This is a genomic window from Anaerobacillus alkalilacustris (genome assembly GCF_001866005.1).
GTDB lineage: Bacteria > Bacillota > Bacilli > Bacillales > Anaerobacillaceae > Anaerobacillus > Anaerobacillus alkalilacustris.
Window position 1 is genome coordinate 1 of record NZ_MLQR01000028.1, and the last position, 57,671, is coordinate 57,671.

Genomic DNA, 57,671 nt, shown 5'->3' on the forward strand with positions numbered 1-57,671 from the left:
TATAAGAATCATTTACACCTTATTTTTAAATAACCAAAGCTATTCCGAACCAGCATTGAGTCGTTAATTATCAAAAACTGAAAAACATAGATCATCAGGTTGTGTTTTTAAAAAATTTATTACACACCCTCTATTTCCTATTGCCTTTTTTAGAAAACAACTTAAAAACCTTTAAGATTTAGCCGCATCTTAACTCAATAGCATAAATCCCAAGTTTTTTATTTTCACAGAAAAAGCGCAAGCGCCTTGGTCACGAGCAGCTGCTCCTGTACCACTCCGTTTGCTCAAGAGCAAAGCAACTTCGTAGTAATCCAAGTAGTAGCTTCACTGGGGCGGCCTTTGACAGAAGCCTCTCTTTGGCTTCCGCGTGCTTCTACTGAGCGCGCGCTCTCTCAAGCCATGGAAAAGTATAAATTTTATATAAAGGTTTTATAGAAATTAGATCTACTAACTATTTGTTGTAAAAACACAAAAAAAGATAAGCAAAGAAAGTAGTAGCCTTCTTTACTCATCTTTTTTACTTATCAATGACGACCTTTTTTAATCTTTGTCCTAAAATTTTTGACCATTCAGACCACTCTCCTAGGGAAGTTTTTTCCAAAAGTTGGTGGACAATCCCTAATTTTGTATCAAGAGCATCAACAAGATGAAGAGCAAATGCCTCTGGGATCATCGGCTCTATCGGGCTACCATATTCTCCTTTACCATGAGAACTTAGTATCATATGTTCTAGTAATTCTACTTCCTGCGTATTGACATCTATGTTCAATCTTCGTGCCGTATCCCTAACATCATAGGCCATAGTGACAATATGTCCAATAAACTTAGATTGATCTGTAACTTTTGTAACGATGCCTTTTTCTATTTTATAGTCTTTGATTTTTGCTAAATCGTGGAGAATAGCACCACCGATTAGCAGATCACGATTTAGCATGTTTTTATATAAAATATAAACACTTTCACATAATCTAATTGTATTTAGTGTATGCCAAATAAGACCACCATAACCTTGATGTCCGTGAATAGAGGCTGGGTATTGAACTAAAAATGGTTTATATAATTGATAAACTTGACTAACGATATTTTTTATTATTTTATTATTTAAGCTCGAAATGGTATCTTCTATTTCACAAAAAGCATCATTAACATTAATCGGTGCTGTTGGTAAAAAATCAGAAATCGAAATAGTAACATCGTCTAGCGGTATTGCTAGATAAAAAACCTTTAAATCCATCGATTGTTGAAATTGTCTTGTAAAACCTTTTACAAGAATAACTTGTGGGAGCTCTTTTTGTAAGAGATCGTATAATTGATAATCGATCTCTTTTAAATCCCATTTACGCGCCTTGATTTCCCCAGAAGCATCTGCCAAAGTCATTTCAAAGTATGCTCCGTTTTTTCCTAGCTTCGTTTGTATATTAGTGAGTAAAAAATATTCTTTTATTGTCTCGTTCACCTTCAAGTTTTGAATAACTCTCCGCACAGTATATCTCCTCTCACCTATTGTAAATGAAAGCTATGTTCTTTCACGAAGAAATAAATACAAAGTTTACATCCCCACCTGAAATTTTCGCTACTTCTTCTATAATTGTTTTTGCAGTTGAGATATCGACACTTTCTTCTTCGAAAAGAAACAAATTATTGGTTGCATATTCATAAGCTTCTGCTTCACGAATTGAGTCTTTATCAAAATAAGTGATATTTTCCCCATAATCAAATTTCGTTGCAAATGGTTTTAAAAATCCAAATTGATGTAAATATTCAACCGCTTTAATACGTTTGCATGCATACGGAAAACGAAACTTTGCTAAAAAAAGTTTATTCCCGTTATCGTCCTCTATAAGTACATTTAAATCATGATTTGGAACTAAATTAGTAGCTTTATATGAAACTTTATTTCGAAAATGATGGAATTCCTTTATTCCAAGCATATGCAAAATATTTAACGTTTCAAGCATTTTACTATTGGTATTTAACCAAACCTCGTTTAATGTGTCATCCCTTAAAACAAACGTATACCTTAGCTTTTTTACTAACTTACGATATGCATTTTTCATACTGGCTTCATATTCTTTACGATTATAAAATACTCGCCTGTGTAAGTATCCAGTCTTTTCAACGACCTCATTATATGGTGTCTTTTCAATATTATGCAATTCGAATTCACAAATATCTGATATAAACGGCAAGATCGACTTTACATATTCTTCAACTTGTTCGGGATCTTCGCTATAATATGCGAATCGGTTCAATTTGTACCCCCCTTATCATTCCTTTGATACAAATTATGCAAGAAAGACACGATAGAGAACTGATGAATGAAATGAGGTAAATGAATCGATAAATAAATAATATATTTTTAGTTCGTTTCTTTTGTACTATATCAATATGATTTATTATAATAAGAGAAGTTCGTGTTCATCTACAAAAAGTGAGGTTATTACTATGCATAAAACTTTCGATTTACCGTCTAAGAAAGAGAGACACAAGCGCTTTGGGTCAGTACCACCAATTAAAGGAACAAAGCCTAAAAATAAAGACGAAATGAAGGACTTACAAAATACACCAAATGATTTTCTTTTCTCCATAAATTCAGTAGGCATCAGTAATGTCAAACATCCTGTTATACTCCATTCTGACCTTTTGCCATCTGTCCAAACTACGATTGGTACTTTTTCATTAACAACAAGCCTTACTCAAATGTCCAAAGGAATAAATATGAGTCGTTTAACTGAGCTTCTTCAAAAATATCATGAAGAAGAAGGGTTTGTCTTATCTTTTGAGCAATTACGTCGCTTTACAAAAGAACTTGCAGTAATAATGAATCAAACTGCGGCATCTATCGAAGTAACATTCCCTTGGTTTTTTGAACGTAAAAGCCCAGCTTTAGCCAAAGTCGGTTTAATGCATGCTGATGCAAAAATTTCTGTTACATATGACCAAGAGACAAAACAGTTTACATATGTAACGGGATTAACAGCAGCTGTAACTACACTGTGTCCTTGTTCTAAAGAAATAAGTGAGTACAGTGCTCATAACCAACGTGGATATGTCCGTATTGAAACAGAACTTTATTCTGACAGTATAGGTGAAAAAGATTGGAAAAAGATTCTATTAGAAGCAGCTGAATCTAATGCTAGTGCATCACTTCATCCAGTATTAAAACGACCAGATGAAAAAATGGTTACAGAAAAGGCTTATGAAAACCCTAGATTTGTGGAAGATATGGTTCGTTTAGTCGCTGCAGATCTTTATGAGAATAATGATATAAGAGCTTTTACTGTAGAGTGTAGAAACGAAGAATCCATCCATGTTCATGATGCAGTTGCAACAATAAAGTTTGAAAAAGAGTAATTCTCTTCATAAAACTCAACAAAAAACGGGATTAGGTACAAGACCTAACCCCGTTTTTACTAAAAGATAAGAATTTATAAATTTCCAACTTAGAAACTGTCTAGCGCAAGCGCCTATCGCTCGTTACCAAGGCACTTATTCTTTTCCTAACCATTTGATGCATTTAATGAAATTGCTCGATTGCAAGATTCCATTAAATTATCGATAATTGTTTGTACTGGTAAAATATCTTTTATTTCACTAACTCTAGCCCCTGCAAAAACGATACCATTTTCAACATTACCTTTTACAGCTTGAACTAAAGAGTCTAACGTACAGAATTGATAATTACAGTGCTTTAAACAAGAATAACATTTATCAATCTTAATCTTTTCAAGATTATTTACTTTTTCGACAAAGCTATTTTTGATTGCTCTACCATGAAGGCCTACAGTTGTTTTTACTAAAACTGTTTCTCCTTCTTGGCAATTAAGATACTTTTGTTTGTATGCATCAGCTGCATCACATTCAACACTTGCTACAAAACGTGTACCCATTTGAACTCCAGACGCACCCATCTGTAGTGCTTTAGCGATATCTTCACCAGTCATAATTCCACCTGCAGCAATAACTGGAATATCAACAGCTTCGACTACTTCTGGCAAAATATCAAAAAGAGGACGATCAGTTCCTAAATGCCCACCAGCCTCAAAGCCTTCAACAACAACAGCTGCTGCGCCTAGACGTTGAGAGATCTTCGCTAATTTACCAGATGATACGATAGAAATTACTGGCACTCCGTATTCTTTACCCCATTGATACATATCTCGGGAAATACCTGCACCAGAAATGATAAAGTCAACTTTTTCTTCCATCGCTGCTTTAATTGTGTTTGCAAAATCTGTCATCGCAAATAATACGTTTACTCCTATATATCCTTTGCCGTTTGTTAATTCACGCGCTTTTCGAATTTGTGCTCTCATCTCATCGATAGAAATACCTGTTCCTGAAATGATTCCAATTCCACCTGCGTTAGCAACTGCTGAAGCTAATCCGCTTAAAGAAATAGCAATTCCCATTCCACCTTGCATAATTGGTACTTTCGGTGTCATATGTGCGATTTTTAACTGTGGTATATTCAAAAGAGCTCCCCCTCATAAAAAAACTAATATCATGAAACATGGTTTGGTTTGTTACTTTCATCTATGATTGAACTTATAATTTTACTTTCCATGTTATTAATAAAATCGTACCAATTCAAAAGACTAAATGCAAGTGCTTTTTATTACCTAGTAATAATAATTGGTAATAAAAATTTTACAAATCCATGATGTTTATCACTTGACTATTCAAAGAAAACAGACCGCGCTATGCAGTCTGTTTTCTTTAACCTTCAAAAGGATTATTACCTCTCTTTTTTCTTACATATATTACCATAAACAAGACAAGAATTGCTAATGGAATGAAAACTGGACTTAGTCCAATTGCTAATATTATAACCGTTGAAAAAAATGACATTAGTCCATTAATACTGTCCATGAACAGACTTTTTGCTTTGACCCATGTATTCAAAACTTCCTTATCTTGAATGGTTGGTATCTTTACAAGTTTCTCAGTTAAATAAATCGACACAGTAGAATAATCTACATTTGTCTGTAAATAATTAATTCTTCCTACAAGTTGTTCGATTTCTTCTTGAACTTTTGCTAAATCACTTGATATTTTTAACAAATCTTCTGTTTGTTCAGCTTTCTCCATAAAATCAAGTAATCTTGCCTCAACAACTCTTTTAGAGCGTAAACGGGCATCTAAATCAATATACTCTTCTGTAACGTCATTTCCGCTAACGTGCCGGTCTTGGACTTTAATACTTACTGATTCTACTTCATGTATAAAAGAATGAAAAGATTTTTGTGGAACTTTCACAACTAAATTTCCATTTATTCGATCTTCACCACTAAAATAAATGGAAGATTCTACAACATATCCACCAATAGCGTTTACTCTCTGTTGAATATTTGCTTCTACTTGTTCATAGTCATTTACTTCTAGCGATAAGTTAGCATTATATATGACCATTCGTTCCGTCGAATTTAAACGTTGCTCTTCGATTGTTTCTGTTGTCCGAAAGCCTTCTTGAATGGGTACCGTCTCTTTATCCATCACTGCCTCTTCCATAACCATTGGAATTCCAGCATATCCCCCATCAATACTTTGACTTTCATTACTACTACATCCTGCTACTAGAAAAATGCTAATGAAAATAAAAACAGCATTATATACCTTTTGCATATGACCACCTCAATTCACTTTTAAATGTTAGACGATCTAATCAAAAAAAAGTTTCATTAATTTTACACTTTCCAAACGCGTCAAGAAAAGCGCAAGGCGCCTGGAGCTAGACAGGTTCCAAGTTAGAAATTTATAAATTCTGATTATATAGAAGATAACAAGGTTACCAATCAGCAACCTTGTTATCTTACAAATTATATTTGAATGGATTTTTCCATTCCATAAGAACACCATAGTTATATGATTCTTCATCTTCTAAATAGTTTCCTACTATCGTTACAGGTAATCTACCACACTGAAGTAAAAATGTAATCACAGGATCACGTATTCCGCCCCGAACAACATTTTCCAAATATTCTTCTGGTGTCAGTTGAGAAGCTAGTTTATGGTAACCTGGCATCCTTCCACCACCTAGTAGTCGATCAAGTTTTTTATGAACAACGACATCGTACATAGAGTCCATAAGAACCTTTCCCAGCTTATGTTTCCTATAAGATGGTCTTACACAAATGTCAACAACATAGAGGGTATTCCCATTAGGATTGTGATTACCTATATAGCCATTATCGGTAATGTCCTCCCAATTATGCCAAGGATGTAATGGGTCAAACTCAACAAGTAGACCTGTCATAGAGCCAGCGATCTCCCCTTCTACTTCAATGCAAAGGGCACCTTCTGGAAATAAGGTAGTATGATTTGTCAGTTGATCCACATTCCACCAAAGCTCTGGTGGAAATGGCGGTGGAAAACTTTCTTTTTGGATTTGAATTAACTCATCAAAGTCCTCTTTTTGATAATTCCGTACAACCACTTTTAACGGTTTTCCCTCATGAAAATGGTAAATTTCTTTTTTGTACATCAAAAACAAAACCCCTTTTCACGTTTTGAATTAAGTTAGACTTCATACATACTACTATACCTATCCAATAAGTTCGTCTTTACGTACTAATTGTACCCAATCTGGGTAGAGGTCTGTCCTACGGTCACGCCATGTCGTAACAGATCCTTCGTTTCTTACTTCATATAGTAAATCTAAATCAAGATCACCAGTAATAATCATATCGTTATTTATGTCGCCTTCTATGAGAACTCCTCGTTGCGGAAATGGAACATCGTTAGGTGTAATGATTGCAGCTTGACCATAATTCATTCGCATAAAATCAACAGTTGGAAGCGAACCTATTGTGCCAGTCGTTACTACATAAATTTGATTTTCTATTGTTCTAGCATGACAAGAATAACGTACACGGTGAAAACCATGGGAATCGTCTGTACAAGAAGGACAAAAAACCACATCTGCCCCCATTGCCTTTGCCATGCGAACTATTTCAGGGAACTCAATATCATAACATGTTAACACAGCAATTCTACCTTTGAATGTATCAAACACTTGTAAACCTTCCCCACCTGTTATGTTCCACTCCTCGCGTTCTGTAGGGGTGATATGAAGCTTTGGTTGAAAACCAATTCTTCCATCAGGAAAAAATAAATGAGCAACATTGTATAGCTTTCCTTCCTGCTCAATTACATGCGTTCCACCAATAATGTGCATTCCATGTTGCTTGGCCAATGTACTAAACAACTGCTGGTATCTAGTTGTAAATCGCGGTAAATCTTGAATGGTTCCTATCCTTTGCTCTTCCCCTTTAATTGACATTAATTGAGTAGTTATAAACTCAGGAAATAATACGAAATCAGATTTAAATTCTGCAGCAGTTTTCACATAGTGAGTCACTTGGTTTTCAAACTCCTGAAAACTATTGATTGTGTGTAGATGATATTGAACAGCTGAAACGCGCAGCTTCATATCAAAACCCCCTTTTATAACCGTTTAATATATTTGTTAGGTCTTTTACCAACAAACTGAATTCTAACATAATTTAATCGCGATACTATATAATTTTGATAAAAAAATTGTGATTCGTAATCATAGCATTCCGTTATATTCCACAAAAAAACGGGCTTACTATAGTAAGTCCCGTACTATTTTAAACTAAAGGCTCAACATTCATTTTCAACCCTTCAATGAAGGACCCACCCTTTAATAACCGCGAAAATTCTAACTCTTCTAGCATTGTAATAATCTTCATTTCATCAAAATCTCGTAAACAATCTTCAATATTAATCTCAACTGGTGTTTCACAGTGGATTTCAGCTAATTTCCTAGATAAATGTAGCATTTCAATCTCTGTTTCAATTTTATTACGAACTCCTTTAGGAAGCTTAGCTAAATTTTCAAGAATTCCATCAATTGTTTCGTATTCTTTAAGTAACTTAGTAGCGGTTTTCTCACCTATTCCTTTAACACCTGGATAATTATCACTTGCATCACCCATTAATCCTTTTAAATCAATAAACTGTGAGGGTGTTAATCCTTTTTCTTCTTGAAGCTTGTCCAACGTAAATACTTCATAATTGGACATCCCTTTCTTCATAATGATAGGTTGAATGTTTTCACTCACTAGCTGTAAACTATCATGGTCTCCAGTTAGGATTTGAATTAGAAGCTGATCACTGTATTTTTTCGCAATAGTTCCTATACAATCATCCGCCTCATATCCCTCAACACCAACATTTGGAATATTAAAGCTAGCTACAACCTTTTTAACTAACTCAAACTGTGGAATTAACTCCTCAGGTGGTTCACTACGATTTGCTTTATAATTGGGATATAGCTCATTACGAAACGTTTTTGCCCCCATATCCCAACAGCAAAGAACATGAGTCGGTTGAAAAGTTCGAATCGCATCTTGCATGTATTTAACAAAGCCAAATATTGCATTTGTCGGTACACCTTTACTCGTTTTCATAATTGAACCAGTATAGGAAGTAGCAAAATAGCCACGAAACAGAAGGGCCATACCATCGATAATCATGAGAGAGTTTTTATTTGACAAAAGATCATCTCCTTAATGATTTTATTTGTAAATTAGATTCATACACGTATAATCGATTTTCTTTAAAACTCATAACTATGATCTTAACAAAAAACTACATAGAAAGATAGATCGTGAGGATTTTTCGATATTTTCTGTTCATTCATTTAACAGAAAATGTTAGGATATAATAATTAATTTCATAATTTATTACTTTCATCACTTAGATATGTATAATTAATTATATATGTGGCTCATTTTTGGTAATTATGAAAATTCCTCATTATAATTAAGAACTTTTTCACAGAAGGAGAACAACTATGCAATCATTACAAAAACAAAATACAAACGTTGTTTCAGAACCTAAAACAATGTACAACATCTTATTTATTATTGGATTTGTCCACTTACTAAATGATGCTATTCAAGCTGTCGTTCCAGCAATGTTTCCAATTTTACAACAATCAATGGGACTAACATTTACTCAATTAGGTATTATAGCTTTTGGACTAAATTTTACTTCTTCACTTATACAACCAGTAGTTGGCTTTTACACCGATAAAAAACCTTCCCCATACGCCTTGCCAATCGGACTGTGTTTTACATTTTGGGGAGTACTAGGCTTAGCGATTGCTCCTTCATTTTGGATTGTAGTAATCTCTGTTATTTTTATTGGATTAGGCTCTGCAACCTTCCATCCAGAAGGCTCTCGCGTTGCCTATATGGCAGCAGGAAATCGCCGTGGTACAGCACAATCGATTTATCAGGTTGGCGGAAACGCAGGGCAAGCACTTGCACCATTAATAACTGCTGTTATCTTAGTTCCATTTGGTCAATTCGGAGCAATATGGTTCACCTTAGTAGCGGCTCTTGCTATTGGTCTACTAATTTACATAGCACGGTGGTACTCAGAACAAGTATTACTTCTAACTAAGAAAAAAAATATACAGAAAAAGCTGAAGGAAAACAATCCACTAACAAAGAAAACTATCCTCTTTGCGATAACGTTACTCGTATTTTTAGTATTTGCCCGTTCATGGTTCCATGCTGGTATTTCTAACTTCTATGTTTTTTATCTAATGGAAAAATTCCAATTATCCATTGATCAATCTCTTATTTATATCTTTATCTTCTTAGCTGCTGGAGCAGTCGGAACTTTTGCTGGTGGGCCATTGGCAGACCGTTACGGAAAGAGAAACATGTTATTATTATCAATGCTAGGTTCTGCTCCATTAGCGTTATTTTTACCATATGCTGGACAGTTTTTAACCTATGTACTTCTCGGTGCAATCGGTTTTATTATTTTATCAAGCTTCTCCGTTTCTGTCGTTTATGCTCAAGAGCTCGTTCCAGGAAAAATAGGGATGGTTTCTGGATTAATCGTTGGTCTTGCATTCGGTATGGGGGCTCTCGGGTCTGTAGCGTTAGGTATTTTAGCTGACTGGATCGGACTAACAAATACTATGTTATTCGTTGTTTCCTTACCTCTGTTAGGGCTGCTAACCTTTTTCTTGCCGTCTGATCAAAAGCTTAGAGAAATGCATGAATAAACAACTAATTGGCTACCTAAACCGGTAGCCTTTTTCTGGTTTTTTCACCAAAGATCGACAAAGATATATTGACTATTACAACAAAAGCTGATAGTATCTTCTTAATATATCAAGCAATGATTACTGTGGGTGAAACTATAGTAGGAGCGGCTTCTGGAGAGTCCGTAAGGTAATGCGGCGCCGAAGGATTCACAATCTCAGGCAAAAGGACAGAAGAGTAACTAATACATATTTTTTGTATGTTATTCTATTGCCTTTAGAGATTGGATGTAATCCAATCTTTTTTTATTCCCCTTTAATTTTATTTCATGAAAGAGTTAAAAATAAGTAAAACTAAGTTTTCCGCTTTTGGTGCGATAAGCTACGTTTTTCTAACACTTTTTCGATTTTTCTTTTTTGGCTTAAAGTATAAGCAAAACTAAGGCTTTCGCTTTTTGGGCGATAAGCCAAGTTTTTCTAATAGAATATATGAGGTGAGAACAATGGAAAAAAGACGTGCAGTAGTAAGTGTAATTGGCAAGGATCAAGTTGGTATTATCGCAAAAGTTACAAATGTATTAGCAAATAACAATGTTAATGTTCTTGATATTAGTCAAACAATCCTCCAAGATTTCTTTACAATGATGATGTTAGTTGATGTATCTGAAATTGAAAGTCTTGAGAAACTCCAAGAACAATTTGAGAAAATCAATCAAGAAATGGGTTTAAAAATTAACATCCAATTAGAAGATTTGTTTAAGACAATGCATCGTGTTTAGTAGTAAGAGGGCTATTTTTAAAGGAGAGATATGAAATGAACATTGCGCTTACGGAAATGCAAGAAACAATTAGAATGGTACAAATGGAAAGCTTAGACATTCGAACTGTTACAATGGGAATAAGCCTTCGTGATTGTGCTGATTCTGATTTCGAAAAAATGAACAATCGTGTTTACGATAAAATTACTACATATGCAAAAGATTTAAAATCAGTGGCTGAAACTGTTGAAAAAGAATATGGTATTCCCATTATTAACAAACGTATTTCAATTACTCCTATAGCTGAAATATTAGGAAGTTCGACGAAAGAACAAGCAATTGAACTTGCAAAAACATTAGATAAAGCCGCAAAATTTTTAGGTGTAGACTTCATCGGGGGGTATTCCGCCCTCGTTCATAAAGGTATTTCTAAAGGGGATCAAACTTTACTTGACGCCCTACCTGAAGCGTTAAGTGTAACAGAAAGAGTTTGTTCATCAATCTCTGTAGCAACAACGAGAACCGGAATAAATATGGATGCTGTTCGTCAAATAGGCGTTATTATTAAAGATGCAGCAGAAAGAACTAAAGACACAAACGGCCTTGCTTGTGCTAAGCTAGTAGTATTTTGTAACCCTGTTGAAGACAATCCATTCATGGCAGGTGCGTTTCATGGCTCTGGTGAAGGCGAGGTCGTTTTAAATGTTGGAGTAAGTGGCCCTGGGGTTGTTCTTAACGCACTACGTAGATACCCTGATGTAGATTTAGGGCAAGTTTCAGAAATTATTAAGAAAACAGCTTTTAAAATTACTCGTGCAGGTGAGTTAATTGGACGAGTTGTAGCAGAACGTTTAAATGTACCTTTTGGTATCATGGATCTATCTCTAGCCCCAACTAACGCTATTAACGATAGCGTCGCTGAAATCTTAGAAGAAATTGGTCTTGAACGTGTCGGTACCCATGGCACAATCGCTGCACTTGCATTAATGAATGACGCTGTAAAAAAAGGCGGTGCAATGGCAAGTTCTTATGTAGGTGGTTTAAGCGGTGCTTTTATCCCAGTTAGTGAGGATAATGGAATGATCCGAGGCATTGAAGATGGAGCCTTATCATTATCGAAACTAGAAGCTATGACATGCGTTTGTTCTGTAGGCCTTGATATGATTGCAGTTACCGGAGACGTAACAGCTGAAACTTTATCAGCTATGATTGCCGACGAAGCTGCGATTGGAATGATTAACAAAAAAACAACTGCGGTACGTGTCATTCCTGTTCCCGGGAAAAAGGAAGGCGAAATGGTCGAATTTGGCGGTCTCCTCGGTCGCGCTCCTGTGATGGGTGTAAATCCATTCGGATCGCAAAAACTTATTCAACGAGGTGGACGAATCCCAGCCCCTCTTCAAGCGCTTATAAATTAAAGCGATAACTAATTTCAATAAATAACTAAACAAAACACGCTAGAAATTAAGCTAGCGTGTTTTGTTTAGTTTAGAATGAAGCACACTTCCAGCTTACTCCACTCATATTCTATGATTATTAAATAAATAATGCTTCGTTTTTGCATAAAACATGTTATGTGTACAAATAATGTTAAGTGAATGTGCAAAAACGGAGGCGAAAGACTTGTTACAAAGAGATCAAATTAATGAATATATGAGAAAAGCTCAAGATACGATAGACAACGCTCATAAAGAGTTATTAGATGTAAAACTCATTCAACAAAACGATCCAACAGAATACCCATTTATCATGAACCAACTAATGGAACTAGATGAAGAAATAAATGATATGTTGACTGCTGCCTCTCCTCAGCAAAGAACTCAGTTAGAAGAAGTGCAGTACCAATTACGAGAAACGAAAGCGGTAATGATTAGAGGAATTTAATTATACAAGGTGCGTTTTAGTTATAATCATTCGACTATTCGAAAAGCTTTGAAGCTAACTCTTAACTTCAAAGCTTTTTTCATTTTAGTGCTGATAAGATTGATCTTCTTTACTAACGTCTTCATATTGAGATACTAAATGAGGTTCAAGTTCTTCTTCTCTTACATCACTGAACTTTAGCAATTTTTGCTCAATAGCGTTTTCCATAAGGAATTGAACAAAGACCTCATCACGTACTAACCATGCTGAATAGTTGCGTTTTATATAATTTTCAGCCTCTTGAAAAGTATGAAAACTCTCTTCGATTAAAGACCCATTCCATTCAACTTGCCATTTATTTGCTGCAGTATTAAAAACAAAGAATTGATCTTCATCTCTATTTTCATATAAACAACCGTGTAATGATTGCTTAATATTATATTGGTTTCGATACGCATCTGCTTTCATAGGGTCAATTTTAAACGGCTCTGCAACAAAATATTCATATGCTTCTGTTGTTAATGAGCAGCCAGACGCTTTAGCATGACCACCACCTCCGTATTCCCCTGCTATTTCTGAAACATCAATGTGATCATGAATGGTACGTAAACTCATTCGTTTTCCACCAACACTGACAATAGCTATGTAATCAAGGTGAGGATTGTCTTTACCTAACTCATTTCCTAACTCTGAATGATACGATTCAGCATGTACGATACCTACACAGTAGTCTTCAATAAAAGTCTGTACCAGTTCTCTCTTTTTCTTGCGAACGTATCGTTGGATTTTTCCTTCCTCTAAAGCTAACATTTTCTCTTCAAATTCATCAAATGCAAAAGTCTCATTTTTCTTGAGTCTCTCCACCATTCTTTCTTCAAAATCATCGATTGATATTAAAAAAAATAAATCATTTAAACGTTTTGCTTGTATATTATTATTTTTGTCCCATTCCCACGTGTCATATTGCCTAACCAACTCTACAAACTCCTCGATCACATCAGTCGGAGTAATCAACCCTTCCTCTTTTAAATGTTCATAAAAGAGACTTGTAGCTGCTGCTAGCCGCCCATCATCATATTCTACTTGGACATTCGCCCAACTATAATCATTAAAATCTAAGGCTGTTTTATGGTGGTCTATTAATTGCACTTTGCCCCCTTTATTTACGAATTCATTTAAGCCATGTTGATTCTTTTCATTTACGGACAAGTCTGTAATAAATACAACATCCTCTTTTTTGGGTTTTTCGAGAAACCTTGAAACTTGAAAATCTAAACCCATTAATGAGTTATAACGTATTTCTACATTTCAATTAAAAGCAAGTTTGGCAACAATGCCACAACCTACACCATCTAAATCGTTATGTGTATATAATCGGTACATTAAAAACACTCCTAAATTCCATTTTTCAAGAACCTTATTCATCGCGATAGCATTAGTGCTTATAAAAATATCTCAAAAAGACGATTTTAGTATGCTCTAAAATAAAGGAATGTATCATAAGGTTAATTCTGCTTCCTTATGTACTCTGCGTGAAATGAATTTCCCCGTGCATGAACCGACAATAACGTATCTACCAAGCCTACTTACCGATTAACCAGCTCATCAGAAACTGCAAAAACAGGAAGGTATAACGACGCATCAAAAAGCTTTGGCTCATCAAAATTATCGTTGTATTAATATATACATCTCGATTTCCTTGAAGGTCATAATGAATGATGACCAAATCTTCCGTACTAGAAAATTACGTCCTTGATGAAACGTGCTCACTTGGTTCTACTGAAGAAAAACATGTCGTAATCTTATACAAAATTGAAAATGATTTAATTACTCACGAAAGATTTTTAATATAAACGAAACAGCAGCACCTAAGTTAGATGCTGCTGTTTTACTTATTTTTTTAATTTTGCTAATGCGTCTGCAAATGGGTTATTAAATGGTTCATCGTCTTTCTTATTTTGCTGCTTTAAATACTTAGATACATCCTTTTTAGAGACTTTAGTATGTTTCTCCTTATTTTTACGTTCTGTAAACGTAGAAAGTTTTTCACGGTGACCACAGCCACAAACGAAAATTCGCCCTTCACCTTCGCCACGTAGCTCTAGCTTTTTACGGCAATTTGGACACCTTGCATTAGATGTTTGCGAAATTGTTTTTCTAAAGCCACATTCTCGATCTTGGCACACATGCATTTTCCCGCGTTTGCCGTTCACCTCAAGTAACAACTTTCCACATTCAGGACACTTGCTTCCTGTAAGGTTATCGTGCTTAAATTTTTCTTTACTATTTTTTATTTCTTGAACAACTAACTTTGCATAACTTTTCATCTCGTTAATAAACGTATTTTTATTTAGTTGACCTTTGGAAATGGCTTCAAGCTTCATTTCCCATTCAGCTGTTAAAGCTGGGGACTTCAAGTCATCAGGAGCTAAATCAAGTAGCTGTTTTCCTTTTGAAGTTACAAAAATGTCTTTTCCACGTTTTTCAATAAGGAAGGTATTAAATAATTTTTCAATTATATCTGCACGAGTTGCTACGGTACCAAGTCCACCTGTTTTCCCTAATGTTTGCACTAGTTCTTTATCTGAAGTCATCATATATTTTGCTGGATTTTCCATCGCTGAAAGTAACGTCGCTTCATTAAATGGAGCGGGTGGCTTAGTTTGTCCGTGTGTTTGGTTTATTGAAAGAATGTTTATTATATCTCCTTTAGAAATTTCAGGAAGCTGCTGATCTCGTAAATCATTCTCTTCTTCTTCATCAAAACGATTTTCGTAAACTTCTTTCCAACCTAGAGACTGTACTATTTTTCCACTAGCAATAAAAGCTTCTTGCCCAATCCTAGCTTTTACCTTCGTTTGCTCATATAAAAACGGAGGTGAAAGTACTGCTAAAAAGCGTTTGACAACTAAGTCATAAATTTTTCGTTCTTTATCTGTAAGTTTTGCTAAATTAACAAATTCTTCAGTCGGCAATATCGCGTGGTGATCGGACACTTTACTGTTATCTACAAAAGATTTGTTTGTCTTTATTTGAGCTTTTAGAATTTTAGCAGCTGTTTTCGCATACGGTCCAATTCCACATGCCTTTACTCGGTCCTTTAATGTATCAACAATATCTGTAGAAATAAATCTCGAATCGGTTCTTGGATACGTTAATATTTTATGTTGTTCATATAATTTTTGCATCGTCGAAAGAGTTTCTTTAGCAGAAAATCCGAACGCTTTATTAGCATCTCTTTGCAACTCAGTTAAATCGTATAGCTGAGGTGCATAGCTTTTTTTCGCTGATTTTTCAACTTCAATTATTTGAGCGGTCTTATTTTTTCTTAACTGCTTTAACATTTCATCGCTTTTCGTTTTATCAAAAGATCTTAACTCATTTGATTTCGAATCTTGCCAAATAAGCTTTACGTTTTTATCCGTTTGGGCTGTAATTCCGTAAAAATCTTTCGGCTTAAATTGTTTTATTTCTTCTTCACGTTTGGCAATAATCGCAATTGTTGGTGTTTGAACGCGTCCGCATGAAAGCTGAGCATTATGCTTTGTTGTTAATGCTCTCGTAGCATTTATACCAACAAACCAATCTGCCTCTGATCTTGCAACAGCAGAATGGTATAAGTTTTCATACTGTTTACCTGATTTCAAGTTTTTGAAACCTTCTTTGATCGCTTTATCTGTGACAGATGAAATCCAAAGTCGTTTTAAAGGCTTTTTCACATATGCCTTTTCAATTATCCAACGTGCAACTAGCTCACCTTCACGACCAGCGTCCGTTGCAATAATAACCTCACCAACATCCTTTCGATTTAATTGTGATTTTACTGCTTGGAACTGCTTTCCGGTCTTTTTAATAACAACCAACTTTAAATCATTTGGAAGCATCGGCAAATCCTCTAGCTTCCAGGCTTTATATTTTTCATCATAAGATTCAGGGTCAGCTAACGTCACTAAATGACCGAGCGCCCAGGTCACAATGTATTCATTACCTTCTAAAAATCCGTTTCCTTTTTTTGAACAATTTAATACCCGAGCGATATCCCTTCCGACAGAGGGTTTTTCGCATAATATTACTTTTTTCATGAAAAACATCCTTTCAACCATAACTAACGATTACTATATCATATAGTTATCGTTCTTCACCATTAGCTTAATTAGGTTTTTTCAATAACGAACAAATTATCACACCCTTTTCGATATAGTTAGTTGAACATAACTTTCGACATTCGAAACTTTTTATTTACTAAGTACTTATTGCCCTATAAAATATGGAATAGGAAAATTAACAGAATAGAGGAGCACATGATGAATAAAAAGCTAGGTGTACAAGGAATTGGTATATTATCAGCATTAGGGGCTTATATTTTATGGGGGGTTTTACCTCTTTATTGGAAACTTCTGGGTCACGTACCTGTTGATGAGGTTCTTAGTCACCGTATTATTTGGTCTTTAGTATTAATGTTTATTATTTTACTAGTGTTAGGAAAGTTACAACATTTCTTTAAAGAGATCGTAGCAATTTTTAAAAATATAAAGCAGCTTTTATTTATCTTTTTAGCTGCATGCTTCATAAGTTTTAATTGGTTTACTTATATTTGGTCTGTAGCGAATGAACGATTAGTTGAAGCTAGCTTAGGATATTATATCAACCCACTTATGAGCATCGTCCTAGGAATGGTTGTATTTAAAGAGAGGTTAACACGTTGGCAATTGGTTTCATTTCTCCTTGCAACGTTTGGGGTAGTGGTATTAGCTATTTACACTGGCGGTATTCCACTTATTTCATTGTCTCTAGCAATAAGTTTTGCCTTTTATGGAGCTCTAAAGAAAATGGTAGATGTTGGGGCGTTAACTGGACTTGCAATTGAAACATTCATGGTAACACCAATAGCACTAGGTTACTTATTGTTTGTCCATTCTAGTATTAGTTCAGCGTTATATCTTGAGTCCCTACCTACACTTAGCTTATTAATAGGGGCTGGGGCTGCTACAGCTACACCTCTTTTACTTTTTGCCATCGGAGCGAAACGAATCCCTCTTGCTACGATAGGCTTTTTACAATATTTAGCTCCTACCATGACATTATTAATCGGAATTTTTCTTTTCGGTGAACCATTTAGCGTTGGTCACATGGCCGCATTTTCATTTATTTGGCTAGCATTAGCGATTTATTCTATTTCAAAAACTAGTCTAATGAAGCGATTCCAGTTAGTAACATTTAGAAAACAAAAACAAACGACAAAGCAAGCTAGTTAAAGCAAGAAAAGCGCAAGCGCCTTGGTCACGAGCAGCTGCTCCTGTGCCACTCCGTCTGCTCGTCGCAAAGCAGCTTCGTAGTAAGCCAAGTAGTAGCTTCACTGGGGCGGCCTTTGACAGAAGCCGCTCTTTGGCTTCCTAAGTGCTTCTGCGTCTTCTAGTATTGCTTCGTAGTAAGCTTCCTCGAAGCAGTGTTTTGTGCGACGAGTAATCGCAGGAGCAAAGCTGCATGAAGCTATTCAGAGACGTTATTCAAGTAGTTATTGAAGTCAGTTGCTTGACTGAAGTGACCGAGCTCGTAGGCGTTGAAGCTAGACAGTTTTCAAGTTAGAAATTTATAAATTCTGATACTGTAAAAAATAAGGGAATTATACTTCAATTCCCTTATTTATCATTTACTTAAGTTCACTACTTCCTTCAAATAACGGTGTATGAGCTACATACGATTTTCCCAGTCGATAATAGTGATCGACGATTTTTTCATTAAGCCCTTTATATTTTTCTGGCACTACAGGTAGAGCATCTGCTTGCTCTTGAGTCCAAACCGTTTTTCCTGGCTCCACAAATCTATCATCAGCAATAACCACATTATTTGCGACCGTTGCTCCATGCAAAATAACACAATTTCTCCCAATGACAGCGTGATTAAGTGACGTACTTTGCCCTACGTATGTGTTATTCCCAATAAAAATAGGTCCATGAACTACCGCTTGATGTAAGATGCTGTTATTACCTTCTAAAAACACTCCCCATTTCTGTCCATTAAAATCCAAGTATTCATTCGGAGTTGCATGAATAGAAACAAAATCTTGAATATTCGTATATGCTCCTATAAAAAATGGACAGGAAGAATCTGAGCGGATTAAATTATTAAATCCAATAAAGGAATGTTCTTCAATGATAACATCACCAACGATAATTGTGCCTTTTCCAATTACAGCATCCTTACTTATTGTAGGAAAACTAACGGAAGCTACTTCCCCAATTGGTGGGTTATGGTGAATAATCGGTTTCATAAGCCAACTTCCTTTCAATATTAGGTCCGGATATTATATGCGCCAATCATGTAAATGCCTCTAAATATAAGCTGACTTATAAATTTACTAGACATCTATGTCTCTAGGTGATTTTACTCCTATTACAGAAGGTTATAAAAAACGGTTATCTCTTCTTCCTCATTTGCACTAGATACCTTTATCTTTGTTATGAAAGAAAGGCAGAAACATACAAAACAAATTTCTGAACAACATCACATGATGTATTATCTACACTAGTTTTACAAATCTTTTTTGTCCTTCACCTATTTATCTGTTATAATTTTAAAGATATTGACTGATGGAGGATAAATAATAGATGATTACTGTTTCAAATGTTAGTTTACGTTACGGAGATAGAAAGTTATTTGAAGATGTAAATATTAAATTTACACCTGGCAATTGTTATGGATTAATTGGAGCTAATGGTGCTGGAAAATCGACATTTTTAAAAATTTTATCAGGTGAAATCGAATCGCAAACTGGTGATGTTCATATGGGTCCTGGTGAGCGTTTAGCTGTCTTAAAGCAGAACCACTATGAGTTTGAAGATGTGGAAGTTATGACAGTTGTTATTATGGGACATGCTCGCCTATACGAAGTTATGCAAGAAAAAGACGCCATTTACATGAAGGCTGACTTCACGGATGAGGACGGAATGAAAGCAGCTGAACTTGAGGGTGAATTTGCAGAAATGAACGGTTGGGAAGCTGAAAGTGAAGCTGCTATCCTATTAAAAGGTCTTGGAATCGGTGAAGAGTTACACAATAAAAAAATGGCTGATTTATCTGGAGGAGAAAAAGTAAAAGTTTTACTTGCTCAAGCACTATTTGGTAAACCAGACGTTCTTTTACTAGATGAGCCGACAAACCACCTTGATATTAAAGCGATCCAATGGTTAGAAGAGTTTTTGATTAACTTTGAAAACACGGTTATCGTTGTATCCCATGACCGTCACTTTTTAAACAAAGTTTGTACTCACATTTCAGATTTAGATTTTGGAAAAATTCAAATTTACGTAGGTAACTATGACTTCTGGTATGAGTCAAGCCAATTAGCAACAAGAATGGCACAAGATGCAAACAAAAAGAAAGAAGAAAAAATTAAAGAGTTACAAAACTTTATTGCTCGTTTTAGTGCGAATGCATCAAAGTCAAAGCAAGCAACTTCTCGTAAAAAACTTTTAGACAAAATCTCATTAGATGATATTCGTCCATCTTCTCGTCGTTATCCGTTTGTTGGTTTTACACCTGATCGTGAAATAGGTAATGACCTACTTCGTGTCGAAGGGTTAACAAAAACAATTGATGGAGAAAAAGTTTTAGACGACGTTTCATTTGTGATAAATAAAGGCGATAAAGTTGCTCTTGTTGGTCCTAATGAATTAGCCAAAACAACTCTTTTCAAAATACTAATGGGTGAAATGGAAGCTGACAGCGGTTCGTTCAAATGGGGGATTACGACTTCTCAAGCCTACTTCCCGAAAGACAACTCTAAATTCTTTGAGGGCTGTGAATTAAACCTAGTTGATTGGTTACGTCAATTTTCACCTCAAGACGATAGCGAAAGCTTCTTACGTGGTTTCTTAGGTAGAATGCTCTTCTCAGGTGAAGAAGTTTTGAAAAAAGCAAGCGTCTTATCCGGTGGAGAAAAAGTTCGTTGTATGCTATCAAAAATGATGTTAAGTGGTGCAAACGTACTTGTTCTTGATGAACCAACAAACCACCTTGATTTAGAATCGATCACAGCTGTGAACAATGGTTTAATTGCTTTTAAAGGATCAATGCTTTTTGCATCTCATGACCATCAATTCATTCAAACGATTGCTAATCGCATCATGGAATTCACTCCAAACGGACTTGTTGACAAACAAATGACGTATGATGAGTATTTAGAAGCGGTTAAAAAATAATGTTTAAAAAGAACTGCTATTATTCTTTGGCAGTTCTTTTGTATTTCTCTTGAACTTCTCCCCCCGTTTATTTCACATCATTCCTCCCAAAATCCCCTTCTAGTATCCTATCGTAATATTTTCCTTTGAAAACTCTTCTTTTCTCATTTATAATCAATAAGTATGTGTAAAAATTACTGGGGACGAGCCCCATAGAATAAAGGGTGTAGATCATGAGTGTATTAACAGTAAAAAATTTAAGTCACGGCTTTGGTGATCGAGCTATTTTTAACGATGTTTCATTTCGTCTTTTAAAGGGAGAACATATCGGTTTGATTGGAGCAAACGGTGAGGGTAAATCTACATTTATGAACATCATCACTGGTAAGCTACAGCCTGATGAAGGAAAAGTAGAATGGTCCAAAAACGTTCGTGTCGGCTATCTTGATCAGCATACGGTCCTTGAACGTGGTATGACGATGCGAGATGTTTTGAAAAATGCATTTAAATATTTATTTGACTTAGAAGCAGAAATGAACCAAATTTGCGATAAAATGGGAGACGCAACCCCTGATGAGCTTGAAAAGTTACTAGAAGATATGGGGAACATTCAAGATATGCTTACAAACAATGATTTTTATATCATCGATGCGAAAATTGATGAAATTGCTCGAGGGCTTGGGTTAGACGACATCGGTCTAGATAAAGACGTTCAAGACCTTAGTGGTGGTCAAAGAACGAAAGTCCTACTGGCTAAGCTTCTTCTTGAAAAACCAGATATCCTACTTTTAGATGAGCCGACAAACTATTTAGATGAACAGCATATTGAGTGGCTAAAACGTTATTTGTTAGACTATGAAAATGCATTTATTTTAATATCACATGACATTCCGTTTTTAAATAGTGTTATTAACCTAATCTATCATATGGAAAATCAAGAGTTAAATCGCTATGTTGGCGATTACGATCATTTTATGGGCGTATACGAAATGAAAAAACAACAATTAGAAGCGGCTTACAAACGTCAACAACAGGAGATCTCTGAGTTAAAAGATTTTGTTGCTCGAAACAAAGCTCGTGTTTCAACAAGAAATATGGCGATGTCTCGTCAGAAAAAACTAGATAAAATGGACGTTATTGAGCTAGCAAAAGAGAAACCTAAACCAGAATTTCGTTTTAAACCTGCTAGAACAACGAGTAAGCTAATCTTTGAAACTAATGAATTAGTTATCGGTTATGATGAGCCACTTTCTAAACCTCTAAACCTTCGAATGGAGCGAGGGCAAAAAATTGCTTTAGTAGGTGCAAACGGGATTGGTAAAACAACATTACTGAAAAGTATCCTTGGTGAAATTAAACCTATTTCAGGTGAAGTAGAAAAAGGTGAATATCAACATATTGGGTATTTTGAACAAGAAGTTAAAGAAACAAATAACAACTCTTGTATCGATGAGGTCTGGAATGAGTTTCCTTCTCTATCTCAGTATGAAGTACGTGCTGCACTTGCTAAATGTGGTTTAACAACAAAGCATATTGAAAGTAAAATTGTCGTTCTAAGTGGTGGAGAAAAAGCAAAAGTTCGACTTTGTAAGCTTATCAACAAAGAAACAAATATTCTTGTTTTAGATGAGCCGACAAATCATTTAGACGTCGATGCAAAAGCTGAACTAAAAGCGGCATTAAAAGAATATAAAGGAAGTATATTAATCATTTGTCACGAACCAGAGTTTTATCAAGACGTAGTAACCGATGTATGGAATTGTGAATCTTGGACAACAAAGTTAGTTTAATCAAAAAATTAGTAGTCTTAAATACAATTAAGCTAGTGGCTTATGATTAAGTCCACTAGCTTATGTTGCAAATTTCCGTTTAATTTCCTCGGTATTAAATAAATCCCCTAATGTCGTTTTTGTTTTATTCTTCATATATTTTTTATCATTTTCTATTTTCTTAAATATTTCATATGTTGTAAGGGCATCATCTAAAGCACGGTGATGTTTTCCTTTTCCATTCTCACCATAAGCCTCTAGAGCTCTCCAAAGGCCAGTATGGTTTTGATCTCCAAAAAATTGTTTGTAATCTCGGGCTAAGTCAATGAAGCTAGTTGCTTTTGGAAAAGATAGATTATGTTTTTCACAGTTTTTTCGCAAAACATACATATCCATATTCCCCCATGTTACTACGATAGTGTTCCCTAATGAATAAATCAAATGTAACATTTCTACTAACTCATGGAACTCGACTCCATTACTAACTTGTTCTTGCTCGATAGATAAAAATGTTTTGCATCGTTTTGTTAACACTGGAAAAAATGCCGGCTTGACAAAAGAAGAATAAGTGTCGTATATTGTATTGTTTTGTACAACAACGGTACCTACCTCAATAATTTCTTGAAAAAAATCCTTTGTAGATGTGTGATCATTCATAGAGAATTCAAAATCGATAAACACATAGTTTCGCGACATTTTTATCCCTCCAACATTTTTCATTCATAACTATCATATCATACATTTAAAACATTTATATGTTAAAAAATGTATATTTTCAACATTTTCAAGAAAGAAATTCAAATTTAAACCTGTGCTGTTTTAAATATATAGCAAGAAAAGCACAAGAGCCTTGGTCACGAGCAGGTGCTCCTGTGCCACTCCGTTTGCTCGTCGCAAAGCAGCTTCGAAGTAATCCAAGTAGTAGCTTCACTGTGGCGGCCTTTGACAGAAGCCGCTCTTTGGCTTCCTCCGGGCTTCTGCGTCTTCTAGCATAGCTTCGTAGCAAGCTTCCTCGAAGCAGTGTTTTGTGCGACGAGTAATCGCAGGAGCAAAGCTGCATGAAGCTAATCGACGAAGGATTTCAAGCAGTAATTGAAGTCCGTTGCTAGACTGAAGTGATCGAGCCGATGTCGCCTGGAACTAGACAGTTTACAAGTTAGAAATTTATAAATTCTGATACTGCAAAAAATCTAGTCCCGAATTAGGGACTAGATTTTTGTCATAGGTAATTAGTTTACAATTTTAATTGGATGATTTGCATCTTCTTCAATCGAAATATTTTCACCTTCAACTAAGTTCGTAAATACTACTGGTGTAATAATCGAAGTAGCATGCTTTTCAATATACGGTAAGTCTACCTTCATAAGGAGTTGCCCTCGTTTGACAATATCGCCTTCTTTTACCAATACTTCAAAGCCTTCTCCTTTTAAATTAACAGTATCAATTCCAAAGTGAATAATAATTTCTTTACCACCATCTGATTCAAGACCAATCGCATGCTTAGTTGGGAACACATTAACGACTTTTGCATTTACAGGTGCTACAACTTCGCCTTTATTCGGTAAAACTGCAAAACCATCACCCATCATTTTTTGTGAGAACACTTGGTCAGGAACCTCAGAAATTGGTAAAATCTTACCTTCTATTGGTGAAATATACGTTTCAGTTGCTGCTGATTTAGTAGCAACACTCGCTACTTGTTGAACTTCTTCTTTCTTAACTGGTGTTTTACCTGAAATAATGTCTTCTATTTGTCCTTTAATATTTTCAGATCTTGGACCAAAAATAGCTTGAATGTTGTTTCCTACTTCAAGTACACCTGCTGCACCTATTTTTTTCAATTCATCTTTATTTACTTTTTTAATATCCTTTACAGAAACACGTAATCTAGTAATACAAGCATCTAAATGATCTAAGTTTTCTCTTCCACCCATAGCTTCTAAAACTTTAAACGGAAGCTCATCTACTTTGCCACCGCTCGCTTGTGCGTTTACATTTGTATCCTCACGACCAGGTGTTTTTAAATTGAACTTTTGGATAGCAAATCTGAAACCGAAATAATAAACTACTGAAAATACTAAACCTACTGGAATAACTAACCACCAATCTGTACGATTTGGTAAAACACCAAAAAGTAAAAAGTCAATAATACCACCAGAGAATGTCATCCCAATTTTAATGTTTAAAATGTGCATGATCATAAAAGAAAGACCTGCAAATACTGCGTGAATAGCGAATAATAGTGGCGCTACGAATAAAAATGCGAACTCGATTGGTTCAGTAATACCTGTTAAAAATGAAGTTAATGCCGCAGACCCCATAATACCCGCTACATATTTTTTGTTTTCTGGTTTTGCACAATGATAAATAGCTAATGCCGCAGCTGGTAGACCAAACATCATAAATGGAAACTTACCAGTCATGAACGTACCTGCTGTAAATTCCACGCCATCTCTCATTTGTGCAAAGAATATTTGTTGATCTCCTCGAGCAATATTTCCAGCTGCATCTACATATTGACCAAACTCAAACCAAAATGGTGAATAGAAAATGTGGTGTAAACCAAATGGAATTAAAGCACGTTCGATAATACCGAAAATAAATGCTGCTACTGTTAAGTTTGAGTCAATCATACTGTGGGAGAAAGCATTTAATCCACTTTGAATTGGCCCCCAGATGTAAACCATTGCAATCCCTAGAACAACAGCTGATGCTGCCGTGATAATTGGAACAAAACGCTTACCAGCAAAAAATCCTAAATAAGACGGTAATTCAATATTGTAATATTTTTTATACATTGCAGAAGCTAAAATACCAACGATAATACCACCAAACACACCTGTTTGCATTGTTGGAATACCTAAAACATTAGCATATGCCGGATCTGCAAGTTGTTCTGGTGTAATCCCTAAATATGTTCCCATTGTTACATTCATGATTAAGTAACCAATAATAGCTGCAAGTCCAGCTACACCATCACCACCAGCAAGTCCAACAGCAACCCCCACCGCGAATAATAAAGCGAGGTTACCAAAAACAATTCCACCTGCTTGCTCCATAACTTGAGCAATTAACACAATCCATCCTGCCTCTAAGAACGGCATACGATCTGTTAACTGCGGGTTTTGCAAAGCATTACCAAATGCAAGTAAAATACCTGCTGCTGGAAGAAGGGCTACTGGTAACATTAACGCTTTACCTACTTTTTGAAGTGTTCCAAATAAATTTTTAAACATATTCATTCTCCTCTCAAAATTTTCGTTTACCATTTGTGAAATAAAAAACAGACATAAGAGAAAAAAGTGCAAGGGTTTGGTCTCTAACTAGTAATCAGCTAAATTAGATTACTAGATTTCCTTACAGCTTTCTTCACTTATGCCTGATCATATCAGTTACACGTAAAGATAAACTTTTTATTAGATTAAAGTAAACGATTTCTTTCTGAACACAGAAAAGACATAGTAAAAAAAGAGTTCTCTGATACAAACGAGTTTACAATATATAGTAAACTACTTTTGTATCACTCTTTCTCTACTTATGCCTAATCGAATTAGTTACACGTAAAGAATAACAGCTTTGTCTATTCACTTTTACTTGATAGCCTTTGCAAGTGAATGGCTAAATACACAGCTTCCGCTTCAAAAACTGGTCGTTTTAATGACTGTTGCATTACTTTAATCACTTTCCATGCAAGATTGTAACATAAGGGATAATCTTTTTGCAATACCCTTTTTAATTGAGTTGGCTCTTCAAAAGCCTCACCTTTTTTTACACGCTCAATTGTAAATCGCAGATGGCGAACCAATCTCAAATAATTTAAACCTTCTTTATCAATTGTAACGTTCAATGACTGTTCTATTAAAGTAATCAGTTGATGAATTAATTGTGAATGACGATTAATCTCCGAAATACTTTTAAATGTCTCTGCACTGTGAATATGCAGAGCTATAAACCCTATTTCCGTTTCTGGAAGTTCGAGGTTAGTATGTTCGTTAATCATTTTCACTACTTCTTTTGCAATTTCAAATTCTCTAGGATATAAAGTTTTTGTTTCTTGTAGAAAAGGGTTTTTCAGAGCAAGTCCTCGTTTAATGCGTGATATAGTAAAAGCAATATGGTCCGTCAAAGCTACATGAATATGCTCGTTTAAATCGCCCTTAACTGACCGTTGAATATAAAGAATAATATCATTCATAAGACCTATGAAACTTTCATCTAAGAAAGGTACTAGCATTTTATACTGTTCTTGTTCTTTTTCGTCTTTTAAAGTAAATACTTTATCAACATCTTTAACGAGAATTTGATCACCTTGTTTTTTTCCAAAACCAATCCCCTTATGGATTACGACAGTTTCCTTGTTTAATTCACATGTAGTAATAATTACATTATTATTTAGAACTTTGGTTACAGTAAGAGTTTCTTCCATAGCTCCCCCCCTATTTTTAATTCCTTTCACTTGTCTAAAAACTTCGTGGCATCCCAACTTTAAAGCAGTTCCCTCCTTTTTCTTAGTGTGAAAATAAAAAACAGACATAAAAGAAAGAAGTACTATTGAAAAAATACAAATTCCCAATAGTTCCCTCTTCACTTATGCCTGATCGTATCAGTTACACGTAAAGATAATACATTTTCAAAAACACAAAGTAAACGCTTTCTTTCCGACCTACAAAAAGCATAGTAAAAAAAGAGTATTATGATACACATTAGTAAACTACTATGTGGTTCCTCTTTCTCTACTTATGCCTAATCGAATTAGTTACACGTAAAGAACTAAAACTAATTATTCACTTTTAGTTGATAGTCTTTGTAGATGAATTGTTAAATAAACAGCTTCTGCTTCAAAAACTGGTTGCTTTAAAAATTGTTGCATAACTTTAATTACTTTCCAAGAAATATTATAACACAAAGGGTATTCTTCTTGCAATACTTTTTTTAATTTTATAGGTTCTTCTACTATTTCACCTTTTTTTACTCGTTCAATTGTAAAACGAAGATGACGTACTAGTCTCATATAGTTTAGGCCTTCTCGATCAATCTCTACATTTAGTCCTTTTTCAATAAGAAAAATGAGTTGGTGTATCAGTTGTGAATGTTGGTTTATTTCAGAAATACTTTTATAAGATATAGAACTATGAATATGAAGAGCGATAAAACCAACTTCTTCTTCTGGTAGCGAGATGTTACTATGTTCATTAATCATAGCAACTACATCTTTAGCAATTTCATATTCTTTTGGATATAATGTTTTTGTTTCCTGTAAGAAAGGATTTTTAAGAGTTAACCCTTGCTGAACACGTGTAATTACAAAAGCAATATGATCAGTTAAGGCAATGTGTATATGCTCATTTAATTTTCCGTCCACTGAAGCTTGAATATGATGGATAATATCATTCATAAGTGCGATAAAGTTTTCTTCAAGGTGCGGCACTAATTTTTTATACTGTTCTTGTTCTTTTTGATCCTTTAATATAAATACTTTTTCAACATTATCTACTGGTATTTGGGCGCCTTGCTTTTTTCCAAATCCAATTCCTTTGTGAATAATAACGGTTTCATTTCCAACACTATCTACTGTAATTACTACGTTATTATTAAGAACTTTATTAATAGTTAGGAGCTCTCCATTCATTTTCAATTCCTCCCTTCTCACTTTATACAAGTGAATACATCTTATCGAAATAGAAATACATTGTCAATACCTATCGAAAATTGTCACTTAAAACTTAATTATACTAAATTACGAATATAATTAAGTTATGAATGTTATACTCAACCCTACTTAATTCTTTGGTAAATGTTCTAAAACGATTTCAATAGGTACAGCAAGTCCAACTGACTTACCTCCAAATTCAGTCGTCCTGCGTTTTGCGTAAACTACAGCAACAACTTCTCCATTCATGTTGATAACTGGACTACCACTATTTCCTTGATAAATTGGAGCTGAAATGATCGTTTGCTGTTTTATTTCTAAAACTTTCCCTACATTTGCTATTTGTGTCCATGAAAGGGGATTACCGATAACATATATATCTTCATCAAGAACACCGTCACTGTCGCTTAATGGAAGTGTTGGCAAATTATCACCATCAACTTTCAAAAAAGCTATATCAATTTCCGGATAACTGCTTATGACTTCACCTTCGAAAAGTTGTCCTTTATAAAAGCCGACCATTAGTTTTGTTTGATCTTTGATTACATGGTGATTGGTTACAATCAAGCCGTTTGAAGTAATAGCAAACCCCGTCCCTCTCGACCTTTCTCCTTGGACAGTTACAACCGCTTGTTTGTAATTCTGTATATCTGCTTGTTGTGATAATTGATAAGAAATTTGTAAAAAACGAAGGGCATCCATACTAAATGTACTAAAAAACACACCTAAAATTTGAAATAGAAGCATAACAGCTATTACACTTGATATTATTTTCACTCTCTTATTCGTGTGTTTATTATTCCCATTCAATTGTTCTTCTTCTTTTTCTTCATTAAGAAAGTCTTCTGGTGAAGGTTCCCAGTCTGGGTCCACTAGATCATCATCTATGTCATCTTTATGTTCCTTCATTTTTCCCTCCAGAGTAGTTAACGTCTACATATATTATAACTGATTTTATTAAAGATGACATATTATCTCAAGATATTATTTACTTGTGATCGTTATAGGCTTTATTCATCCACCTTCATACTAGTAATTATTATTTCTTAATCGAAATAAAAGAGGCTGACAATAGCCAACCTCCTGGAACTCCCTGTTAACTTATCGGATTTCTTATATCGATTTGCTGCACTTTATCTTTAATGGGTACCATAACATCATTCATGTTACGTCCTCTCATCATTCGAGCTGCAGCAGCTCCTAAACCTAATCCAACAATTGATAACATTAAACCGCGGTTATTTTGCCGTCTTCTCATACCCATCATTTCTAACATTCGTTGCATTCCTCGACCTGTACGAAACGAAGAAAATAACCAGTTCATTTTGGAGCCCCCTATTTTATAGTTGTAAATAGAATTTTTCTATTTACACCTTTTAGGATGAATCAATATTCTTAATTTTATCCTTAGTTATCAAAGATTTCCCTTATCCAAATAAATCATTTCATAGTTATCAAAATATAATTTCCTAAACAAAGCCGAACTTCAATCAGTGGGGGTTTTACTGCCCCTTAAGAGTGGGATAAACGTAGCGATTTTAAAAATGGATCAAGTTTCCAATTAATAAAATTAGGATCTGAAGTAGAAATTTAATGTTAACGGCAATTTAAGTATCTGTCGCAGTTACATTTCTTATTTTACTAATTGGCCTCTTGTAACACCTAATTGATTCGTTGCTTTTAACGTTTTCCAAACACTTGTACCAGTTCGCTTTCCTTCTAGGGCTTCTCGGTATAATTGGATAACTTCTTTTACTTTTGACCCAGTTTCCTCTAAAAATTCGACTCGAAAATGGCTGACGCCAAGTTCTAAAAAGTCTGATACGTACTCAGCACCTGATTGTTCAATCGCATTAAAGACAGTATTTCTGCAACCTACATCTACTCTAACAGGATGAGAAAAGCCGACCCTATCTTCTAATGAAATTCGGTGATCCTCACAAGGTCGACCACAATTTGTGAAGTCTGTCCCTTCACTTAAAAACGTACAATAAACACAGTGCTCCGTATGATACATTGGTAGATGTTGATGGATGACTACTTCCACATCACCTATTCTAGTAACTTTCAACAAGTCAACCATTTGCTGAATATTTAAATCATAAGAAGGTGTAATTCGTTTTAAACCTCGATTTAAAAACATTTCAGCCGCTTTATGATTAGCTATATTTAACGAAAAATCACCAATTAAAGGTAGATCAACGTTTTGATCTAAATAATATTGAAGCGCACCTAGGTTACGAACTAATATTGCATCAGGTTTAGCTCGTAAAATTCCATTTAAGACCCCTTGTTCTCCAGGCATATGAATCCTCGGTGTTGCTAGGGCAATTAGTTTTCCATATTGGCGTGTAATTCTCACTGCTTCGGGATAGTCTTTTGTAAATTCAAAATCCGCATATATATAATCTGCATCTGTTTTACAAGAAGCCTCTACTTGTTCAATTGAACGGCATAATGAAATTAGCTTCGCAGATACCGCCTTATTAGGATTAATTTTAGCACGATTCTCAGTTGTTCGATCACTATTTTTCATATAGATATGTGGTTGTTGTCGTTTCTCGATTAACAGATCGACCGCTTCTCGACGCATTTTATTTAATTCCTTCATTGAAAGAATGACATCGCCACTAACATGTAACTGCACATTTTCTAATTCATAAATTGTTCCACCAAGACGTCCAAATTGCTCCATTAAAAACTCTGTTGTTAAAGGACGCTTATTTGCGAGTTCTAGGTTAACGTTCGATTCAATAGTAACAGCAATATCTGCCTCTTCATCAAACCAATGCGTAACTAAAGGCTTTCCTACTTTCCCAGTCACTTTCACTTTTAGAGGAAAAAGTCGATACACCCGTTCTGTTTCAAACGTCTTTTGAAGACGGCGTTCTAATTCTTGATCGCTCGTTTTCCATATTTTATCTCCAATACCCACCTTTGTTAAGTTAACATCGTGACGGCCTGGTACAATTTCAATTAAACCTTCCAGTACCTCACCTTCTAACTTCACACCTTTTTTGCGGAGATCGTAAACACGTCCACCCTCTTCTTTTTGATCAGGACGTCCTCGATCAAAAACGATCCCATCACCCCTTTTTAATGGAGCTTGAATTTCACAGAGTACAGCATCTTTTAAGACTTTTTTTACTCGACCTAATAAAATACCGCGACTTTTCGGGTACGTTCCATCAAGAAGGGCTTTATGGTTCGTTCCCCTTAAAAACCCATACGTAAAGCCACGACTAAAACTTTGCTCTAGCTCTCTTAGCTCTTCTTTTGATGGAGAGTAGTTTCTTCCTGCAATATATTCATCAATCGCCTTACGATATTTACTTACAACATTTGCTACATATTCAGGTGATTTCATACGTCCTTCAATTTTCAACGAAGAAACACCTGCTTCAATTAATTCCGGAACTAACTCTATTGCAGCTAAATCTTTCGGAGACAATACGTACGCAATATTGCCCATCTCTTTCCTTTCTCCATCAACTATTAAGTCATAAGGAAGACGGCACGCTTGAGCACACTCACCTCGGTTAGCAGAGCGCCCACCCCACATTTCTGACGTTAAACATTGCCCTGAATAAGAAACACAAAGTGCGCCATGAACAAACACTTCAATTGGCAACTGAGAATTATCAGAGATAGTTTTAATTTGTTTTAAGTTGTTTTCTCGTCCTAATACAACAACCTCGATGTCAAAGGGTTTTAAAAATTCAACAGCTTCTGCTGATGTTACAGTCATTTGGGTCGAACCGTGAATTGGAAAATCTAGAGAAATTTCCCGGATAGTTTCTACTAATCCTAAGTCTTGTACGATAAGTGCATCAACTCCTGCATCAATACATGCATGTACTAATTGACGTGCTTCAGATAATTCATTTTCAAATATTAATATATTAAAAGTAACGTAACCCCTCACATTATACTTATGCAAGTAAGCCATTATTTCTGGTAATTCATCCATTTGGAAGTTTTTCGCTCTAACACGCGCGTTATATTTATCAACACCAAAATAAATAGCATCTGCTCCATTCGCTACTGCTGCACGGAGACACTCCCAATTTCCTACGGGTGCTAATAATTCAATTGTGTCTTTCGTTATACGTTTCAATACTTTTCTTCCTTTCCAATTAACTCTTACAATCAACCTTTCCTATTGTAAACTATTTATACTATTTTTGCATTGGAAATTCGATAACAGCGATTCGTGAACTAGTAATAAAAGTATGCAACTTCTGAATTTAAAATAGAATAATATAATTTGTGTTACAAATACTAAGAAAAAATGGAAAGGAGTGTATGGCATGACTTCCTATCGCTGCCCAACCTGTAAAGCACGAAGTCGTTTTAACATTATTGATCAAGTCGTAACATCGGTGAAGCTAGATACCGCAACTGGTAATTATGTTCAACTTGAAAATACAGAACCATACCACTTGAAATATCACGGACCAGACAAACGTATCCAATGCGCGAGTTGTGGGCTTGTCGAAGATGAAAACCGGTTTATTAAAGCAGCCCTACTGTGAATAAGGAAGATTTTAATTCAGGTGGAGAAAGTACTCCACCTCGTCCCTCTCTAATCCTCCATTTATCCTCTTTCTATTTTTCTAATTCTTTCAGTTCACTCTAAAATAATTGCCCTTTAAGACAATAGTTCACAAACTTAAGAATCATTTTTTTAACATAATCATAAAATATTGTAGGGGCGAATGTTTTGAGGAGTTGAAAAAGGATGTATTTAAAACCAATTGTTTATACAGCTTTAGGAGACTCGTTAACTGTTGGAGTTGGAGCTAGTATTAAATCTGGATTCATTAAGGAATATACTTACTTCAGTGAAAGAGCATTAAAACGCAAAATCATAACAAATAAGTATGCCAAGAAAGGAATTACTTCTGAACAATTTATTAAACTTTTAGCATGTCCACAAGTAAGGCGAGCAATTTATGAGAGCGATATTATTACCATAACGATCGGTGGAAATGATTTAATCCAAGCAAATCGGCACTTTATGCGGACAAATGATCCAAGTATATTCCATAGAACATTATATTCTTTTAAACAAAATTACGAATTCATCTTAAGGACAATTACTGAACTAAAGAGTGATGTTGGTTCACCATACCTTATTCGAACTATCGGCTTCTATAACCCTTTTCCCGAACTTCCTTATAGTGATTTATGGATAAGATCATTCAACAATGCAATTGAAAAATTAAGTTTAAATTATCATAGTAAATTTATAAATATATACCCAATTTTCGCACGTTTAAGAGAGCAAGCATTAACTTTCGATCGACTTCACCCTAATCATTATGGCTATCAATTAATTGCTTATGAACTTTATTATAGTGGTTATAATGAACTGAACTTTAATAACAAGGGCTTCCTTTTTGAATGATACATCAACCCAAAAAAGAAAGCCCAATTCTATTAAATTTAATACTAACTTGAGTGAAATACCATAATTCCAGTACGTCGGGCGTATATGGTAGAAAATGCTCTAATTCACCTATATATATTATCCATCTTAGTCGTTTGAAATATATTATTTCTTATTATAATCCTCTAAACTAGAAGTTTCTATCACATATACACCTCTCTGCTCGTTTAGCGACAGGTTATACATGGCACGCGCTACATCTTCACTTCGATTTGGTTTGTACTTTTGAAATGGACCACCAAACAGAAATGGAAGTTTTACTGCTATCATTTGACCAATCTCTTCTCCAAGACGATTATCTTTTCGATTTCCAAGTAACAAGGAGGGACGAACAATGTACAAACTAGGTAGTTGTAGCTCTTTTATAGCACCTTCAACATCACCCTTCACTCGGTTATAAAAAAACTTCGATTTCGGGTTTGCTCCCATTGCAGTAATGATAAAAAATTGACGTACACCATTTTCTTTTGCCAGTTCGGCTATCTTCAACGGGAAATCAAAATCCACTTTTATAAATTGTTCTTTTGTCTTCGCCTGTTTCATCGTTGTCCCAAGTGCACAAAAAACAGTATCTACCTTAAAGAGTTTTTCGTATTGTTCGAGCTTATTAAAATCAACGATGTATTCTTTAAGTTTTTCATGCGTTAAACCTACGGAACGACGACTCACGGAAACAATTTTATAATACTCTTCCCTTTGTAAAAGCAACTTTATTAATTCATTACCTACAAGCCCTGTTGCACCAAAAATTAAAGCTGTTTTCTTGTTCACTACTTCCCCTCCTAATCAAGAAAAGCACAAGCGCCTTGGTCACGAGCAGCTGCTCCTGTGCCACTCCGTTTGCTCTTCGCAAAGCAGCTTCGAAGTAATCCAAGCAGTAGCTTCACTGGGCGGCCTTTGACAGAAGCCGCTCTTTGGCTTCCACGTGCTTCTGCGTCTAACAGCACCGCTTCGAAGTAGGCTTCCTCGAAGCATTGCTGCATGGAGCATATTCAAGAAGTAATCCAAGAAGAAATCGAAGTCAATAGCTTGACTGAAGTGTCGACCCGATGGCGCCTGGAGCTAGACATTTTAAAGTTAGAAATTTATTAATTCTGATTTATCAAGAAAGCACAACCGCCTTGTTACAAGGTGGTAGTTCTAGAACGAGACAGATATCCAACATAACAAGAATAACCTTCTACAAACAGAAAAAGGTGGTTCATACCACCTTACAATTCAAAATATTCTTTATAATATCCGCCAACTTTTCCAGTATTATCAATAACAAAAATAAATTCCTCAGTTTCATTCTTCACTTCATACATTTTCCCTGGCGTTAATACAGTATTAACTATATATTTTTCGGCATCCGTATGTATACACTTCACGGTTTTTATCGTTTTACTATTTTGCCAACTATTATGAATCATTTGAATCACTCCTAATTCTCAACATTATTCAACTTATAATAACACAATAAAAATAAAAATGGCATCTCTTGGTTTCTTTATCCAAACCCACTAAGTTGCTAACATAATTTGTTTTCGGTATGATTAGGTGTACTATGAAAAAACGGAGTTGAGATTGTGGCAAAAGTTATTTTAAATAGACAACGAAGAAAACGTCTTGAACAAGGTCATCCTTGGGTGTACCAAAGTGAAGTTGCAAATATTAAAGGAAACTACGAACCAGGTGATATCGTTGATGTTTATAATCATCAAAACCATTTCTTAGGAAAAGGATACATAAATCCAGAATCACAGATGATTGTTAGGATTTTAACTTATTTTAACGAAGAAATTAATGAACAGTTTTTTATTAAAAAAATTCGTAAAGCGTGGCAGCATCGCGAGCGTTTCATCCCTGGAGTTCGTTCTTGTCGGGCCATTTATGGAGAAGCTGACTTCCTACCAGGACTAGTCGTTGACAAATATGAAGACGTACTTGTTGTACAAATTGTTTCATTAGGAATGGAAGTTCGAAAAGATTGGATTTTAACTGGACTCTTAGAAGTATTTAAACCCAAAGCCATTTACCTACGAAACGATGTTTATGTACGTGAATTAGAAGGACTAGAACAAGAAAAAGGCTTTTGGTACGGAGAAGCAGCAACGGAAATCGAAATTGAAGAAAATGGCGTAAAGTACATTGTCGATATAGAAGATGGCCAAAAGACTGGTTTCTTTTTCGATCAAAGACAAAATCGTGCAGCTATTAAACCTTTAATCACCTCAGAAACAACTGTTTTAGACTGCTTTACACATACAGGTTCATTTATGTTAAATGCCTACTCTTATGGAGCCAAGTATGTAACTGCTGTGGACATTTCCGAACACGCCATTGATACAGCGAAACGTAATGCAAAGTTAAACGGATTTAACGATAATATTGATTTTGTTGTAGCAAATGCCTTCGATTACTTACGTGAAGCAGTACAAGAAGGAAAAGAATGGGATGTTGTCATTGTCGATCCACCTGCCTTTGCCAAATCACGAAACGCAGTAAAAAAAGCTTATCGTGGTTATAAGGATGTTAATTTAAATGGTATGAAGCTAGTTAAGGACGGGGGGTACTTTGTAACGGCAAGCTGTTCTTATCATGTTGACCCAGATATGTTTGAAGAAATGGTCCAAGATGCAGCTTTTGACGCTCACAAAATTTTACGACAAATCCATTGGACTGGTGCTGGGTATGATCACCCGAAGTTACTAGGAGCAGAAGAGGGAAATTATTTAAAATTCGCTATTTATGAGGTTACATCTAGAAAATAAAGTTCCACTACATTTTTGTTATTTTCTAAAAGTTTAGAAAATAAATGTGTTGACAGCTTTATTATTCCTCTTTATAATCATCTTAACTAAAAAGATCGCCGTGTAACTAAATCATGTATAGATCAAAAGGGGTATGTAGACGGCTTTGTCTGAGTTACTGCATTCAGGTTATTCAATTCACTTTACTTCTCTCAATTTATCTTGCATTGAATTATTAGGATCGGTATATTCCTGTCAAACTAGACGCTTGGAATATACCTTTTTCTTTCATTAATAGTTATAGTAGCGCGTCTCGAAAAAGATACAGGAGGGTTTTACTTGGATACGTCATTACCTAAAAAAGGACAATTAGAATCTGAAATTAGTAAATCTATCACCCAGTGGGAAAAGGAATATCTTGGTAGAGGTCCGATTCAAGTAAAGACTGACATCGTCAGAAATATGATTATTGTTCACCTAAAGGGCATCCTAACCCCAGCGGAAAGAGAATTAACCAAAACAGAAACAGGAATGCTATCTATTAAAAAAATTCGAGCCGACTTAGTTGAAACTGGAAATGAGCAGCTGAAAGAAATTATTTATCAGTCAACAGGTGAGCCTGTTGAAAGTTTTTATACGGACATAAGTACAAGAAATGCTGAACGCATAATTGTATTCATGTTAAAAGAAAACTTAGAAAAGAAACTTGTAGAATAACAGATTGTAATAAGACCAACGAAATGAAATTCATTTCGTTGGTCTTTTCAAATGTATGTAACGAAAACGCTTTGCTCACTTACGATGAGAACCTAGCCCCATTACACGAAGCCTACTCTTTTACTTCATGCAATGGAGCAAAACTACAAAAAGCTAGACAACTTTGAAAATAAATTCATTTAACGAACTTTCATGTAATATTCAAAAACTAGTAGAACTGTTTCTTCCCTTGCTCTTCTTTTAACATTTCCACTGCTTCTTTAAATCTAAGTGAGTGGACAATTTCTCTCTCCCTTAAAAAACGTAAACTATCATTAATATCCGGGTCATCGGATAAATCTATTAACCACTGATATGTCGCTCTAGCTTTCTCCTCTGCTGCAATATCTTCATACAAGTCAGCAATAGGATCACCTTTTGCCGCAATATACGAAGCGGTCCACGGTACTCCTGCAGCATTGTGATAAAACAATGCTTTATCATGGTTAGCATAATGGTCACCTAAGCCCGCTTGCTTCATTTGATCTGGTGTAGCATCTTTTGTTAATTTATACACCATTGTCGCAATCATTTCTAAATGGGCAAACTCTTCTGTACCAATATCTGTTAACAAACCAATAACCTTGTCCGGTAATGTGTATCGTTGATTTAAGTAACGAAGAGCTGCTGCTAGCTCTCCATCTGCACCACCATATTGCTCTATTAAAAATTTAGCAAGCATCGGATTACACTTTCCTACCTTAACTGGGTACTGTAGTTTCTTCTCATAAATCCACATTTACCTGATCGCCCCCTATCCTATATTTGCCATGGCCACGGACCATCATTCCAGTTCCACGGAAACCCACTGAAACTATTACCATATTGAAGGAGCGGTCCATAAATTTGTTCAACTTGATATTTTAATTGTTGGCGCACTTGAGCAAACTGATTAAATTGTTGAACGGCCTCTTGATCGTTCGGATGGGTATCTAAATAAAGTGTAAGTTCTAAAAGTACAAAATCCACAGCTTGTAGCTCTTGCATTAAAGGATAAAACTCCTTTGGCAGTTGTTTATGCATCATTCACTCTCCTGCCTTTCCTGTGGTCTATACGGGCTAAAATACGGATTGTATAGTGCTGGCCATAATGTACCGGCACAAAGTGCTTCCTTCGGTGAAAACTGGGGCAATCCATAAGGCTGAAAAGTCATATATAAGTGTGGCGGGGTTTCATATGACTTAACTTTCATAGGTGGACACGGATCAAACGGACTTACATAGGGATGGTAACATTTCCTTGGTGTATAGTTTTGCATGAAGTCTTTCCTCCCTTTACCCATTTTTTAACACCATTAAATGATATTCAAAAGAAAATAAAATAGTACAAAAAAACTAAGGCGTTAAAACACCTTAGTTTAGTAGAAAGAGTTATAACCCTCCCAGATTAAGTTAACCTTTATTTACTGCATTATCAATAATATCACTGACCAAATGAATAATGTCTTCATCTGTGCCAATCGGCTCACATATGGTAAACCGTTCGTCTTGTTGAGATTTTACAAATTGGTGAATTCTTTTAAGTAACACACCTTTAAATAGAAAATATGGCAAGACATAAATATGATCAAAGTTTGATTGTTTTGCACGTGCGATCGCAGCTTCAAAAGAAGTGTTACCACCAACTAAAAAGCATGCTTCTATAGAATCTGTACATAGTCTATCCTTTAAAAACCCACTAATTGTTTCAAAATCAGTAATAGCAGATTGGTCATTACTACCTCTTCCAACAAAAACGACGAGTGAATGATCGTCCTTCTGATATTGTTGTTCCTTTAACCTATTCTCTAGGATTGACAACAAAACTTCTTGAATACCCAAAGGTTGCTCTAACTGAAAATCGACCTCTGGAAATAACTGTTTTGCCTTTACAAGTTCATCCGGTATATCATACTTTGCATGTCCTGCAGAAAGGAGAAGTAGAGGGTACACAATAATTTCCTTAGCACCTTTTTCTACACAACATTTGATTTCTTCAATAATAGAAGGCGATGCTAATTCAAGAAAAGCATATCGAAATAAAAGAGCACGACACCCTACTTCTACTTTTTTTGCAAACTCAATAAATTGTTGATTCGAAAATTTATTTCTACTTCCATGACCCACTAATAAAACCGCCTGCATTTTTCAACCCTCTTCCTTATCATACAACTTTATCGCAGTCACTTAGGAGTACCTGAATTAAGCTTGTCTCATCCGTATTTGTTGTAAAACTAAGTAAAGGTAAATTAAGTTGTTTGACTGCCAATAACGTTTCCTCACCAACACATATAACTTGGCTTTTTTTAGCTAAATCAACAGGATTATGTCCGTCCTTTTTCACCTGTTCAAGAAAGAGCTTCACCGATTCCGGTGACGAGAAAATAATCGTGTTAAAACCATCTTCGTCCATCACACGCCTAAAGGCTATCGATACAGGTATACTATTTTGCATTTCATGTGTTATTAAATGAACACCTTGAAACTTTTGGCTATCTTTTCGCGTACCAACTATTAACGTTTTTTCTGTAAACGAAGGTTTCGACGACATTCTTTCTGCGACCATACCTTTACTTCTCAACATCGCCGCCGATTCCTTATCGACACAATACAATGTAGCTTTTATTGATCGAATATCTATATTATTTGAAATAAGACTCTCGAAAAATAAATGAACACCTTCCTGTGAAGTAAAGTAAATTTCTTCGTACATTTCTAATTTACTTAATGTTGAAGTGTACGTTGATTGACTGGTTAAAGGCTTCGATACTAATTTTGGATAAGCAAGTACTTCTGCCCCATTTTCAATTAAATGAGAAGTTACCTTTTGATAACCGTTTGGAAAAATTATTTTTTTCCCTAAAAGTAATTTATTTTCAAACCACATTAATTGCTTACGAAGATCAACGATATCACCAACAAGGGTAATCGCCGGGTTACTAATATAATTTTTCTCTACTTCATCAACGATTGTTGATAATGTACCTTCTACTACTCGCTGTCTACCTGTTGTACCCCATTGAATGATCGCAACTCGAGTAGAAGCAGCGCGGCCATTAGAAATGAACTGTTCACAAATAAATGGTAGGTTTTTAATTCCCATATAGAAGGCAATCGTATCAATACCATTAGCAAGAGCACCCCAGTTAATTGAAGGTTTGCCATCTTTTGATTTATCGTGGCCCGTAATAACTGTAAAGCTAGTACCATAATCTCGGTGAGTAACAGGAATACCCGCATAACTTGCCGCAGCTATACCGGAAGTGATGCCCGGAACAATTTCATAGGACAGGTTTTCCTTTTTTAAAGCCTCAGCTTCTTCACCTACTCTTCCAAATACACCAGGGTCACCACCTTTTAAGCGAACAACTACCTTACCTTGTTTCGCTTTATCAACTAATAGTTGATTAATCGCCTCTTGCCTTAAAATATGACGATCTGGTAGTTTTCCACAATAAATCAACTCAGCATTTGGATCTACCTCTTGCAATAATAGCGGATTGACTAATCGGTCGTATAAGACAACTTCCGCCTTTTTCAGTACTTCTAATCCTTTAACAGTAATTAGTTTTTGATCTCCAGGTCCAGCTCCAACTAGATAAACGATGCCATTATTTGTCATGGTCCTGTCACCTCCTAAATTACGAATTATTGGTTGATTAATAAAAATGCTTCGTAATCGGCTAGCTACCGATTACGAAGGCTGTTCCACTGTTTGTGATTTTTTTTCGTTCTAATAATACGATCTCTTTAATCTGCGGAAACTTAAGAAAGCTTTTTTCAACTTCTATTTCCGCTCGTTTAAACGCTTGTTCATCATTTTCTGCTGCTACAATAACAGGTAATTCATTGTTGTCTACTAACACAGTAAAATGATATAAATTCATATTGTTATTCCACTCCTAGGATTTTATCAAGCTCTCCTTGAAGAACGTCTACTCCTGTGCGTTGAACAAAGTCATAGAAGTTTTCAGCTGGCTGTTTTTCTTCCTTAAAGAAAGTAAGTAATTGCTTTAAAACTCTTGGTAGATTTTCAGAAGCAATTCTTCCTTTTAGCTTTTGATTAAAAGAAGCATGTTCCTTTTCAAGGGTTCCACCTACATAAATTTCAAAAGCTTGAACCATTCCAGCTTCTTTTGTTTTCATTAAAACACCTTGAAGTCCAATGTCTGCAATTTGACGTTGTCCACAAGAGTTTGGACAACCAACCATATGCATTCTTACAGGAACATCTAGTTGTATGTTTTCATCTAGATACTCAGCTAGTTTTTTTGTCGTTTCTTTCGTTTCTACTAACGCTAAGTTACAATATTCGATACCTGTACATGCAACAGAATAGCCGATGAAGCTTTTTGGAGCAATCGTAATTTTTTCAAATACTGTTTCAGCAAGTAGTTCGTCTATTTTTTCATTCGACACGTTTGGAATAACAACATTTTGAGAATTACATGTTCGAATTTCACCATTTCCATACTTTTTAGAAACTTCCGCAAGTTGAATTAATTCTTCTGAATTCATTCGCCCAACTTGAACGTTGAATCCTGCATAACTTAATCCTTCCTGTTTTTGAGGATGAACTCCGTAGAAATAGCCGGCATTCCAGTTTTCCACTTTATCTTCACCTTTTGTCGGTAATTCTTTTCCGTAAACTTCTACAAGCTTTTCACGGAACTTATCAGGACCCCAATCTGCCATTAAGAATTTCAGACGTGCGCGATGACGCTTTTCACGATAACCATAATCACGGTAAATCGTTGTAATAGCAATAGCAACGTCTTTTAGATCTTCCGGTCGTATAAAAACATCTAACTCTTGGGCTAAATAAGGTTTAGTAGATAATCCACCACCTACTTTCACGTGGAAACCTACTTGTTCTTCTCCATCAATTACTTTTGTAGCTGGAGTAAAGGCTAAGCAATTTATTAAATCATGACCTGCATTATGAATATTCGCAGAAATAGAAATTTTAAATTTACGAGGTAGGTTAGAAAAATCTCGATTCCTTTGGAAAAACTCGTATACATCATTTACTATCTCTCTAGTATCCATGAGTTCGTTAGCATCAATCCCAGCTAGTGGGTTTCCAACGATTGTTCTCGGGATATCACCACAGGCACCAACAGATGATAATCCTACCTCATCTAAACGGCGATAAATATCTGGTAACTGCTCAATTGTTAACCAATGGTATTGAATGGCTTGACGAGTAGTAATATCAATAACATCACGACCATAATCTTCACCAATTTTTGCCAACGCAATTGCCTGATCATAGCTAATAATTCCTGTTGGAATGTTAACTCGCATCATGAAATAGCCAGCTTCTTTTGGTTTTTGTAAGTAAAGTCCTGCCCATTTAAAGTGGCCCCACTCTTCTTTTGGGATCGAAGCAAAACCTTCCTTCGCATAACGGTCAATATCATTTAATATATCTAATCCGTCTTTTTTAAGCTTATGAATTTCCTCTTTACTTAACTTTTCATCATTTGCCCATACTTTCTCGTAAGCCATGTTCATCCTCCTATACTAATAACTTATTAATTAATAAATCTTATCGTTTTACGACAATTATTTCAAACGATGCTTCTCATTCTTTTCTAATTGAATAACTTTCCCATCTTGAACAACTAATGTAATGGAACCGTACTTAACACCTTTCAGCATTTCTTCAAGTTTTTTAAAAACTTCTTCGTGTTCTTTTCTATCATTAGTTTCCAATATCAACTCCTCCTTTGCAACGAAAATTATGTAACAATTTATATCCTAGTTTTAATTCCTAGTTATTTTATATGATTAATTGATATTTTAAGGCTGATTCAGATGAAAGTCAATGAAAAAGTAAAAGGATGGTCTTAACAGTTACGCAAACTTGAAAAGACCACCCTTTTTATCATCTCTATAGCGTTTCCATAAGTGAACCCGTTTCAGTAAGCTGAAACATCAGAGAATCAGGTGGAGAGTCTACTCGACCTGATTGGATAATCCCACCACGCTAACGCTTAGAGGTGGGGCTCTTTTAGCCTAAAGTAAAAATCAGATAAAATTACTCATCATCTTGCTTTTAAAGTACTTTGTTCCTCAACAGTTAAAAGTGCTTCATCAAGCTTTTCTTGTAAAGTATTTATGCCCACCCTTTTAACAAATTGATAAAAATTTTCACCAACCTTTTTCTCATTTTTAAAGAAAATTAAGATGTCTCTTAACACTTCCTGAATATTCTCCGCTGAAATTCTACCTTTTAGCTTTTTGTTAAAACAAGCTTCCTTACTATCAAGCGTACCGCCAACATAAAGTTCAAAAGCCTCAACTAGACCAGCTTCTGTCATTTTCATTTTACATCCTTGAAGCCCTATATCAGCTATGTGCCTTTGACCACAAGAACTCGGACAACCTACGACATGGATCCGTACAGGAATGTCTAGTTTCATTTGATCATCTAAATACGTTGCTATTTCTTTCATTTTAACCTTTGTTTCTACTAAAGCGTAATTATAATATTCACTTCCTGTACAAGAAACTGCATAACCAATAAAGTTTTTTGGTACGGGTGGATATACAAAAAATATCTCTTCCGATAACATTTTTTCAATTATTTCATTATGTACGTTAGGGATAACAATATTTTGCGATGTACACGTTCGAATTTCACCATTCCATAATCTTTAGCAACTCCAGCCTCAATAAGCTCTTTAGAATTTAGTCTCCCAACAGGAATATTTAATCCTACATAACTAAGCTCTTCCTGTTTCTGATTGTTAACTCCATAAAAATAACCAGCATTCCAACCTTCAACCTTATCTTCACCTTTTGTAAGTAAATCTCTACCATAAACTTGAATAAGTTTTTCACGAAATTTTACCGGGCCCTTAATCTAATAAAATTGATATAACGTCTTTTTCAACATGTTTAATCCTTACTTTTTTGATAGGGTTAATAGAATTTTATTTCTCCAATTCCTTTATGTTAATACGAATTATCAGATTATTTAAATTGTTGAAAAATCGCAAAAAAACGGGCGTATGCCCGTTACATAACAGAAAAAACACTATCATTAGTTAGGAAATTGTTCGCGAATAAATTTCTCGATACGATTACAGCCTTCCTCTAGGATTTCCATACTATAAGCATACGATAATCGTAAATACCCTTCCCCGTAGCTTGAAAATGCATCTCCCGGTACACATGCAACACCCGCTTCTTGAAGTAGTTTAATCGCAAATTCATAAGAAGACATTCCATACTTTTTTATTGATGGAAACAAATAAAAAGCCCCTTCAGGTTTAACTACTTCAAATCCAATTGAAACTAAACGTTGATAAACATAATCTCTTCTTTTTTCATATTCTGCCCGCATATGATTAGCGTCATCAATCCCAACAGTTAATGCAGACAATGCTGCATGTTGGGAAATTGAACTAGCACAACTCACATTATATTGATGGACTTTTAACATATGCTTACTTATATTATTAGGTGCAAATACAAAACCAATTCGCCATCCCGTCATTGAATGAGATTTTGATAACCCATTAATAATAATCGTCTTTTCTTTCATTCCTGGTATTGCTGCGATAGAAGTATGCGTTTGACCATAAACTAATTCACTATAAATTTCATCTGACAAAACAAAAATCTCACGTTCCTTTAGTACCTCAGCAATTTCAATTAATTCCTTCGCCGTTAATATACATCCCGTCGGATTAGATGGATAAGGTAGAAGGACACACCTCGTATTACTAGTAATATTTGCTTCAATTTGAGCTGCTGTTAATTTAAAATCTGTTTCTCTCGTATCTACGTATACTGGGTTTGCTTCACACATTCTAATAATCGGCTCATACGCTGGGTAAACTGGACCTGGAAGAATCACTTCTGAATCTTTATCTAAGATTGTTCGAAGGGCAATATCAATACCTTGACTCGCACCAATTGTGGTGATTACTTCTGTTTTCGGGTCATATGTAAGACCATATTTTGTTTCTATAAATTGTGTTGCTGCTTGGCAAAGCTCGTCTATCCCCGCATTTTTTGTATATGACGTTTTATTCTCATCAATAGCATGCTTTCCTGCCTCTTTAATATGAGTTGGGGTTTTAAAATCAGGTTGACCAATCGTTAGCTGAACTGCGTCCGGGTACTTGGCAACCATATTAAAAAATTGCCTTATCCCTGAAATTTGAATATTTTTGACTTGTTTATTAATTAAATGTTCCATAACTACTTCCTTTCACTCCGATCTATCCTATTTTAGAGCTTCAATCCGTGCACACATTAGAGTAGGATAAACGTATTGTAGCAAAAAAACTAATCAAAAAGAACCTTTTTTGCGCCTACTTGGACAACGATAAAAGGTTCAATTATTTTGCTAATTCATTTTAGATTGTATATATTCCTTCCAATCTCCATTAATGATTTGTTTTGTAACTATATCTTTTTTATGATTAGAGAGTATATAAACCATCGCCACAAACTTATTTTTATTCGTAAAAACAGTTTGTGTTTTACGTTCATATAAATTGATTTTCCGCCCTTCAACATAATCTTCTAACTCATCTAGTTTAGGTAGCATATTTTCTGTTATTTCATATAGTTCCCCATATACAGTCAAGTCACCTTGAAGCATAGCAGGGTAACCATACTTCGTTTGAAAAAGCACTCCATTTGTATAAGCAATATCTGCTACGACTTTAGCATTAGTTAATAAGCATGAATTTTCCAACGCTTTCCTTAATGTTCCATATACAAATAATAACACTTCAACTCTCCTCGTATTGGTTCAATATTACTTTTATTCTATTTTTATGCTGATTAATCCAACTTTACATCCATACCAACAAGTCCAACTTTTTTACCTGAACGATCAATAATTGCTTTTGATATCGTAATACATGGTTTTTTCGTTATGGCAGAAACATATGCTGGTGAGATGAATACTCCTCCTTCAATCGCTTTGATAAACCAATCTCTTGACTTTGCATTCATTAAGCCTGCCGGTGGATTTGAAAAAATAAACGTACCATCAATACGGTTAGACCAGATTGCCTCAATGTTATCGTATTTTGAAAAATGTTGCAGTAATATTTTTTCATGTATTTTCGGATCTAACGTTACTATTTCGGAATTTAAAACTAAATAATTCATCTGTGTTGTTAAATCATCAATATTTACAGTGTCTATTTCTAACTCCTCTAGAAAATCAAACTTTTGAATGGATGTTATCAATTCACTAGAGGATTTCTTCAGACTATCGCTGATTTTTTCTAGTTGGTTAATTTGAGTTCGTTGAATTTCCATTTGATCAGCCGTTTTATGAAATTGCTCTGCATTTTCATTTGTAACTCTCACAACTTCTTCTAACATTTCTGTAGCTTCTGTAGTCAAATGTGTTTGTTCCATACTCGCTACATTTGTCTTTGAAACAAGTTCATTCACATGGTTAATACGCTCTGAGATTGATTTCATCGCTTCATTTATGAGCGCTACTTCATTTACACCTGCACTGACTGCTGCTTTTTCTGCTTCTACAGAAGCTACAACTTCATTAACCCCTTGCTCAACTGCTGCTAAAATTTCTGATGATCGACCAACAGCTTCATGACTTTGCCCTGCTAGCTTTTTAATTTCTTGGGCAACGACGGAAAATCCCCTACCATACTCTCCCGCTCTTGCAGCTTCAATTGATGCATTTAATGATAGTAATGAAGTCTGTGTAACAATCTCTTTAATAAACAGATTAATTTCATCAATTTTTGATGTATGCTTCGTTAATTCTCGAATTTTTTCATCCATTTTTTGATTATAAGTTAATAACTCATCCATGACACTTTTGGTAATAGAAAGCTTTTGATTGATCTCACCAATTGTAGTCTTTGTTGCTTCACTTTTTTGATTCATGTAGCAAGATGAAGCGCTTATGTTTTCTGAGGTACTTGCAAGTTGTTGTAAGGCAGAGAAGGTTTTTTCAATTTTATTTACAGATTCAACTGTATTTTTATCAAGAACAATTATGTCTGAAGTTGACCTGTCCGCAATTGCTGTTAATTGCTTAATGGATTCTTTCATCTCTTCTACTACAGCAGTTACTTGATCAGAGACTACTTGTGATTCATTGGCAAACGACTTAATAGATTCAATTTGATCTTCTTGTTTTTGAAACTGTGCTTGATCATCTTTTTTACTTAATGTCATCATAATAATCACAAGATTTATTATGTAAATTAGAGCAAACAGAAGAAAATTCTGTATGGATAATCCACTAACGAAAAAAAAGATTGGGATAAAAACAAGTGCTAGTAACATCATTTTCGTAAAATCAATAAATTTTGACACCAAGAACTCCCCCTTAACCACTTTATCTTTGACTATGTTAACATAGCTTTCGTAAGATGTAGTTTTTGTTGTCAAATTTCCTACCAAGGCATTGGTAGATAATACCACCTGCATAGTGATATCACATTAAGTGAACTCGTTTCAGCAAGCTGAAACATCGGAAAATCCCACCTACGCTACGCTTAGAGGTGGGGGTCTTTTACCCTAAAAAAAATTCAGATAAAACTCAATGTTTTTCAGCTAGTTTATTTCGTATTTTCAGAACAGCTAACTCCTTCTTTTTCGCCTCAAACATAATATCTACATGTTGATCACCTAAAATGTTTGTAAAATCATAAAAATCTTCTTCCAAAACATAGTCGTGATGTGATGGATCCGTTTTGTGTTTTTTCCCTGAACTTATATGCATTTTCGGTATTCTTATGCCCTTCCAAGTAGAGATAACAAGCTCTAGTAATTTTTCTGTTGCCATTTTGTCATATGTATTACATTTATGGTGATGGATATCAAAACATATAGGAACTCCTACTTCATTATGAATTTCAAGTACATCTTTTACATGAAATGATTTATCGTCGTTCTCTAATATGAGTTTTGTTTTAATATCATCACTTAACCTTTTGTAGTTTTGGACAAAGCGCTTTTTTGCACAGTCTTTATCCCCATATACACCACCAACATGTATGACCATATCTGTAGCACCGAAAAGATTTGCTAATTTATTGTGATATTCTATATCACGAAAAGCATTTTCTACTACTTTGTCGTTTGGGGAATTAATGATTGTATACTGTCCCGGATGAACACTAAGCCTCATATTTGACTCTTTTTGTAACGCTTTAATTTGTTTCGTAACTGCTAAAACCTCTTCGTCCCTCCACCAATCCCATGTCATAATCTCGTGACTTCCAAAAGGAACAATATCACTACTAATTCGAAAAAATTCTATTCTTTGTTCACGATTCCAAAGTAGAACTTTCTTCACTTCGTTCAAGTTATTAAGTGTTAATTCCTTTACTTTCTCCATTCCTTCTATTTCAACGGTTTTCAATCGACAAGTTCTCATTTTGAGACCTAATGTTATATTTAAACAAGCATACCCTAATTTCAAATTTATCACCTATTTTGTTCAATTTTATATGTACTTTTAATAACAATACAAACTTCCTCCCACGTGAATTTCATCGTGTGATTTTACTTAACAAAAAGACTATATCTAGCTGAGTTAATGAGTTCTTTTATTATAAAGCTTAGTGTATTTTAATTATGAAATTCGTTCTATTAACAAATTAATATCTTATCCAAAAAAACACACTGTCCGTTCTTCTCGTTTTCTGTTATAATTTCGTTCGTGTGACTAAATATAGAAAGAAGGGGTAGTATTGAAACAAACCCTCACCATTAAAGAGAAGATTGTTCAATTTTTTTATATTCTTGGACCAATCTTAATTACTCAATTAGCTTTATTCTCTATGAACTTCTTTGATACGATGATGAGTGGGAATGTTAGTTCTGATGACCTAGCAGGAGTTGCTATTGGTTCTAGTCTTTGGATCCCAATATTTACTGGGCTTACCGGAATATTAATGGCTATTACTCCAGTTGTTGCTCATCATTTAGGTGCTAACAATAAAGATGAGGTACCTTTTTCTGTCGTACAAGGCATCTACCTATCCATTTTCTTAGCGATTATCGTCATAATTGGTGGTATGCTAGTTGTAAACCCCATCTTAAGTTTGATGAGCTTAGATAGTAACGTAGAATCAATTGCTCGCGATTATTTAATTGCTTTGGCGTTTGGTATTTTTCCATTGTTCAGCTATACGATCATACGCTCTTTTATTGACGCACTTGGACATACTCGAGTTACGATGATTATTACTTTATTATCTTTACCGATTAACATCTTCTTTAACTATATATTAATATTTGGAAAGTTAGGCTTTCCACAACTTGGTGGGGTTGGTGCAGGAGTTGCCTCCACGATTACGTATTGGGTTATCTTGTTTATTTCTATTTATTTCGTTCAGCGAATGGCGCCTTTTACTGACTACCGAATTTTCAAACAATGGATACCGGTTTCCTTTAAAGCATGGAAAGAAATATTAAAAATCGGTGTTCCAAGTGGGCTCGCTGTTTTCTGCGAAACAAGTATTTTTGCAGCGGTAACCTTACTCATGAGCAAATATAGTACAGCTACGATTGCAGCCCATCAAGCTGCAATTAATTTTGCATCCTTTGTTTATATGGTTCCATTAAGTATATCTATTGCTTTAACCATTACCATCGGCTTTGAGGTAGGTGCTAAACGATTGAATGATGCGAAAAACTATAGTTATTTAGGTATTAGTAGTGGGCTGTTTTTTGGAATCATTGCATCACTTCTGTTATATATATTTAACAAACAAATTGGTATGCTTTATACAAATGAAACTGAAGTGCTCGAATTAATTACTCATTTCCTTATTTATGCTATCTTTTTTCAAATGTCAGATGCTATTGGTACACCTATCCAAGGGGCACTACGTGGTTATAAGGATGTAAATGTAACATTCCTTTTAGCTTTTATTTCTTTTTGGATCATTGGTTTACCTTCTGGTTATGTACTAGCAAACTACACAACATTCGGACCATTCGGTTATTGGATGGGGTTAATTATTGGATTAGCTACAGGAGCTGTTTTCTTATTTATACGTCTAAGATACCTCCAGAAAAAATTAAGTATGAGTAAAAAACCTAATACAAATTCTTTTTATGAAATTAATTAACGCCATTTTTCGAGATAAAACAAATGAGGGTGTAACCAAAAATAACTTTTGGTTACACCCTCTTCTTTCAATGCTGTTTTATAAATTGATTAATAATGAGAAATGCAGCAATCGCATACGCTTCTACATATTCTCTTAATCCCTCTTTTCCACTAGAGCGATAAACAGTAGTCTGTTCATATCCTGTCAAAGTTTCTTTCTCTTCAAATACATTTTTCAAATAGGAAACAGTCTGGCGCAATCCGTGGTCGCCCATTTGCATAACTTCGTAAAAGGAAATAAAACCGTGCATGACCCCTTCATAATGTAAATGATTAACGGGAACTCCAGACATAGCAAGTTTCTCTCCATATTGCTCACCCTCATCCTTAAGTGGATCAAACTCAGCTGTAATAATTAAAGTTGGAGGTAAGTCTTCTAAGTTTTCTGCATTCAACGGGGACGTATAAGGGCTTAGCCACATCTTTTCAAGTGGTGTATACAAATCTCTTGCTCGTACCATCACACTTCTAGATAATAAATAATATCCACTATCGTAAATAATTCGAGATTGTAACGGCAAATCTTCAAAAGTTGTTATAGGATACAACAATGCTTGTCCAGCAATTTCCGGTCCCTCAAGATCTCTTGCCATAATTGCTACAGCAGTAGCTAAATTTCCGCCTGCACTATCGCCAGCTACCGCTATTCGACTTACATCTCCATTATATTTATCAGCATTTTCATAAGCCCAAACGAGAGCATCGTAACTATCATTAACGGCAGTTGGAAATACATATTGCGGAGCAAGTCGATAGCCTACTGCAATGACAACACTTTGACTTCTAGCCGAAAGAGCTCTAATAATATTATCATGCGTACTAATACTTCCATAACCCTCCAAAAAAGCTCCGCCATGATAATACAAAATAACTGGGTGAGGCCCTTTATTCTTAGGGTAATACACCCTTACTGGTATTTCTTTTCCATCCGAAGCTAAAATTGAAAAGTCCTCTTGAGCAATTTTTGAAGGCCTTGACTGAGTTAAAAATCGAGGTGGCTTCATATCAGAAGTAATCATATTATTACTTACAGCATGAAGAATTACAGCTGTTTTTGGTGGAAGACGCCCTTCATCAGTGAATGACCAATTATGAACCGACAACATGACATAGCTAATAAATAGAATTATTAATAAAACGACAATTGTTGTCCCTATTTTCACAAAATTGAGTACTAGTTTAAATCCTTTTTTGTCTTTCATGAAAGGCGCTCCTTTCTTTTCTTTATGTTTTCGTTCAACATTTTTATTATAGCAAAATTATTTTTAAATCATGTTACTCTTGTTTATATGAAATATTTAGAATTTTTTTCCAATAAAGACTTAATTAAAATAATCCTTACTATGAAGGACAAAGCTATCATTTCCTTCTGTTAGATTATTTTGGTAAAATATATTATTGAAAACTAAACATTTTTTTGTTGGGAGGATATATCTTGGGTCTATTTGAACAGAACCTAGAAAAATATGCAGATCTAGCAGTTAGAGTTGGAATAAACATTCAAAAAGGTCAAACTTTAGTAATTAACGCTCCTACAAATAACATGGGATTTGTTCGTCTTGTTGCTAAAAAAGCATATGAGGCAGGTGCAAAAAATGTACATGTTGAGTGGAATGATGAGCAACTGACATTATTAAAATACACATTGGCTCCTGATGAAGCTTTCACTGAATTTCCACTTTGGAAAGCAAAGGGTTATGAAGAAATGGCTGAGAATGGTGCTGCGTTTATGAGCATTGTTGCAACAAATCCTGACTTACTTAAGGAAGTAAATCCAGAAAGAATTGCAAGTGCAAATAAAGCTGCAGGCAAAGCGATGGAAAAATATCGTAACTATGCTCAAGCTGATAAAATTAGTTGGTGTGTCATTGCTGCGCCATCAAAGGAGTGGGCTCAAAAAGTATTCGATGGTATAGCAGAAGAAGAAAGTGTCAAAAAGCTTTGGGAAGCTATTTTCATGGCTACTCGTGCAAATTTAGAAGATCCAGTAGCAGCTTGGAGAGATCATTGTGATAATCTAATGAGCAAGGTAGATTACTTAAACAATAAGAAATATACAAAACTACATTACCAAGCACCAGGTACTGATTTAACAATCGAATTACCTGAAAAACACCTTTGGGTCGGTGGTGGTGGAACCAACGAAACTGGTATTCCCTTTGTTGCAAACATGCCAACGGAAGAAGTATTTACCTTACCGAAAAAAGATGGAGTTAATGGTTTCGTAACAAGTACAAAGCCATTAAACTACAGCGGTAATGTCATTGATGGATTTCGTTTAACCTTCGAAAATGGGAAAATTATTGATTTCAGTGCTGAAACTGGCTACGAAATGTTAAAGCGTTTAATAGAAACTGATGAAGGCTCTCACTATTTAGGTGAAGTAGCATTGGTACCTCATGATTCACCAATCTCAAATTCAAATATCATTTTCTATAACACATTATTTGACGAAAATGCTTCAAGTCACTTAGCGATCGGGAATGCATACTCCTTTAACATTGAAGGTGGGAAGACCATGAGCAAAGAAGAACTAAAACAAAATGGACATAATTCTAGTCTCACACACGTTGATTTTATGATTGGTTCTAAAGACATGAATATTGATGGTATCACCAAAGAAGGTGCTCGTGAACCGTTATTTAGAAATGGGAATTGGGCTTTTTAATATAAGGGATAATACATTGGCGAAAAAGACGATTGAAGTATTATGTTCCTTTCAGATCCACCCAAAATTCATCATGATGGCTTAGAAATTATTTTTCTAAGCCCTTTTTTTATGCTTTATTCCTAAGCCACTTAGTACGACGGACACAGAAGAGCTATTTTAACAAAATCCTTCAATACACGCTGTTATGATGACACACGATCCGATATTTGCTTAAATCATTAAAAAAATGACTTCTTTACGGCAAATAGAGGATCTGTAGTCCTTTAATTTTAAAGAACAATCTCTATTTTGATTTACAGTCTTAAGAAAACCATTAGAAATCCTCAAATCACAGAAAGAACCTGTCATTTTTTTATAATCATGAAGTTGTACAATCTGAATAGAATTTATAAAAGAATGTTTCCTATCAATTTAATAATAGAAGCATGCTATCTATAAATAATTAATACGACAATGAACGAAGCCTTTACTAATAATCAAAAGATTAAGGAGAGGATTGTTGTGAAATTGTTTAGAATTAAAAAAAATGGTTATGGATTGATGGAGAAAAAAGTTAAAATTTCAATGTATCAAATAGAGGAACGACTATGGGTTTTAGATATGTATAGGCGGAAAGGATGTATCATTGATCGATATTCATTAAAAGACGGGAAATAGTACTCTTCAACTACTTTGCAAGACGAACTTGGAATGATATTCTCAAACTCATTTTTATCTATTCATCCGGGAAACCTCATCTTCTCCCGTTTACTTCAACTTTATTTTCGGCCCTTATTTACGGTATTTCATACTAAATCCAGGTAATTTCTATATTTCCTCATTTTTTCTATAAAATTAGAGAAAATACTAATGATTACGATCTAAGGAGAATGAAAATGGAATTTATCATTAAAGCAAAAGAAAGCGCAATCCCTTGTGCTGTAACTATTGATGAAGATAATGGTCGTTACATGATAAGGAATGTTGATACAAGTGGGCAGGTTTTTCAAAATAAAGATGAATTGTTAAAGTGGATTGAAGAAGAATGGAATTCGAGTACTTTCGAGGATGAAAAAGCTTATGATGAACTACTTGATATGATTAAAAATAATTTTGATGAATGATAGAAGTAGAGCGGCTTATATAGTCGCTCTACTTCTATTTAAACTGATAAATCCAAAAACTTTCTTCTGCTAGCCATTTTTTGAGCCTTTCATTTAAAGCGTCACCATCCTCTTTAAAGATTGCTTCTGATTGTGAACGGTGGGCTTTAATCGCTGCTACTTTGACATTCATCGTAGCTTCAATATTATTTACCACATCTGGTTTGCCCAGTAATTCTTCCCTATTTTTGGATATTGCCATACAATATAGTTTTGGGCGTTCTTTTTCTGGTAACTGCCTTACTGCTTCTATTGTTAATTTCCCGGTAGCATCATGATCTGGGTGAACACCATGACCAGGGTAATGAGTAATAATTAACGAAGGCTTCACTTCATCTATAATACCTTTAATCTGTTTAATAATTATAGATTCATCCTCAAATTCAATCGTTTTATCACGATAACCTAACATCCTCAAGTCTTTAATTCCTAAAGCTTCACAAGCATCGATCAATTCTTGCTTGCGTAAACTTGGTAATGTCTCACGATTTGCAAAATGAGGTTTTCCCATATTTCTACCCATTTCACCTAATGTTAAACATACATAAGTTACTGGAATATCAGCTTGAGTGTATTGGGCAATTGTTCCCCCTGGTCCGAATGCCTCATCATCAGGATGCGGAAATACAACTAATACATGCTTTTCTGTCATTTGTTCTTCCTCCTTTAATTAAATGGCTTTTCACTGATCTGTAAAGCAATAGCAATTCTACCTTCAGAATCATGACCAGCTATTAGTAAACTTCCATGATCGTTGATCTCCCAATCAGTTAACCCTTGTGCATATATCCAACCATCTTCTATCTTTAATCCAACTCGATAAGGGTTTTCCCCAGTTATTTTCCCTTGAGAAAATTGAACCTTTCCGTTTCGAATAAAAGCACTAACGGTCATTTGCGCATCATTCCTATGTGCTGCATATGCTCCATTCGTTGTTTCTAGATGAATATAAATTGGTTTATTTCTAAATGTATTTAAAGCTTCTTGTACACTTTGCTTATGTATTTGCTTCATAAAGTAAAATCCTCCCTATAAAATTCACTTACTTAATAGAACATTTATGGTTATAGAGCTGCTTAATGCTAAGCTAACATGCAACATTTCCTCACCATTCCATTCTCTTCTTACACTTCAAATTACACTATTGTATTTTAACATAGCTAGCGAAAACAAACTTATATTAAGCTTGGCAGTAAGACAAAAGTAAACCTCAACGCTAGAACAAATAGCCGACGAAATAACTTTAGAGCCCGTAAAGCTAGACAGCTTCCTAAATTAAAATTTAATAATCCTACAAGCTATTTCTAATGGGCAACGATATTACTCTATTAGAAAAAGCAATCTTCACTTAAAAAAGATTGCTTTTTTATATTTTAATTTAGGTTTTTGTCGTTTCGTTTTTTGAATTTTTCGCCTCATATTGTTCCTTAACGATACCATAATAAGCGACATCCTCATAAACTCCCCACTTTAGCACATGTTGCGGAAATGTTCCTTCGTGCCTTAGACCAACCTTTCTCATCACCCCAATAGAAGGTTTATTTTTTTTCATGACACAAGCCCAAATACGATTCAAATGTAAATCTTTAAAGGCAAACTTAATAATACACTTAGAAGCCTCTGTTGCATACCCATTATCCCAGTAAGGTTTACCTATCCAATAAGCTAGCTCTCCCCTGTTGTGATTGAGTGCTATATTTAACATTACACATCCCACTACTTCCAAACTACCTTTTAAAACAATAGCAAAAGTGTAACTACTACCTTTTTTCATTTTCTCATTAATTATTGTAATCCATTGTTGGGCTAAACCATCAGGATAAGGATAAGGAATGTGTAAAGTAGTTTTAGCCAAGTCAATATTTGTAGCTAAACTTTGTACAACGAGCGCATCCTCAATGACAAACGGTCTTAATAATAATCGTTTCGTTTCAAAGTAAAGCATTCCGCTCCCCACCTTTTATTATTAGAACCTAATGGCATTTTAATAAATTTAACAATTCATTATTCTCGCCACTATGATACAGTTACGCCGACCTGTTATTAACCAGTTATAGTTTATGCAACTCGAATTTGTAATTAGAGTTAGTCCACTTAATTTTTCTGAACTATTTAAACATACCAATAAATCACGTTACAATTTATCCTAAATTTATCAACGGAAAAATTCCATCTATTTTCTAAACAAAATTCCTTATTACCATAGATGGCAAAAAAACACTATTGTTAAAACGTAAGAATAATATTATTATATAAGTAAGAGTTAACAAACATAAGAAACAACTCCTGCGATGAACGTAGGCTTAAGATGTCTCAAACCGATGCATTGTTTTCGGGAATTCAACATTGTTATTTTGACAACACGCCAAGTAAGCGAATTGGACGTTGGAGAAATAGCTGCGAGTACCCACCTGCTTAGAGCGGGTTTTGAGACACTACGAGCTACGTCAGAGCGGGGAAATTCTACATAATAAGTCATTCAAAGCCTGCTTATAAAAGCAGGCTTTTTTCGGTTATTATAATTTAATCAAACTAAGTTTTGTTATCCGTTAACGTCTTTACGTTGTATTTCTGAGCGAGTAATACTTATATTCTCTTTTTGTAAACGCTCTCTTTTCACTTCTCTCAAAACTAAACGTATTGTTTTTCTTATTCTTTTCCTATTTTCCATGAATAACAACACTCCATTTTCTTTAGATTTGTTTTCATGTTTAGAAATACCTAAGCCCTCACTAAATTTTTCTGGTATTTCAAATAATAACTACTTCACTTATTGAGGTATTTAGTGAAGAACTTTTCTAGCTGAGTGAATTTCATATTACATTAATCAAGCGAAATCAAACTATAACTAGTTGAAAGAGCACGTACCGTATTAACTAGTTATAGTTTCGTAGTCGAGTGAAATCCATTAAGCTAAAATTTATTGATTACATTCTAAAAAAGCATATGAATAAAAAAATTAATTTATGACAGTATTTTGACGTTAAAAATAAAAAAAGCTTAACCTCAATATAATCAGTGGGCTTTTATTATCCACATTAATTGAAAATTAAACTTACTAAATAAGTGTAATAACTACGCTTTGTTACCGTTAAACAACTCCAAAAACTGTCCATATCCTTTTTCTTCTAGTTGTTCTATTGGAACAAAGTCCAAGGAAGCAGAATTTATACAATACCGAAGATGTGTAGGCGGTGGTCCATCTTCAAAGACATGTCCTAAATGGGAATTAGAGTTTTTTGTTCTTACCTCAGTCCGAATCATAAAATGACTAATATCTGTTTTCTTCACTATTAAATCATCACTAATTGGTTTCGTAAAACTCGGCCATCCACATCCTGAATCATATTTATCTATCGAAGTAAATAGTGGCTCCCGTGAGATAATATCAACATAAATACCTTCTTTTTTATTATTCCAATATTCATTTTGAAAAGGCGGTTCAGTTCCGTTATTCTGTGTAACTTCAAACTCAATCGCAGTCAATCGTTTCTTTAAATCGTCACTCATTGTCATCACCTCTCCAATGTTTTTTAATAAAGCCCGCACGT

Annotated in this window: 54 protein-coding genes, 1 other RNA gene, 1 pseudogene and 1 riboswitch (1 of these 57 running past the window's edge); of the genes and pseudogenes, 18 read left to right on the plus strand and 38 right to left on the minus strand. The window is 34.9% G+C overall.

Going from position 1 to position 57,671, the window contains the following annotated elements; translation table 11 throughout:
- Nucleotides 1–517: 517 nt before the first annotated feature.
- Nucleotides 518–1,483, minus strand: a complete 966-nt coding sequence (locus BKP37_RS10465) for a 3'-5' exoribonuclease YhaM family protein (protein WP_071309550.1) — start codon at nt 1,481–1,483, stop codon at nt 518–520.
- A 43-nt stretch (nt 1,484–1,526) separates the two neighbouring features.
- Complete coding sequence (locus tag BKP37_RS10470) at nt 1,527–2,252, minus strand: hypothetical protein (RefSeq protein ID WP_071309551.1); 726 nt, start codon at nt 2,250–2,252, stop codon at nt 1,527–1,529.
- Between the two features lie 193 nt (nt 2,253–2,445).
- Here BKP37_RS10470 and folE2 point away from each other — a divergent pair, with 193 nt between their 5' ends.
- Nucleotides 2,446–3,354, plus strand: a complete 909-nt coding sequence (gene folE2, locus BKP37_RS10475) for a GTP cyclohydrolase FolE2 (protein ID WP_071309552.1) — start codon at nt 2,446–2,448, stop codon at nt 3,352–3,354.
- Nucleotides 3,355–3,500: 146 nt separating this feature from the next.
- On the opposite strand, the gene BKP37_RS10480 is transcribed toward folE2, so the two are convergent.
- The 5 genes from BKP37_RS10480 to BKP37_RS10500 all read right to left on the minus strand — a co-directional run bounded on the left by BKP37_RS10480 (nt 3,501) and on the right by BKP37_RS10500 (nt 8,501).
- Entirely contained in the window at nt 3,501–4,445 is a 945-nt protein-coding gene (locus BKP37_RS10480) for an NAD(P)H-dependent flavin oxidoreductase (RefSeq protein WP_071309603.1), read from the minus strand.
- Between the two features lie 274 nt (nt 4,446–4,719).
- Complete coding sequence (locus BKP37_RS10485; RefSeq protein WP_071309553.1) at nt 4,720–5,625, minus strand: DUF4349 domain-containing protein; 906 nt, start codon at nt 5,623–5,625, stop codon at nt 4,720–4,722.
- Nucleotides 5,626–5,812: 187 nt separating this feature from the next.
- On the minus strand, nt 5,813–6,484 hold the full coding sequence (locus BKP37_RS10490) for a GNAT family N-acetyltransferase (RefSeq protein WP_071309554.1): 672 nt from the start codon (nt 6,482–6,484) through the stop codon (nt 5,813–5,815).
- A gap of 60 nt (nt 6,485–6,544) precedes the next feature.
- A complete protein-coding gene (locus tag BKP37_RS10495) occupies nt 6,545–7,432 on the minus strand; it encodes a carbon-nitrogen hydrolase family protein (RefSeq protein WP_071309555.1) in 888 nt (295 codons plus the stop codon).
- Between the two features lie 181 nt (nt 7,433–7,613).
- A complete protein-coding gene (locus BKP37_RS10500; protein ID WP_071309604.1) occupies nt 7,614–8,501 on the minus strand; it encodes a 5'-3' exonuclease in 888 nt (295 codons plus the stop codon).
- Between the two features lie 320 nt (nt 8,502–8,821).
- Between BKP37_RS10500 and BKP37_RS10505 the strand changes: the two genes are divergently transcribed.
- The 4 genes from BKP37_RS10505 (at nt 8,822) to BKP37_RS10520 (ending at nt 12,672) form a co-directional block, all read left to right on the plus strand.
- Nucleotides 8,822–10,051 carry an MFS transporter gene (locus tag BKP37_RS10505; protein ID WP_071309556.1) on the plus strand — a complete coding sequence of 410 codons (1,230 nt, stop codon included), beginning with the start codon at nt 8,822–8,824 and terminating at the stop codon, nt 10,049–10,051.
- 143 nt (nt 10,052–10,194) lie between these two features.
- Nucleotides 10,195–10,274: riboswitch (glycine riboswitch) on the plus strand.
- Nucleotides 10,275–10,533: 259 nt separating this feature from the next.
- The gene (locus tag BKP37_RS10510; RefSeq protein ID WP_071309557.1) at nt 10,534–10,809 is read left to right on the plus strand and encodes an ACT domain-containing protein; all 276 of its coding nucleotides are present in this window, start codon (nt 10,534–10,536) and stop codon (nt 10,807–10,809) included.
- Nucleotides 10,810–10,844: 35 nt separating this feature from the next.
- On the plus strand, nt 10,845–12,206 hold the full coding sequence (locus tag BKP37_RS10515) for a PFL family protein (RefSeq protein WP_071309558.1): 1,362 nt from the start codon (nt 10,845–10,847) through the stop codon (nt 12,204–12,206).
- Between the two features lie 205 nt (nt 12,207–12,411).
- Nucleotides 12,412–12,672, plus strand: a complete 261-nt coding sequence (locus BKP37_RS10520; protein ID WP_169823129.1) for a DUF2524 family protein — start codon at nt 12,412–12,414, stop codon at nt 12,670–12,672.
- Nucleotides 12,673–12,756: 84 nt separating this feature from the next.
- On the opposite strand, the gene BKP37_RS10525 is transcribed toward BKP37_RS10520, so the two are convergent.
- The gene (locus tag BKP37_RS10525) at nt 12,757–13,932 is read right to left on the minus strand and encodes a DHH family phosphoesterase (RefSeq protein ID WP_071309560.1); all 1,176 of its coding nucleotides are present in this window, start codon (nt 13,930–13,932) and stop codon (nt 12,757–12,759) included.
- A gap of 434 nt (nt 13,933–14,366) precedes the next feature.
- Between BKP37_RS10525 and BKP37_RS20110 the strand changes: the two genes are divergently transcribed.
- Nucleotides 14,367–14,504 carry a hypothetical protein gene (locus BKP37_RS20110; protein WP_169823130.1) on the plus strand — a complete coding sequence of 46 codons (138 nt, stop codon included), beginning with the start codon at nt 14,367–14,369 and terminating at the stop codon, nt 14,502–14,504.
- A gap of 39 nt (nt 14,505–14,543) precedes the next feature.
- Here the strand turns inward: BKP37_RS20110 and BKP37_RS10530 are convergent, their stop codons facing one another.
- The gene (locus tag BKP37_RS10530) at nt 14,544–16,733 is read right to left on the minus strand and encodes a DNA topoisomerase III (protein WP_071309561.1); all 2,190 of its coding nucleotides are present in this window, start codon (nt 16,731–16,733) and stop codon (nt 14,544–14,546) included.
- A 222-nt stretch (nt 16,734–16,955) separates the two neighbouring features.
- Here BKP37_RS10530 and rarD point away from each other — a divergent pair, with 222 nt between their 5' ends.
- The gene (rarD, locus tag BKP37_RS10535) at nt 16,956–17,906 is read left to right on the plus strand and encodes an EamA family transporter RarD (RefSeq protein ID WP_084034650.1); all 951 of its coding nucleotides are present in this window, start codon (nt 16,956–16,958) and stop codon (nt 17,904–17,906) included.
- A gap of 395 nt (nt 17,907–18,301) precedes the next feature.
- On the opposite strand, the gene BKP37_RS10540 is transcribed toward rarD, so the two are convergent.
- Nucleotides 18,302–18,922 carry an LbetaH domain-containing protein gene (locus tag BKP37_RS10540; protein ID WP_071309563.1) on the minus strand — a complete coding sequence of 207 codons (621 nt, stop codon included), beginning with the start codon at nt 18,920–18,922 and terminating at the stop codon, nt 18,302–18,304.
- Between the two features lie 337 nt (nt 18,923–19,259).
- Between BKP37_RS10540 and BKP37_RS10545 the strand changes: the two genes are divergently transcribed.
- Together BKP37_RS10545 and BKP37_RS10550 are read left to right on the plus strand one after the other, a co-directional pair.
- On the plus strand, nt 19,260–20,852 hold the full coding sequence (locus tag BKP37_RS10545) for an ABC-F family ATP-binding cassette domain-containing protein (RefSeq protein WP_071309564.1): 1,593 nt from the start codon (nt 19,260–19,262) through the stop codon (nt 20,850–20,852).
- Nucleotides 20,853–21,064: 212 nt separating this feature from the next.
- Nucleotides 21,065–22,621: an ABC-F family ATP-binding cassette domain-containing protein gene (locus BKP37_RS10550; protein WP_071309565.1), complete on the plus strand. Its 1,557-nt coding sequence runs from the start codon at nt 21,065–21,067 to the stop codon at nt 22,619–22,621.
- Between the two features lie 60 nt (nt 22,622–22,681).
- Here BKP37_RS10550 and kapD read toward each other — a convergent pair whose 3' ends face one another.
- The 7 genes from kapD to BKP37_RS10585 form a co-directional block, all read right to left on the minus strand.
- On the minus strand, nt 22,682–23,296 hold the full coding sequence (gene kapD, locus BKP37_RS10555) for a 3'-5' exonuclease KapD (protein ID WP_071309566.1): 615 nt from the start codon (nt 23,294–23,296) through the stop codon (nt 22,682–22,684).
- Nucleotides 23,297–23,829: 533 nt separating this feature from the next.
- On the minus strand, nt 23,830–25,836 hold the full coding sequence (ptsG, locus tag BKP37_RS10560) for a glucose-specific PTS transporter subunit IIBC (RefSeq protein ID WP_071309567.1): 2,007 nt from the start codon (nt 25,834–25,836) through the stop codon (nt 23,830–23,832).
- Between the two features lie 344 nt (nt 25,837–26,180).
- Complete coding sequence (gene glcT, locus BKP37_RS10565; RefSeq protein WP_071309605.1) at nt 26,181–27,026, minus strand: glucose PTS transporter transcription antiterminator GlcT; 846 nt, start codon at nt 27,024–27,026, stop codon at nt 26,181–26,183.
- Nucleotides 27,027–27,380: 354 nt separating this feature from the next.
- Nucleotides 27,381–28,229 (minus strand): glucose PTS transporter transcription antiterminator GlcT, encoded by an 849-nt coding sequence (glcT, locus tag BKP37_RS10570; RefSeq protein WP_071309568.1) that lies wholly within the window; start codon nt 28,227–28,229, stop codon nt 27,381–27,383.
- Nucleotides 28,230–28,379: 150 nt separating this feature from the next.
- On the minus strand, nt 28,380–29,159 hold the full coding sequence (locus BKP37_RS10575) for a S1C family serine protease (RefSeq protein WP_084034651.1): 780 nt from the start codon (nt 29,157–29,159) through the stop codon (nt 28,380–28,382).
- Nucleotides 29,160–29,346: 187 nt separating this feature from the next.
- A complete protein-coding gene (locus BKP37_RS10580; protein WP_071309569.1) occupies nt 29,347–29,574 on the minus strand; it encodes a hypothetical protein in 228 nt (75 codons plus the stop codon).
- A gap of 309 nt (nt 29,575–29,883) precedes the next feature.
- Nucleotides 29,884–32,367 carry a U32 family peptidase gene (locus tag BKP37_RS10585; RefSeq protein WP_071309570.1) on the minus strand — a complete coding sequence of 828 codons (2,484 nt, stop codon included), beginning with the start codon at nt 32,365–32,367 and terminating at the stop codon, nt 29,884–29,886.
- Nucleotides 32,368–32,560: 193 nt separating this feature from the next.
- On the opposite strand from BKP37_RS10585, the gene BKP37_RS10590 reads away from it, so the two are divergent.
- The gene (locus tag BKP37_RS10590; RefSeq protein WP_071309571.1) at nt 32,561–32,785 is read left to right on the plus strand and encodes a DNA alkylation repair protein; all 225 of its coding nucleotides are present in this window, start codon (nt 32,561–32,563) and stop codon (nt 32,783–32,785) included.
- Between the two features lie 206 nt (nt 32,786–32,991).
- Nucleotides 32,992–33,660, plus strand: a complete 669-nt coding sequence (locus BKP37_RS10595) for a GDSL-type esterase/lipase family protein (RefSeq protein WP_071309572.1) — start codon at nt 32,992–32,994, stop codon at nt 33,658–33,660.
- A gap of 147 nt (nt 33,661–33,807) precedes the next feature.
- On the opposite strand, the gene BKP37_RS10600 is transcribed toward BKP37_RS10595, so the two are convergent.
- Both BKP37_RS10600 and BKP37_RS10605 read right to left on the minus strand, forming a co-directional pair.
- Entirely contained in the window at nt 33,808–34,473 is a 666-nt protein-coding gene (locus tag BKP37_RS10600; RefSeq protein WP_071309573.1) for an NAD-dependent epimerase/dehydratase family protein, read from the minus strand.
- A 440-nt stretch (nt 34,474–34,913) separates the two neighbouring features.
- Entirely contained in the window at nt 34,914–35,114 is a 201-nt protein-coding gene (locus BKP37_RS10605) for a DUF6501 family protein (RefSeq protein WP_071309574.1), read from the minus strand.
- Nucleotides 35,115–35,270: 156 nt separating this feature from the next.
- Between BKP37_RS10605 and BKP37_RS10610 the strand changes: the two genes are divergently transcribed.
- A complete protein-coding gene (locus BKP37_RS10610; protein WP_071309575.1) occupies nt 35,271–36,455 on the plus strand; it encodes a class I SAM-dependent rRNA methyltransferase in 1,185 nt (394 codons plus the stop codon).
- A 318-nt stretch (nt 36,456–36,773) separates the two neighbouring features.
- Nucleotides 36,774–37,151: a Na-translocating system protein MpsC family protein gene (locus BKP37_RS10615; RefSeq protein ID WP_071309576.1), complete on the plus strand. Its 378-nt coding sequence runs from the start codon at nt 36,774–36,776 to the stop codon at nt 37,149–37,151.
- Between the two features lie 208 nt (nt 37,152–37,359).
- Here BKP37_RS10615 and BKP37_RS10620 read toward each other — a convergent pair whose 3' ends face one another.
- From BKP37_RS10620 to uvsE, 13 genes are all read right to left on the minus strand, one after another.
- Nucleotides 37,360–37,929 carry a manganese catalase family protein gene (locus BKP37_RS10620; protein ID WP_071309577.1) on the minus strand — a complete coding sequence of 190 codons (570 nt, stop codon included), beginning with the start codon at nt 37,927–37,929 and terminating at the stop codon, nt 37,360–37,362.
- A 20-nt stretch (nt 37,930–37,949) separates the two neighbouring features.
- Nucleotides 37,950–38,213: a spore coat protein CotJB gene (locus BKP37_RS10625; protein WP_071309578.1), complete on the minus strand. Its 264-nt coding sequence runs from the start codon at nt 38,211–38,213 to the stop codon at nt 37,950–37,952.
- The gene (locus BKP37_RS10630; protein ID WP_071309579.1) at nt 38,213–38,449 is read right to left on the minus strand and encodes a spore coat associated protein CotJA; all 237 of its coding nucleotides are present in this window, start codon (nt 38,447–38,449) and stop codon (nt 38,213–38,215) included. The genes BKP37_RS10625 and BKP37_RS10630 overlap by 1 nt, the downstream gene beginning before the upstream one ends.
- Nucleotides 38,450–38,582: 133 nt before the next feature.
- Nucleotides 38,583–39,314 (minus strand): sirohydrochlorin chelatase, encoded by a 732-nt coding sequence (locus BKP37_RS10635; protein ID WP_071309580.1) that lies wholly within the window; start codon nt 39,312–39,314, stop codon nt 38,583–38,585.
- Nucleotides 39,315–39,333: 19 nt separating this feature from the next.
- A complete protein-coding gene (gene cobA, locus BKP37_RS10640) occupies nt 39,334–40,791 on the minus strand; it encodes a uroporphyrinogen-III C-methyltransferase (protein WP_071309581.1) in 1,458 nt (485 codons plus the stop codon).
- 61 nt (nt 40,792–40,852) lie between these two features.
- Nucleotides 40,853–41,056: a DUF3906 family protein gene (locus BKP37_RS10645; RefSeq protein WP_071309582.1), complete on the minus strand. Its 204-nt coding sequence runs from the start codon at nt 41,054–41,056 to the stop codon at nt 40,853–40,855.
- 4 nt (nt 41,057–41,060) lie between these two features.
- Nucleotides 41,061–42,680 (minus strand): nitrite/sulfite reductase, encoded by a 1,620-nt coding sequence (locus BKP37_RS10650; RefSeq protein ID WP_071309583.1) that lies wholly within the window; start codon nt 42,678–42,680, stop codon nt 41,061–41,063.
- Nucleotides 42,681–42,737: 57 nt separating this feature from the next.
- Entirely contained in the window at nt 42,738–42,887 is a 150-nt protein-coding gene (locus BKP37_RS19290; protein ID WP_084034653.1) for a YezD family protein, read from the minus strand.
- Nucleotides 42,888–43,219: 332 nt separating this feature from the next.
- A complete protein-coding gene (locus BKP37_RS20510; protein ID WP_071309584.1) occupies nt 43,220–43,750 on the minus strand; it encodes a hypothetical protein in 531 nt (176 codons plus the stop codon).
- Between the two features lie 470 nt (nt 43,751–44,220).
- Entirely contained in the window at nt 44,221–45,384 is a 1,164-nt protein-coding gene (locus BKP37_RS10665; protein ID WP_071309585.1) for an aminotransferase A, read from the minus strand.
- A gap of 150 nt (nt 45,385–45,534) precedes the next feature.
- Nucleotides 45,535–45,924, minus strand: a complete 390-nt coding sequence (locus BKP37_RS10670; protein ID WP_071309586.1) for a gamma-glutamylcyclotransferase family protein — start codon at nt 45,922–45,924, stop codon at nt 45,535–45,537.
- Nucleotides 45,925–45,977: 53 nt separating this feature from the next.
- Nucleotides 45,978–47,498, minus strand: coding sequence for a methyl-accepting chemotaxis protein (locus tag BKP37_RS10675; protein WP_169823131.1), 1,521 nt, complete (start codon nt 47,496–47,498; stop codon nt 45,978–45,980).
- Nucleotides 47,499–47,724: 226 nt separating this feature from the next.
- The gene (gene uvsE, locus BKP37_RS10680) at nt 47,725–48,609 is read right to left on the minus strand and encodes a UV DNA damage repair endonuclease UvsE (protein WP_071309587.1); all 885 of its coding nucleotides are present in this window, start codon (nt 48,607–48,609) and stop codon (nt 47,725–47,727) included.
- Nucleotides 48,610–48,880: 271 nt separating this feature from the next.
- Here uvsE and BKP37_RS10685 point away from each other — a divergent pair, with 271 nt between their 5' ends.
- Nucleotides 48,881–50,266 (plus strand): MATE family efflux transporter, encoded by a 1,386-nt coding sequence (locus BKP37_RS10685; protein ID WP_071309588.1) that lies wholly within the window; start codon nt 48,881–48,883, stop codon nt 50,264–50,266.
- 67 nt (nt 50,267–50,333) lie between these two features.
- Here the strand turns inward: BKP37_RS10685 and BKP37_RS10690 are convergent, their stop codons facing one another.
- Complete coding sequence (locus BKP37_RS10690) at nt 50,334–51,509, minus strand: alpha/beta hydrolase (protein WP_071309589.1); 1,176 nt, start codon at nt 51,507–51,509, stop codon at nt 50,334–50,336.
- A gap of 233 nt (nt 51,510–51,742) precedes the next feature.
- On the opposite strand from BKP37_RS10690, the gene BKP37_RS10695 reads away from it, so the two are divergent.
- From BKP37_RS10695 to BKP37_RS10700, 3 genes are all read left to right on the plus strand, one after another.
- Nucleotides 51,743–52,975, plus strand: a complete 1,233-nt coding sequence (locus tag BKP37_RS10695) for an aminopeptidase (RefSeq protein WP_071309590.1) — start codon at nt 51,743–51,745, stop codon at nt 52,973–52,975.
- 504 nt (nt 52,976–53,479) lie between these two features.
- Nucleotides 53,480–53,635, plus strand: coding sequence for a hypothetical protein (locus BKP37_RS20115; RefSeq protein ID WP_169823132.1), 156 nt, complete (start codon nt 53,480–53,482; stop codon nt 53,633–53,635).
- Between the two features lie 218 nt (nt 53,636–53,853).
- Nucleotides 53,854–54,081, plus strand: coding sequence for a hypothetical protein (locus BKP37_RS10700; protein ID WP_071309591.1), 228 nt, complete (start codon nt 53,854–53,856; stop codon nt 54,079–54,081).
- Nucleotides 54,082–54,115: 34 nt separating this feature from the next.
- Here the strand turns inward: BKP37_RS10700 and bshB2 are convergent, their stop codons facing one another.
- The 3 genes from bshB2 to BKP37_RS10715 form a co-directional block, all read right to left on the minus strand.
- The gene (bshB2, locus tag BKP37_RS10705) at nt 54,116–54,772 is read right to left on the minus strand and encodes a bacillithiol biosynthesis deacetylase BshB2 (RefSeq protein ID WP_071309592.1); all 657 of its coding nucleotides are present in this window, start codon (nt 54,770–54,772) and stop codon (nt 54,116–54,118) included.
- A 14-nt stretch (nt 54,773–54,786) separates the two neighbouring features.
- Complete coding sequence (locus tag BKP37_RS10710; RefSeq protein WP_071309593.1) at nt 54,787–55,134, minus strand: YojF family protein; 348 nt, start codon at nt 55,132–55,134, stop codon at nt 54,787–54,789.
- A gap of 364 nt (nt 55,135–55,498) precedes the next feature.
- Nucleotides 55,499–56,065: a GNAT family N-acetyltransferase gene (locus BKP37_RS10715; RefSeq protein ID WP_071309594.1), complete on the minus strand. Its 567-nt coding sequence runs from the start codon at nt 56,063–56,065 to the stop codon at nt 55,499–55,501.
- A 335-nt stretch (nt 56,066–56,400) separates the two neighbouring features.
- Between BKP37_RS10715 and ssrS the strand changes: the two genes are divergently transcribed.
- A non-coding RNA gene (gene ssrS / locus BKP37_RS10720) (6S RNA) lies at nt 56,401–56,583 on the plus strand.
- Between the two features lie 79 nt (nt 56,584–56,662).
- Here the strand turns inward: ssrS and BKP37_RS20745 are convergent.
- Both BKP37_RS20745 and msrA read right to left on the minus strand, forming a co-directional pair.
- The gene (locus BKP37_RS20745) at nt 56,663–56,791 is read right to left on the minus strand and encodes a hypothetical protein (protein ID WP_281243044.1); all 129 of its coding nucleotides are present in this window, start codon (nt 56,789–56,791) and stop codon (nt 56,663–56,665) included.
- A gap of 404 nt (nt 56,792–57,195) precedes the next feature.
- Nucleotides 57,196–57,671 (minus strand): annotated as a pseudogene (msrA, locus tag BKP37_RS20515) (peptide-methionine (S)-S-oxide reductase MsrA); it runs 488 nt beyond the window's last position.

What these genes read in the sequence shown, in the direction of transcription:
- folE2 (WP_071309552.1), top strand. Translation starts at nt 2,446, where the DNA reads ATGCATAAAACTTTCGATTTACCGTCTAAGAAAGAGAGACACAAGCGC.
- BKP37_RS10480 (WP_071309603.1), bottom strand. Translation starts at nt 4,445, where the DNA reads ATGACACCGAAAGTACCAATTATGCAAGGTGGAATGGGAATTGCTATT.
- BKP37_RS10485 (WP_071309553.1), bottom strand. Translation starts at nt 5,625, where the DNA reads ATGCAAAAGGTATATAATGCTGTTTTTATTTTCATTAGCATTTTTCTA.
- BKP37_RS10490 (WP_071309554.1), bottom strand. Translation starts at nt 6,484, where the DNA reads ATGTACAAAAAAGAAATTTACCATTTTCATGAGGGAAAACCGTTAAAA.
- BKP37_RS10495 (WP_071309555.1), bottom strand. Translation starts at nt 7,432, where the DNA reads ATGAAGCTGCGCGTTTCAGCTGTTCAATATCATCTACACACAATCAAT.
- BKP37_RS10500 (WP_071309604.1), bottom strand. Translation starts at nt 8,501, where the DNA reads ATGATTATCGATGGTATGGCCCTTCTGTTTCGTGGCTATTTTGCTACT.
- BKP37_RS10505 (WP_071309556.1), top strand. Translation starts at nt 8,822, where the DNA reads ATGCAATCATTACAAAAACAAAATACAAACGTTGTTTCAGAACCTAAA.
- BKP37_RS10510 (WP_071309557.1), top strand. Translation starts at nt 10,534, where the DNA reads ATGGAAAAAAGACGTGCAGTAGTAAGTGTAATTGGCAAGGATCAAGTT.
- BKP37_RS10515 (WP_071309558.1), top strand. Translation starts at nt 10,845, where the DNA reads ATGAACATTGCGCTTACGGAAATGCAAGAAACAATTAGAATGGTACAA.
- BKP37_RS10525 (WP_071309560.1), bottom strand. Translation starts at nt 13,932, where the DNA reads ATGGGTTTAGATTTTCAAGTTTCAAGGTTTCTCGAAAAACCCAAAAAA.
- BKP37_RS20110 (WP_169823130.1), top strand. Translation starts at nt 14,367, where the DNA reads ATGATGACCAAATCTTCCGTACTAGAAAATTACGTCCTTGATGAAACG.
- BKP37_RS10530 (WP_071309561.1), bottom strand. Translation starts at nt 16,733, where the DNA reads ATGAAAAAAGTAATATTATGCGAAAAACCCTCTGTCGGAAGGGATATC.
- rarD (WP_084034650.1), top strand. Translation starts at nt 16,956, where the DNA reads ATGAATAAAAAGCTAGGTGTACAAGGAATTGGTATATTATCAGCATTA.
- BKP37_RS10540 (WP_071309563.1), bottom strand. Translation starts at nt 18,922, where the DNA reads ATGAAACCGATTATTCACCATAACCCACCAATTGGGGAAGTAGCTTCC.
- BKP37_RS10545 (WP_071309564.1), top strand. Translation starts at nt 19,260, where the DNA reads ATGATTACTGTTTCAAATGTTAGTTTACGTTACGGAGATAGAAAGTTA.
- BKP37_RS10550 (WP_071309565.1), top strand. Translation starts at nt 21,065, where the DNA reads ATGAGTGTATTAACAGTAAAAAATTTAAGTCACGGCTTTGGTGATCGA.
- kapD (WP_071309566.1), bottom strand. Translation starts at nt 23,296, where the DNA reads ATGTCGCGAAACTATGTGTTTATCGATTTTGAATTCTCTATGAATGAT.
- ptsG (WP_071309567.1), bottom strand. Translation starts at nt 25,836, where the DNA reads ATGTTTAAAAATTTATTTGGAACACTTCAAAAAGTAGGTAAAGCGTTA.
- glcT (WP_071309605.1), bottom strand. Translation starts at nt 27,026, where the DNA reads ATGGAAGAAACTCTTACTGTAACCAAAGTTCTAAATAATAATGTAATT.
- glcT (WP_071309568.1), bottom strand. Translation starts at nt 28,229, where the DNA reads ATGAATGGAGAGCTCCTAACTATTAATAAAGTTCTTAATAATAACGTA.
- BKP37_RS10575 (WP_084034651.1), bottom strand. Translation starts at nt 29,159, where the DNA reads ATGAAGGAACATAAAGATGACATAGATGATGATCTAGTGGACCCAGAC.
- BKP37_RS10580 (WP_071309569.1), bottom strand. Translation starts at nt 29,574, where the DNA reads ATGAACTGGTTATTTTCTTCGTTTCGTACAGGTCGAGGAATGCAACGA.
- BKP37_RS10590 (WP_071309571.1), top strand. Translation starts at nt 32,561, where the DNA reads ATGACTTCCTATCGCTGCCCAACCTGTAAAGCACGAAGTCGTTTTAAC.
- BKP37_RS10595 (WP_071309572.1), top strand. Translation starts at nt 32,992, where the DNA reads ATGTATTTAAAACCAATTGTTTATACAGCTTTAGGAGACTCGTTAACT.
- BKP37_RS10605 (WP_071309574.1), bottom strand. Translation starts at nt 35,114, where the DNA reads ATGATTCATAATAGTTGGCAAAATAGTAAAACGATAAAAACCGTGAAG.
- BKP37_RS10620 (WP_071309577.1), bottom strand. Translation starts at nt 37,929, where the DNA reads ATGTGGATTTATGAGAAGAAACTACAGTACCCAGTTAAGGTAGGAAAG.
- BKP37_RS10625 (WP_071309578.1), bottom strand. Translation starts at nt 38,213, where the DNA reads ATGCATAAACAACTGCCAAAGGAGTTTTATCCTTTAATGCAAGAGCTA.
- BKP37_RS10630 (WP_071309579.1), bottom strand. Translation starts at nt 38,449, where the DNA reads ATGCAAAACTATACACCAAGGAAATGTTACCATCCCTATGTAAGTCCG.
- BKP37_RS10635 (WP_071309580.1), bottom strand. Translation starts at nt 39,314, where the DNA reads ATGCAGGCGGTTTTATTAGTGGGTCATGGAAGTAGAAATAAATTTTCG.
- cobA (WP_071309581.1), bottom strand. Translation starts at nt 40,791, where the DNA reads ATGACAAATAATGGCATCGTTTATCTAGTTGGAGCTGGACCTGGAGAT.
- BKP37_RS10645 (WP_071309582.1), bottom strand. Translation starts at nt 41,056, where the DNA reads ATGAATTTATATCATTTTACTGTGTTAGTAGACAACAATGAATTACCT.
- BKP37_RS10650 (WP_071309583.1), bottom strand. Translation starts at nt 42,680, where the DNA reads ATGGCTTACGAGAAAGTATGGGCAAATGATGAAAAGTTAAGTAAAGAG.
- BKP37_RS20510 (WP_071309584.1), bottom strand. Translation starts at nt 43,750, where the DNA reads ATGTTATCGGAAGAGATATTTTTTGTATATCCACCCGTACCAAAAAAC.
- BKP37_RS10665 (WP_071309585.1), bottom strand. Translation starts at nt 45,384, where the DNA reads ATGGAACATTTAATTAATAAACAAGTCAAAAATATTCAAATTTCAGGG.
- BKP37_RS10690 (WP_071309589.1), bottom strand. Translation starts at nt 51,509, where the DNA reads ATGAAAGACAAAAAAGGATTTAAACTAGTACTCAATTTTGTGAAAATA.
- BKP37_RS10700 (WP_071309591.1), top strand. Translation starts at nt 53,854, where the DNA reads ATGGAATTTATCATTAAAGCAAAAGAAAGCGCAATCCCTTGTGCTGTA.
- bshB2 (WP_071309592.1), bottom strand. Translation starts at nt 54,772, where the DNA reads ATGACAGAAAAGCATGTATTAGTTGTATTTCCGCATCCTGATGATGAG.
- BKP37_RS10710 (WP_071309593.1), bottom strand. Translation starts at nt 55,134, where the DNA reads ATGAAGCAAATACATAAGCAAAGTGTACAAGAAGCTTTAAATACATTT.
- BKP37_RS10715 (WP_071309594.1), bottom strand. Translation starts at nt 56,065, where the DNA reads ATGCTTTACTTTGAAACGAAACGATTATTATTAAGACCGTTTGTCATT.
- BKP37_RS20745 (WP_281243044.1), bottom strand. Translation starts at nt 56,791, where the DNA reads ATGGAAAATAGGAAAAGAATAAGAAAAACAATACGTTTAGTTTTGAGA.